Below are 57,671 nucleotides of genomic sequence, written 5' to 3' on the forward strand. Positions count from 1 at the left end.
TAAATTAATAGATATTCTTAGAAAATAATAAAACTATATAAATAATGTATAAAATGAAATTGAGATGTAAAATTCAACAGCCTAAAGCTTTGATTGTTTATATCTCAATTTTTTTATTACAAAATTAAGTTTAAGTTATCTAAAAATCTTGGAATATTTTCAAAACTCATATAAAATAAATATAGGTGATATCATCATATGTTAAGAGGGTGAGTGAAATTATAAAGAAGAAGTATATAATGTTTATTGATGAAAGTGGGAGAGCTGATATAAATCATGAGGACCCATTTACATTAACAGGAGTAATTTTTGAATATAAATACGCAGTGAGTCAAGGTGATTATGTCTGTTGTTTAAGGAAAGAGATGGATGCATTTAAAGATTATTGCTTTGGAACTAGTAATATAGGAATACACTTGACTGATATATCCAGAAAGTCAAGAGCATTTGAAAGGTTTGATGATTCACAAATTAAGTTATTTTATGATGAATTACCTTTATTTCTATCTAAACTAGAGTGCACCATAATATCAGTAACAGTAGATAAGGCTAGATTAAAAAAATACTATGCACCTTCAAAGGAACCTTATGTTGTAGCTTTTATACATGTGCTTCAAAATTTCTATTCATTTGTAAATAATGAAAATGTAGAGTCTGCAAGAATCGTTATTGAATCAAGAGATGATGTTTCAAATTTAAAAGTACAAAAGGCATTTTTTGATGTTTTTAATAATGGAACAATATATTTAGATATAGATGAAGAGTTAAGAGACAAGGTAAAAGGTTTTATAATTGCCAAAAAGGAAGATGTAGATTACAAAGAAGGTTTAGAAATAGCTGATATTCTATGTAATCCTCTTAGTAGAGCTAGAAGAGGATTAATAGAAGCAAATCCAAAATGTGTGCAATATGGAGAAAAAAATAAAATATTTAAATCTGTAAGAAGTAAAATATACACTCCAACTAGTTTAAATGACATAAGAAATTGGGGTTTTAAAGAAGTTCCAATTGTAGAGCCTGTCGGACCATGGCTTGAAAAAATGAGATAGATAGATTGACAAATTTTTAGAAAATTGATATAATATAAATAACTTAGTTATTCAGGAATTGAAATACAGTTGCTGTTATATAACGCTTATTACTGAGACTCGGATGCCGACTGTCAGTTAAGAATCTATACTTTTAGAAGTATAGATTTTTTTATTTTGGAAGAAACCCTAAAAAAGAGACTATTTAAAAATAACCTCTTTTATTAATACTTATAATTGAGCATTTTTAATGACAAAGTTTTTGAAATTTTTAATTGCAGGAGGCAAATATCTATCCTTTATAACTGCTAAGTAAAAATTTCTTTCCCAACTTGGGTAAACAATTTGAATTACTTTTACTTTTGTAAACTTAAGCATAGGCATATTTGGTACTACAGCTATACCGAAATTTTTTGCAACTAATCCAGCAACTACCTGGTCTTCTTCTACCTCATGAACTATGTTAGGTTGTTGATTTATTTTTTTAAACATGTCATCAATTATATATCTAAGTCCACTTCTTTGATTAAATACTATTTGAGGATAAGGTATTGTCTCTTTTAAATCTATAGTATCTTTTGTAGCCAGTGGGTGGCTATATGGTACAATTAATACTAAATCTTGTTTGGATACAGGTATAAATTCAATTCCCTTCTCTTTTTCAAGTTTTGAGCAAAAAGCAATATCGTATTTTCTTTCCTTAAGACCTTGGATAATATCAGTAGTTACACCTGTATGAAATTTAAAGTCAATTGATTTATCAGGATTAGATTTTAAGAATCTATGAACCATATCAGGTATAAAGTCTGTACCAAGTGTTCTAAGGAAAGCTAAGTCAATTTGACCTTCACCAGTACCCGTTATCTTTAGTGACTTTACACTTGAGTCTAAGATTTCTAATGATTTTTCCACGTCTCTTAAAAATATTTTACCATATTTAGTTAAAACTATATTTCTACCTTCCTTTTCAAATAGAGACACTCCAAGTTCACTTTCTAACAAAGAAATAGCATGACTCAAACTTGGTTGTGTTATAGATAAATTTTCTGCTGCTTTTGTATAGTGCTCTAAATGTGCCAATGTAACAAAATAGCGTAAGTGATATAAGTTCAATTTTTGTTCATCCTTTCATGAGTATCGTATTTTTTATTTGTATGTATTTAAAGAAGTTGACCTTAAAGAAGTTTTTCACATTTTTATTATATATGATTACAGCGTAATAATAAAAGCTTTTAAAGAAATTTATCGTTTTTTGTCTTAAATTTTAGATAGATAGAGTTAAGGTATATATTAATAAATTATATTATCAATAAAATCTATAAACAAAATCTATGAATTGATAGGAAATTATCAATTTGTTATTAATAAAGTCTCATGATACAATGAATTTATAAAATCTAGATAAAGATAAATCAAAAAAATATTTTTATTTTTAAAGTAAAATAATGCTACTAGTAGAATAAATAAAAAAATAAAATCAAAAAAAAGATTAATTATAAAGAAATTAAAGGGGGCATATTTAAATTATGAATAATCAAAAAAATATTAACATTCCAATTACTATTAGTTCTTATACATTAGGCACAGAAGTTTCATTCCGTGATAGAGTGCGTATTGCAAAAGAAGCTGGATTTGATGGCATCGGATTACGTGCTGAAAATTATGTGGATGCAAAAAACGCTGGAGTTACAGACGAAGAAATGCTTTCAATTCTTGATGAATATAATATGAAAGTTACAGAAGTAGAATATATAACTCAATGGGGGACTAAAGAGGATAGAACAGAAGCTCAACAAGAAAAAGAACAAAATGTTTATCATATGGCTCGTTTATTTAATGTTAAACATATAAACTGTGGTCTATTAGAAATGGTACCAGAAGAACAAATTATAACTGCATTAGGAGAATTATGTGATAGAGCAGGAGAACTTATTATAGGACTTGAGTTTATGCCATACAGCGGTGTGCCAGATTTAGCTACTGCTTGGCGTGTTGTAAAAGGATGTAACCGTGAAAATGCAATGCTTATATTAGATACATGGCACTGGGCTAGAGCAAAACAAACAGTAGATGACCTTGCACCTGTTCCAGCAGAAAAGATAGTATCAATTCAAGTTTGTGATGTTTTAGAGACACCTTATGAAAAACTTAGAGATGAATCACTACATGACCGTGTAGCTCCAGGTGAAGGATATGGAAATACAGAAGAATTTGTAAAAATAATCAAAGAACATAATATATCACCAGAAGTTATAGGTGTTGAAGTAATATCTGATTCTTTAGTAGCTAAAGGATTATCAACTACAGCTGAGACTGTATTTAAGGCAACTAAAAAAGTATTAGATAAAGCATGGCCAGAAGTATCTCCAAAATAAAAATAGACTTATTCGATATTAAAGTATATAAAGCATAAAAATATAAGAAAAAAATATAAAACTTGAAAGGAAGGAAAACCTTATGAAGATTAGTTCTATGTTTACACCTATAAAAATTGGTTCAATGACAGTTCCAAACCGTTTTGTAGTTCCTCCTATGGGAAATAATTTCGCAAACACAGATGGTACTTTAAGTGAAACTTCTAAGGCTTATTATCTTGAACGTGCCTTAGGTGGTTTTGGATTAATAACTATAGAATCTAGTGTTGTGGATAAGAAAGCTAAAGGAGGACCTCGTAAACCTTGTTTGTATGATGATAGCACAATAGATAGTTTTAAAAATGTAATAGATGCCTGTCATAATGCAGGTTCAAAAGTATCTATACAATTACAACATGCTGGTTCTGAGGGAAATGAAAAAATTGCAGGGTATCCTTTAAAAGCTGCTTCTGCAATACCTGCGTCAAATGGACGTAATACACCATTAGCAATAACAACTGAAGAAATATATGAACTTATAGAATCTTATGGAGATGCTGCGTTACGTGCAAAAAAAGCTGGTGTAGATGCTGTTGAAGTTCACTGTGCTCATGGATATTTAGTTAGTAGCTTTATATCACCAAGGACAAATAAACGTGTAGATGAATTTGGTGGATGTTTTGAAAATAGAATGAGATTACCTCGCCTTATAATTGAAAATATACGTAAAAAGGTAGGTAATTCTATAGCAATACTATGTCGTATAAATAGTACAGATGATATTTTAGGTGGAATTGATGTACATGATAGTTCAGTAATCGCAGCTTATTTAGAAGATTGTGGAGTAGATGGACTTCATGTTTCACGTAGTATACATATACATGATGAATATATGTGGGCTCCTACAGTTCTTCATGCTGGATTTAGTGCAGATTTAGTTACAGAAATAAAGAAATCTGTTAGTATACCAGTAATAACTGTTGGTCGCTATACAGAGCCACAATTTGCTGAATTAATGGTTCGTCAAGGTAGATGTGATTTAGTAGCATTTGGTAGACAAAGTTTAGCTGACCCAAGTATGCCTAACAAAGCTAAAAATGGGAAGTTAGATGAAATGATACCATGTATTGCGTGTCTACAAGGTTGTGTGCCAAATATGTTCCAAGGTAAGCCTATAGCTTGTCTTGCAAATCCGATATTAGGTCATGAATCTGAACTTAAACCAGCTGAAACTACAAAAGAAGTTCTTGTTGTTGGTGGTGGTGTTGGAGGTATGCTTGCAGCATGGGTATGTGCTGAGAGAGGGCATAAGGTAACTCTAGTTGAAAAATCTGAAATGCTTGGTGGTCAAATGCGTTTAGCTGCATATCCTCCAGGTAAAGGAGATATTACTAATTTAGTTCGTAGTTATATTTCAAAGTGCAATCAATATGGTGTAAAAATATACACTAATACAGAAGTTACAGTAGAGTTTATAAAAGAAAAATCACCTGATGCAGTTATTGTAGCTACTGGTGCAACTCCACTTGTACTTCCTATACCAGGAATTAATGAATCAGGATTAATACATGCAGTGGATCTTCTTGATGGAAAAGAATCTTGTGGAAAGAAAGTTCTTGTTGTTGGTGGTGGAATGGTTGGTTGTGAAGTGGCAGCCTTCCTTGGTGAACAAGAACATGATGTTACTGTTATTGAATTAAGAGAACAAGTTGGTGCAGATGTAATTTCTGAACATCGTAAATTCCTTATGGATGATTTTGAAAGTTACAATATACATACTGTTACTGGTGCTAAAGTTGCTAAATTCTATAACGATGGAGTTGACTATTCACTTGCAGATGGAACAGAAGATAATTTAAAAGGCTTCGATTCAGTAGTACTTGCTATGGGTTCTCGTAATTATGACCCATTAAGCGAAGAAGTAAAGAAATTTGTGAATGAAACTTATGTTGTTGGGGATGCAGTAAAGGCTCGTAGAGCATTGGATGCAACAAAAGAAGCTTTTGAAGTAGCATTAAATATATAGTTGAAATTAAATAGATGTTTCTTTGCAAATAATTAAATAGATTATTTGCAAAGAAATTGATGATATTGGGAGGATATAAAATTATGGAAATTTCAGGAAGAACAGGGTTATTCGCATTAATAGGTACACCAGTGGGGCATTCTAAATCACCACTAATGTATAATTATAGTTTTGAAAAATTAGATTTAGATTATAGATACTTAGCTTTTGATATTACTGTGGACAAGGTAAAAGATGCACTTTCAGCTATAAAAACGTTCAACATAAAAGGAGCAAATGTAACAATGCCATGTAAAACTGCTGTTACAGAATATATGGATGAACTTTCTCCAGCTGCTCGTATAATTGGAGCATGTAATACAATTGTAAATGAAAATGGAAAGTTAATTGGACATATAACAGATGGTGTTGGTTATGTTCGTAATTTAAAAGAAAATGGAGTTGAAGTAAAGGGTAAAAAACTTACGATTATGGGTGCTGGTGGTGCGGCAACTGCTATACAAGTACAATGTGCATTAGATGGAGCAAGAGAAATATCTATTTTCAATGCTAAGGATGATTTTTATAAAAGAGCGGAACAAACAATTGAAAATATAAAGAAAGAAGTACCAGAATGTATTGTTAATTTATATGATTTAGCAGATACAGAAAAACTTTATGAAGAAGTATCATCAAGTGATATTTTGACAAATGCAACGCTTATTGGGATGAAACCTCATGATAATGAAACTAATATAAAAGATGTTAGTGTATTAAGAAAAGAGTTAGTTGTAACAGATGTTGTTTATAATCCAAATAAAACAAAAATGATTGAGGATGCTGAAGCTAATGGTTGTAAAGCTATTGGTGGATTAGGAATGTTATTATATCAAGGAGCTGAGGCTTTTAATCTATACACTGGATTGGAAATGCCTGTAGAAGAAATTAAAGAATTATACTTTAAATAGACGAAAAAATAATACTTTAATAATATAGAATATATATGTATCTCAATGTTTTGATATTACTTTACAAAATATTTTGATATTACTTTATAAGTTGTCATAGTGGGTTTTGTATCGGTGGTATAGTTAAATGTAAAAGTTTAGCTATTCTTTAAACCCATTATGGGAATACGTTTATTGTATATAAAAATGTTAAGAAATTAACAAGAATGGGAGAATAACTATGAATAATAAAAAATACTATCCTACTGCCATAGCGTTGTATTTTTCATATTTTTTACTTGGTATTGGAATTTCAATTTTAGGACAATATAAACCAGAATTTGCATCTATGTGGGGAGCTAAGACACTATCAGATGGAACTCTTGATGTGAGTATTGTTTTAGCAGTTATTGCTGCATTAGGGTTAGGTAGACTTATATCATATCCATTTGCAGGCCCTATTTCAGATAAATATGGAAGAAAGGTAAGTGGACTTATAGGTAATTTTCTACATGCAATTTTCTTTATTGGAATTGTATTTTCACCAAATTTTTACATAGCGTATATATTTGCAGTAATTGGAGGTGCAGCAAACTCATTTTTAGATACTTGTGTAACACCTTCTTGTATGGAGATATTTGCTAGTCTAGGAACAATAGCAAATATGTTTACTAAATTCACAATAGCTTTAGCGCAATTTTTACTTCCTTTTATAATTGGATTTGTTGCAGCAAATTCAATATCATTTAAAGTTATTTTTATAGTAACAGCTGTTCTTATTATTGTAGATGCAATTTTAATAGCTATATTGCCATTTCCTCCAGCTAACAATGTTATTGATAATAATGGAAAGACTGTTAAGTCAGAGAAAATGAAGTTTACACCAACAAGTATAGCTCTTGTTTGTATTGGATTTACATGTACATCTACATTTGTACTATGGCTAAATTGTAATCAAGAATTAGGTAAATTATATGGTATGGCTGACCCTACAAAAATTCAATCTTTTTATTCAATGGGAGTAATCTGTGCAGTATTAATAACTTCTGTGCTTATAAAAAAATATGTTAAGCCAATAAGAATACTTGTTATCTATCCTGTAATAGCTTCAATTATGTTATTAATTGTGTATTTTGTTCAGTCTCCAACTATTTGTATGGTAGGAGGATTTGTAATAGGTTATTCAGCAGCAGGTGGTGTGCTTCAATTGACTACATCGACAGCAAATGAAATGTTTCCAACTAATAAAGGAAAAATAACATCTATAGTTATGATTGCATCTAGTATAGCTAACTATGTTATTTTAAATATAGCTGGATTTATTACAAAATCTGGTGGAGTAAATGGGCCAAAATATGTTGTACTATTCAATGTAGCTATAACATTTGTTGGAATTTTACTTGCATTGTTTGTAAACATGAGATATGAAAAAGAAAAAGTACATGATTGTAATATGTAACATTAGTATAATATAATTGTAAGTATTTTTAATTTTAACATGTCTGAAAGAAGAGGTGTGACAATGGAAAATATAGAAAAAATAAGAGAAAAAATAGACTTATATGATGATGAGCTGATTGATTTACTTGAGAAAAGAATGGAATGTATAAAAGGTATTATTGATATTAAAAAGGAAAAAGGTCTTCCCATTTTACAGCCAGACTATGAAAATAAAAAAGAAGTAGCATTAATTGAGAAGCTAAAAGGTCATAAGTTTGAAGATGAAATTATAGATATTTTCAGATATGTAGTAAAAAATAGTAAGAAAATACAGGCTAAAAATTTATTCTCTTACAATATAATGCTTGTTGGATTTATGGGGGTCGGAAAAAGCACTGTATCATCATACTTGAGTCATTTATTAGAAATGGAGCAAGTAGAAACAGATGCATATATAGTTGAGCATCAAGGGATGAGTATTTCTGAAATATTTGAAAAACGAGGAGAAGAATATTTTAGAAATCTTGAAAGCCAAGCATTAATAAATTTACAACAAAGAGAAGGACTAGTTGTTTCCTGTGGGGGAGGAATCGTACTTAGAGATAAAAATGTAGAATATATGAAAAAAAGTGGAAGAGTTGTTTTATTAACAGCAAGTCCAGAAACTATTCTTCAACGTGTTAAACATAGTGATGAAAGACCAATACTTAATAATAATATGAATGTTGAATTTATATCTGATTTGATGAAAAGACGAGAAGAGAAATATATGGCATCAGCAGATATTATTGTAAATACAGATAATAAAACAATAAAAGAAATTTGTGAAGAGCTGGTCGTAAAGTTAACGGAACTTGATAAATAAATTCTAATTTAACAAAACCATTGTTAAGCGATGAAACTTTAATATTTGTACAATTAGTATTACTGGAAATTTTAATTTCTAGTAATATTTTTTTATGTGTAAAAATGTAAATTCATTAAAATAAGTAGTATAATCAATATAAATTATAATAATGTAAAGGAGGATAATTTAGTGGGTAGTATTTTTAAGCAACTACAAAAGATTAAGGATTATGATGGATATAAAGAATCATTTGAAATGAATTATTTATGTATATACGAAAAGATACCTTTAAGAGAACAAGTAGAACTTGCAAATAATTTGGTAGAGAATATTTTAAATATTTATAGAAGTGAATCTAATAAAATTGACCTGTTAGAAGAGTATAGTCATAAGTCTCTAATTTGTTATTTTGAAATTTTTATGAAAAAGATAAACACTCTAATAAAAGAGCGAATAATTGATGAAAAGTGGTTATATCAGCTAACAGAGGATTTAATATATACAAGTGAAAAAGATGAGTATGTAAAACTTGGGCTTGTTTTAAGTGAAAATTATTTAGATGTAGATAATATAAGAGAAATAGTGGATACATTTTCTAAATCTGGAGAATACATATTTTACTTAAGTAATACTATTAGAAAACTTGAGTTTTACAATACATATTTGTTTAATCTATCTAGAATATCTACAGGCTCAATAAAAGTATTTGCCATTGTCAATATGGAAAATCTAGATTCTGAAATAACCTCTTATTTAATTGAAGAAGGATATAAAGATAAAAAATATGAAGGATTACTAATGAACTATATTATTTCTACAGTAGATTTAAGCGAATATCTTGAAAGACGAGATTTAGATAAAGATAAGGTAAACAACTTAGCATATCTTATATGCAATTATTTGTTAAGTGTAGAATTTAAATATATAGGGAATAAAGTGGAATTAGTGAATCAATTTCTTCCAATTGTAGCAAGCTATGGGACTAACTTTGATAGTCTGTATTCTATTTTTTTAATAGCAGTAGGTGTTTTAGAGGATGACAAAGTAAGTTGTGATAAAGTTGAATTTAAGAAAGAAATGAATAATGTTTTACTTAGTGAAAAGTGGAAAAGTATATTCTTTAAAGCATTAAATGAAGCTGATGGAAAGACAGAAGATATGATAAAAATGTCAGAAATCTATGATGTACGTTTATCTTTTGATGATTTATTACCATATTTAAATAAAGATATTCGAGATTTTGAGGTATATTGGCATATATCTAAAAAGGGAAGTGCAAGCTGTAAGTTGAAGTTATTAGATTTTTTTGAAAAAACATTTAAAACAGAAGAGTTAATTGGAAAAATGGAAGATATAGAAAAAAATAAATTAACACAAGAATATTATGATGATATGTTATTTTTCATTGTCCTTAAAGGTAGTAAATCACTGTACCCTAAAGGAAAAAATTTATCTTTAAAAGGACTTTTTGGAAACATAAATGAAGTACGTAAGGAATCTATAAATATTTTGAAGAGGTATAGAGAGAGACTTTCTCTTAAAGAAATGCAAATAGTTAAAGAAGCTTATGAAAAAGAAAAAAATATCAAATTAAAAGATGAGTTAAGACGATTGTTATATGAAAGTAATAATTTAAAAAAAGAATTTGTAAATACTAAAAAGCTGAAGGTAAATGAGCATGGTAAAGACATTTATTTGATTTCAGTAGCTGTTGCTGGCTCAAGGTTTAGAAATAGAGAATATTTAGAAAAGGAATTGGAGAAGAGTAAGATATACTATCTAAAAAGAGAGAAAGATAATTTATATGATGAAAATGCTATTAAAATAGTTGGAGAAACTGGGTATGTAATAGGTTATGTTCCAAGAAAAGATAATTATATTTTGAGTAATTTATTAGATGGAGGAAAACTTTTGTATTGTAGAGTAACTGAATACAATTTAGATGAAGATTATATTTACATAAACGTATATTTAAGTTATAAAGACGTGATTGAAACTGTTGAAAATTCACTTAAAATGGTATTAGATAGAAGTAAGGTAAAAGTTATAAACTAAATAATATTATGAATTATATGAAATTTAAACTGTAATCAATCTTCACTTGATGATGGGTTATATAAAATTTTGAAAGTACAATGGATAGAATCTATGTCACAATGTACAATCTTAGATGAGGGCGAATTTAGTGGTTATGTAGGCTTTGACGAGTGTAATGGAAATAGATTTTGGACAAAAGAGGAAATAGAATCCTTGACATTTATACCAGAAATATATAAAAGCAGTTATGGATAATTTGAATTAATGGACTTATGTGATAAACAAGAATACATATGAGCTTTTATTTATAAATCAAAACATATTGAGTATAGCTCCAAACACAGAGATAAATCAATTGTGTTATAAGGTATTTTAGAATAGAGATAAACCATGTGAAGTTTGTCCAATGAATGAACAAAAAAGTGCGTGCCTAATGTGTTGTAATGATATAACTAAGTATAAAAAAATGAATCTAAATCTGAACCTAACTGTTAGTGATGTATTTATAATATAATAGCTATTTTTATTTTAATAAAATATAGCATAAAAAAACCAATTGTTTTGTAAGTAGACTATACAAGTTTACTTGAACCTGTATCTCTACAAAACAATTGGTTTTATTTTATTTTATAATTTTAAATTTAGAAGGAATTTTAACTTCTGATTTTTCTTTTATTTTAGAAGCTTGTTTTTTAACTTTTTCCAATAACTCAGATTCGTTTACAACTAATACCTTTCTTTCTTTCATAAGCCACTTTCCATCACAAATTGTAGAATCTACATTTTCGCTAGTCATAGAATACACTATGTTTCCAATTGGATTATGCATTGGTAAGCAATGAATTGTATCTGGATTAAGAATAATCATATCTGCTTTTTTGCCAACTTCAAGACTGCCAATTTCTTTTTCAAGTAAAGCACATTTTGCTCCATTTATAGTAGCCATTTCTAATATTTGTTCAGCTGGAATAACTGTTGGATTTAAAGTTCTTCCTTTATGTATTAATGAAGTTAAATACATATCTCTCATTAAATCCATTCTATTATTTGAAGGAGCCCCATCAGTACCAATTGAGACTGGAATTCCTTTTTCTAGCATTTCAGGAATTGATGCAAAACCTAGTACTACTTTCATAGCTGCACCAGGGTTATGAGAAACTTTTACATCATGTAATCTGAATAAATCAATTTCTTTATGCGTAAGCCAAACTGTATGAGCAGCTAAAAGGTTTGGCCCCAAAACACCTAACTTATCAAGATATTCAACTGTTCCAACTCCAGTATTTTGTTTTACAAATGAAATTTCATCAGCTATTTCAGCTACATGCATATGTATACCTGTGTTGTATTTGTCAGCTAATTGTTTAGTTCTAACAAGTAAATCCTCAGTTGTATTAAAAATAGTTCTTAAAGCAAACCATATTTTAATTCTTTCATTAGATGTATTATTAAACTTATGGTATAAATCTAATTGAGTGTTGATTTCTTCATCAGTAGTTTTTTGCCATGCTTCAGGAAGACCATCTCCTGTATCCATAACTGATTTAGCTAGACATGCTCTAATTCCAGTTTTATCAACAGCTTCAACCATAGCATCGACATATTGACCACCAGACTCTAAAAATGTAGTGACACCAGATTTTATTAGTTCTACACAACATGCAGTAGATGAGATTAAAGAATCTTCGTAATTAAAGCTACTTTCATATGGCCAGATTCTTTCTCTAAGCCATGTTAAAAGAACAACATCATCAGAAAGACCACGACCTAATTGTTGAGATAAGTGAACGTGTGTATTGACTAATCCTGGCATTAATATTTTTCCATTAGCATCGTATATTTCAGCATCTTTATCTACAATATTATTATCAAATTTCCCAACTTTTTTTATAATATTGTCTTCAATAAGTATACTTCCATTCTCATATACTTCTCTATCTGTATTCATAGTGATTAGATATGCATTTTTTATAAGTAATTGTGACATAAATATCATCCCTTTTCTATGTATTTTTCTATCTATATATTATGATAATAAATTTTATATATAAAGTTAATAGCAAAATCAATTTAGATATAAAATTGATTTTGCTATTTTTAAATTAAAAATAAATAAGCTTTTAATATATCAAAATTAAAATACTAACTTAGTACTAAGTTTACAACTGCAAGTATCCCTATAACCCAAAGTGTTATACTAACCTTATCAGTTTCTTTAGCTACAACATGCATTATTATATATGAAATAAATCCAAAACACAAACCAATACTTATACTATAAGTTAGAGGCATCAATAAAACTGTAACAAAAGCAGGGACTGCTATTTTACTATCAGCAAAATCGATTTGTTTTATACTTTCAAACATAAATACACCAACCATGACAAGTGCAGGTGCTGCAGCATAAGTAGGAACTATACCAAGTAATGGTGTAAATATAAGTGTAGCTAAGAATAATGCCGCGGTTACTACAGAAGCAAGTCCAGTTCTTGCACCTGCTGCTATACCAGAAGCCGATTCTCCAAATGTTGTAACTGTACTAGTTCCTAAAAACGAACCTATTAAAGTAGAAGAAACATCTGCATATAACATTTTTCCAAGGTCCTTTATTTCTCCATTTTCATCTTCAAGACCCATCTGTTTGCAACAAGTGATAAGAAATGCTAACGAATCAAACATGTCTATAAACATGAAAGAGAATATAGGTCCAATTAATGAGAATTTTAACGCTCCTATAATATCTAATTTAAAAGCAATTGGTGCTATACTTGGTGGTGTTGAGATTATTGCTGTTGGTAATTCTACAAATCCACATATAATAGATATTACTGTTGCGACTACTATACTTATTAATATTCCACCTTTAATTTTTTTGTATTCTAATATTGCCATTAAGATAAGTGCAAAAAGAGCTATTAAAACTGTTGGTGTAAAATCTGCAAGTGAAACTATTGTATCTGGGTTTGCAATTATAACACCCATGTTTTTTAAACCAACAAAAGCAAGGAAAAGACCTATACCTGCTGAAGATGCTACTGCTAATTCTCGAGGAATTGCATCAGCAATTGTCTTTCGTAGACCTGTTACTGCGAGTGTGAAGAATACACATCCAGATAAGAATACAACTCCAAGACCTGTTTGCCATGGAATTCCTGCTCCTATAACCAATGAATATGTGAAGAATGCATTTAGACCCATACCAGGTGCTAGTGCAAATGGTGCATTTCCTAAAATTGCAAATATCAGTGTACCAATGGCTGTAGCTAATATAGTAACTGTTATAAGTGCTGCTTTATCCATGCCAGCTTCAGATAATATTGCTGGATTTACGAAAACTATGTATGCCATTGTTAAGAATGTAGTAACCCCACCTATTACTTCTGTCTTAAGGTTAGAGCCACGTTCGCTGAATTTAAACATCTTGTCTAAAAAGCTTAATGATGAATTATTTCCATCTGGTTGTACATTATTAGTGTTTGGTACCATTTTTACCTCCAAAAAACTTTAAAATATAAACAAAAAAATATATATTCATATAGATAGAATAGAATATATATTAAAGTTAACATTCTATTCATAGAAAACTCATTTAAGGTGAGTTTGTAGAGACTATTAGACCATATTACTAATATTATATGAACATTTTCTATTTGTTTTTCTGTTGTATTATATCGTAATATTGTATTATTTACAATAAATTTAAAGAAATTATTCGTTTTTTTTGTCGATTTTATAAAAAACCGAGGTCATTTTTTATAAAGAATAATTATTTCTAAAGATAAATGTTACAGAAGTATAATAAATGTTATACTTCTGTAACACTTATGCTATTAATGGAAATTCATTATAAATAAGTTTGTGATATAATTATAAATGTACTGAATACAAGAATATTTCGTAAAAACTTTTTAATATATTGAAAGTACATATAATAGCTTAATATAATAATAAAAACGAGTTTAAAAATAATATAATTTATAGTGGAGGAGAAAATGACTAAGATTATTAAAGTACAAAAGCCTAAATTTACAGGGGAATTAGAAAATGTTGAAAATATTGAAGTTATATTAGATGATATATTCAATGATGAAAAAATATTTAATAAAACTATAGAAAATGAGGTTATAAGTGATTTAGATATTACAGGAGCAAGTTTTGAATCTTGTATATTTAGAAATGTATCCTTTGAAAATTGTAATTTAAAAAAGATTGACTTACTTGATGTAGTATTTGAAAACTGTAATTTATCCAATACGTCTTTCTATGGAGGAAGTATATACAGAGTTGAATTTAAAGACAGCAAATTAATAGGAGTTAGATTGGATGATTGTATACTTAAAAACGTATTGTTTAAGGATGTTTTAGGTAGATATTCTAACTTCTCGTTTTCTAAGTTCAAGATAGTTTCTATTTTAGATTCAAATTTTGAAAGTTCTGTGTTTCAGGAAGTAAAAAATGAAAATTTAGTATTCGAGTATACAAATTTAAAAAAATCGAATTTTAATGGAACTAAACTTTCTGGAGTAGATTTTACCACTAATAATATTGAAGGTATTGAAGTAGGAATAAATGATATTAGGGGAGCTTGTTTTGATGTGTCGCAAGCAATTGATTTAACAAAACTGATGGGAATTATCATAAAATGAAAATTATATGCAAATATTAAATTGGGAAAACGTTAACAATATGAGAATTTTTACCAGATTGACATTTTTATGAAAATAAAGTAAGATTATCTTAATATTCAAAATATTTTCAAAGGGGGTAGTTTGGTGTGAGTAAGCAGATGAGAGATATTTTTATAGTTGGTTTTGCTTTGTTCTCTATGTTCTTTGGCGCAGGAAATCTTATGTTCCCTCCATTTTTAGGAATGGAATCCGGTAAAGACTGGTTAATTCCTCTTGTTGGCTTTGTTGTTGCAGATGCTGGTATAGCAATGCTTGTTATCATAGCAACAGCAAGATGTAAAGGAAGCATGGATGATGTACTTAGAAGAGCAGGTAAAGGATTAGCAAGAGTAATGAGTGTAGCTGCTCTAGCATGTTTAGCACTTCTTGTTATACCAAGAACTTGTGCAACAACATATGAAATGGGTATTATACCTATATTTGGAGACCATGGAACAGTAGCTAAAGCAGTATTTTCAGTAATATTCTTTGGTTTGACTTTAGCATTTACGATTAGGTCTTCTAAAGTTATAGACATAATAGGTAAATATTTAACTCCAGCGTTATTATTAGTATTATTTGTTCTAATTGTAAAAGGGATAATATCTCCAGCAGGACCTATGAGTCCAGAACATATGATAGATAAAAATCTATTTGGTGAAGGTATATCACAAGGTTATCAAACAATGGATGCTCTAGGTGCAGCGTCTATGGCTACTATAATGTTAATGTCTATAGTGGCTAAAGGATATACATCAGATAAAGACCAAATAGGTATGACTATTAAAGCTGGTTTTGTAGCCTGTGTATTCCTGGCATTAGTATATGGTGGTCTTACTTATCTAGGAGCAACAGCTTCAACTTTATATGATACTAGCATACCTCAAGCATCTTTATTGGTTGAGATAACTAGTATACTATTATATGGTCAAGTAGGAAAGATAATTTTAGGTGTAATTGTAGCACTTGCCTGTTTAACTACTTCTACAGGTCTAACAGCATCAATTTCAACTTATTTTGAAGGAATAAGTAAAGCAACTTATAAACAACTAGTTATCGGTATATGTGTGGCTAGTATGCTTATATCTAATTTAGGTGTTGATGCTATAATAGCTATATCAGTTCCAATTCTACAAACTATATATCCTGTTTTATTGGCAATAGTTATCATGGAATTAGCTGGTAAGCATATAAAAAATGATAATGCATTTAAGGGTGCAGCATATGTTACATTACTAGTTAGTGTATTATCAGCTGTAAATGGAATGACAGGAGCTGTTCCATTTATACAAAGTTTACCACTTGCAGGTTTGGGCTTTAACTGGGTAATACCAGCTATATTGGGTGGAATAGTTGGTAACTTCATAAAAAGCAAAAACAAATAGCATAATAATTTATAATTAATTTAATTTTATAATATATAATTTTTTTAGTACTATGGGTAGATTTAATCAAAATCTAATCTACCTATAGTACTTTTTAGATTGGATTATAATAGTTAGCATATAATTTTTTTATAATATAATTTTTCTTTGAAGTATGATAAAATTAGTAATAGTGATAAGAAAGTACAAATTTAGGAGGTTTTAACTAATGCTTAAAAAAATAACAGCACTTATGCTATCTATATGTTTAATTATTGGGATTACAGGGTGTAGTTTAGTTACAGGCAAAAATGATAAAGAGAAAATCATTGATGATTTCAAAGTTGCAGTAGTAACTCAGCCATTATCTGAAAATAAAGTACAATACAGTATAGTAGAAGATTTAGCAAAAGAGTATAAGGAAGCTAATGAAACTGATAAAGAAAAAGATGGTGAAGCTAGAGTTGAGCGAACTATAAAACATGTTGTGTTGCCAGAAAACTTTACTTCTAATATAGATAAGTCTATAAATGAAATAGTAAAATTGACTGATGATAAAGAAATTCAGGCGATTGTAGTATCAACGGACCAAGCAGGTCTTTTACCAGCATTACAAAAGGTAAAAGAAAAGCGTCCAGAAATAATAACTATCTCAGCTCCTATGGGAGAGGACAAAAACCAATTGAGTCAATATGTAGATGTAAATCTAGGAGTTGACACAGAGGAAAGAGGAAAGTTATTAGTTGAACGTTCAAAGGAACTGGGAGCAAAAGCTTTTATTCATTATGCATCTAAGGATGATTTGAAAGATGCCAATATCGCCAAAAGACTAGAAAAAATTAAAGAGACTTGTAGAAGTTTAGGAATGCAATTTGTACAAGTTGATACACCAAATGTAAATACAGAAGAAGATAAGGGCAAAATGAAGCAATTTTTAAATGAAGATATAGACAAACAGGTTAAGAAGTATGGAAAAGATATAAATGTATTTGGTGTAAATGAGTATATGGATGAAGTTATATTAACTAAAGCTTTAGAGTTAAAATATATAGTTGCAGAGCAAAGTAATCCATCACCAACAGATACATATCCTAGCGTTATGGGATTTAAAATAGCTAAAAAAGATGCTCAAAATTATGACAAGATAAATGATATGATAAGTGAAAAGGCTAAAGCTGCTGGCATGTCAAATAGACTTGGTGGATATCCCATGCCAATGGACGCTTTTATACCATCATTAGCGACTTATCTTGCGACTGAAATGGTACTTCAAGATTTAACACAGGAAGATGTATGTGACCCAGACTATTTAGAGGCGTTTGCAGAATTAAAATTTGGGATTGGTTCAGAGTTTATACCTTTAACAGATACACTTTATAATTATCAATCAGTAATATTAAATCAATTAATATATTAATATTAAAAGCTATGAAACTAATAATAAAAATTATTACTTCATAGCTTTTTTGCTGAAGGTATCTTTTATTATTTTATAATAAGTTATAGTAAAATAAAATTTATGATTATAAATATAAATTTTGAGGTGGTAAATTTGAATTAATATAAAACTAAAATATATTATTTTCTATAATTTTTATACCTTTTTCGGTGATAGAGCTACCTTTTCTTCCTTTACCAGGAGTTAAATATTCATTAGATGTCAAATATTCTAGCATATTTCTTACTTCATATTCTGTGACATTATGCTCCATAAATTTCATGAGTTTTGCTCTTCCCATTGGTTTTATATATAACGATTTTAGGATAGAAACACATATATTTTTATCATATTGATTTAAATCATGAAATATAGAGGTATTTCCTAACATATGATGATTATTTAATTTTGAAGATATATTTTGTGGCAAGTCATTTATCGTAAGTTGATTAGAACCCATATAAGCCATATATTCAATACAATTTCTCAATTCTCTGATATTGCCCATCCAAGTATAAGAATTTAAAGCTTTTAATAGATTTTTATCGAGTTTAATATTTTTATATGGAAGTTCTTTTAAAAACGATTCTAAAAGAAATGGTATATCTTCTAATCTATTTCTAAGAGGAGGCAACTCTAATGTGAACATACTTATCCTGTAAAACAAATCCATTCTAAATTTATTTTCTAAAATTAATTTTTCTAAGTTTTTGTTTGTAGCAGCTAGTATTCTTACATCAATTGGAATAATATTTGTACCACCAATTTTTCTAATTTCCTTTTCTTGTAAAACTCTTAAGAGTTTTACTTGTAAATCATGTGGCATATCTCCTATCTCATCTAAAAATATGGTTCCAGTATGAGCTAATTCAAATAATCCTTTCTTTCCACCCTTTTTTGCTCCAGTAAAAGAACCATCTTCATATCCAAACAGTTCACTTTCAAGCAATTCACTTGGAAGTGAAGCACAATTTATTGCTACAAAAGGTTTATTTTTTCTAGGAGAATGGTTGTGTATTGATTGAGTAAAAGCTTCTTTACCAGTACCTGTTTCACCAGTTATTAGTATAGGGTTATCTGTAAGAGCCATTTTTTTGCTTTTTTGATACAGTCTTTTATAACAGTGCTATTTCCAATTATATTATTGAACTTATACTTGGCTATATAACCTCTTTTAACAGAGTCACTTCTTATTTTTGTTCTAGTATTTCTATCTTGCTTACATCTTTTAATGTAATTAAGCAACCTTCTATATTTTTATAAAGATAAAATGGTTTTTTTGATAGTATAAATTTTTTGTCTATTTCATCCATGTATATAATCATATTATCTATGTTTAGATTTTGAGTGATTTTATCCAAAAAACTCTTTGGTAAATATTCCATTAAAGAAGGTGATTTTATGAGCTTTTCATCTAATTCCAACATGCTTAGTAAAGATTTATTTACAAATGTAACCTTGTTGAATGTATTGAAAAATATTAACCCATCTCCAATTTCGTCAATAGTCATATAGAGTATAGTTTTTAATTTAGATATATTATCTAATGATGTATTTAAAAAATCATGACTAAGTATTTCCTTAGATAGCTTGTATAGTTTTTCTATAAACTTCTCGTTTTTTAGCTTTAATACTACTAGTAACGACATATATGTATCTAATGAAATTTTTCTCCAACCTAAGTCAACGATATTTTTTATGTATTTTGGTATAAATCTAGTCTGACCTGGTGTTATAGCTGTATCTAAATCATATATTTCTTCACAGTTTGGGTATGTTGGTACAAAATCGATATGATTTATTCCTATTTTATATAAATAAGTAGCCATTTCAAACGCTGAAGTTTTATTGGTAGTCATAAGTAATGATTTTGTACCTGGAGGTAGTTTCATCATTTTCTCATATCCAAGCTTTGAAAGTGCCTTTGTTCCATGGATAATTTCAATGTCTTCCTTGAAATGCTTTATTAAAAAATTACTAGTTAAAGGTGATAGAGAAAGAACTACATCACCCTCTAAATTCTCTCTTATACCATCAAGTATGTTTTGAGTTTCTATACTTATTTCATCTCCAAAAAAGCTTATTAACTCTTCTTTGTAGTGGTCAGCATTTAATTTATCATATGTTATAAGGATTAATTTTTTTCTGTCCATTTTATTTCTCCTAACTAAGGTAATATTTAGTTTGCTTTTTTAAGAGCAGAACAAGTTATATTATACAACAAATAACATGATAAATTTATATATTTAGCTAAATAATAGGATTTTATAGGTTTTTATCCTATAAAATCCTATTTATAAAATTAGTTTGAAAAATTATATAGAAAAATATTTATAATATAAAGATTTTTCTACTGCATGACAATAAAAGATGTATAAATATAAGTTTAAAAAGTTAGCAATTGCAAGCAATTTATATGATGTAAAAAATTAACAATAAAAAAACAAATGAAAAAATATTATTATTAAAGTATTGGCATGGGTTTTGCTTAATGAAAAGGTGTACTAATAAAATTTATTTAAGCAGGAGGGAGAATTTATATGAGCAAGTTAGAATCAACAACAGAAAAAATAGAAGTTAAATGGTATGGGTATGTAGCATTAATATTAGGAGCATTATTCTTTTCAGGAATATTTAAAGATGCACCTGGAGCATTAAAAGTACTAGATTTTAATAATGTATTAGGAAACTTTGGTTCACTGGGGACAGTTAATGATGGTGTAGGTACATTAGCTGCAAACTTCAGAGGGGATGGAGGGACTGGTCCTCGTGATGGATGGCTATATGCATTAACTTTAATACCATCAGTTATGTTTGCACTTGGAATAGTCAGAGTTATAGACCACTTAGATGGTATGAAAGCAGCGCAAAAACTTCTTAGTCCACTATTAAAACCATTACTAGGATTACCTGGATTTGCAGGATTAACTTTAATAGCTAGTTTACAATCTACAGACGCTGCTGCATCTATGACTAAGGAACTTAAAGATGATGGGTATATAGATGAAAAGCAAAAAGCTGTTTTCTGTGCATTTCAGTTTTCTGGAGCATCTGCAATCACAAATTTCTTTGCTTCAGGAGCAGCATTATTTCCATTTATAGGCGATGTTCCAATATTTATACCACTTGCCTTAATCTTAATTATGAAATTTGTTGGAGCAAACTTACTTAGATTATACTTAAATAAATTCGAAAAGGAGGAAGCTTAATATGAGTGATATAGCAAAAAAAGAGGTGAAAGTTAAAAAAGGAAATGTGATAGATGCATTTATTGGTGGAGCTAGAAACGGGTTTCAAATAAGCACAAATTCAATGGCTCCAAATGTTATATTTGGTTTTGCTATAATTTCTATATTCAATTTAACTGGTCTTTTGGATATAATAGGAACAATTTTCACACCTGTAATGAGCATATTTGGACTTCCAGGTGTTGCAGCAACTGCAATAATGACAATATTTATATCAATGGGAGGAGCTTCTGGGGTAATAGCTGGCTTGTTTACAGCAGGTCAAATAAATCAAGCACATGTTGCAATACTTTTACCAATGTTATTACTTTCAGGAGCTCAGATACAGTTTATGGGTAGGTTGTTAGGAACAGCCGAATTAAAAACTAAATACTATCCACATATGTTTATAATAGCAACTTTAAATGGATGTATTGCAATGCTTATAATGAATTATTTTGTAGTATAGACAACATATGGAAAAGAGTAATATAAGGTAAAAATTAAAATTTATGGAGGTATTATATTATGGAAAATAATAAAAGTTATATTGACTATGTACATAAGGTGTATGATTATTTACATACAATTCCAGAAAAAGGATTTGAAGAATACAAGACATCTACATTTATTTTAGAAGAACTTAAAAAAATGGGATTTGAAAATATAGATGAAGGTGTTGCAGAAACTGGCATTATAGTAACAATAGACTCAAAAAAAGAAGGACCAGTATTTGCGATAAGAGCAGATATAGATGCATTAGAATTTATAATAGATGGAGAAAAGAAAATGATACATGCTTGTGGTCATGATGGTCACACTTCCATGCTTCTAACAGCTGCAAGTTTAATAAAAGAGAGGGACTTAGTAAAAAAAGGAAAACTTAAAATAATTTTTCAACCAGGTGAAGAAAAACTTTATGGAGCATTAAGAGTAATAGATTCTGGTTTATTAGATGATGTTGAAGAGATGGTAGGTATGCATTTAAGACCTGGGCAAGATTGTAGATTAGGAAAGGCCATACCTGCAATGTATCATTGTGCCAGTTGCATAATGGAATTTACTATTAAAGGTATTACTTGTCATGGTTCTAAGCCACACTTAGGTGTAAATGCAGTAGATGCTGTATGTTTAGCAGTAAATGCAATAAATGCAATAAGAGTAAATCCAGCTGTTCCAAATTCTATTAAAGTTACAAATATATCAGTTAAAGGTGAAACATATAATAATATACCAGATGAAGCTTTTATGGCTTTAGATATAAGAGCAGAGAGTAATGAAATAATAGAAGAATTAAAAGAAAAAGCTATTCATGCTATAAAAACCGCTGCAAGTTCTATAAACGCAGAGGCTATATTGCTTTCAAAAGATGGAGTTCCAGCAGCAGAGTTTGATGAAGGTCTTGTAAGTTTAGCTGAAGAGACTATTAAAGATGTACTTGGTGAAGATGCATCTATAGGTGTATTTAAAAACTCTGGTGGAGAAGATTTTCACTATTATACTCAAAAGCTAAAATGTAAGACTACATATATTGGACTAGGTGCTGATGCTACACCAGGATTCCACAATCCTAATGTGACGTTTGATACTAAGGCTTTAGAATATGGAGTTGATATCTGGTGCAGACTAGTTGAAAAGAGATTAGGATAAGATTTTAAATTAATTGATTTATATTTAAAATTTTTTAAACTTATGAAAAGAGGTTTTTTATGTTAGTTGTAATATTATTGACGTAAATAGTCTCTTTTTATTTTGTTGTAATGAAGTTGTTTTTACAATATCGAAAAAATCTATTGTAGGAAAAATAGGTATATTTTAAATCTATTAAACCAAAAAGTATTATTATTATAGTGTGTAGAGTGGTAAAATGTCCTTAGATTACAAGTAGTGACAAATTTAATATTTATAGAATTTATATTTTTAGGAGGCTTAAATGAGTAAATATAATTTTGATAGAGTTGTAGACAGAGTAGGAACAGACTGTGTAAAGTGGGATTTCAGAACTAATTGTTCACCAAAAGCACAAAAAGATGGTTTACCTTTTTGGATTGCAGATATGGATTTTGAATGTGCAGAACCAATAATAGAAGCATTACATAAAAAAATCGACCATAAAATATTTGGGTATAGTTCTAATAATAGTGACGAATACTTTGATGCAGTTTGTGGATGGTATAAAAGAAGATTTAACTGGGAAGTAAATAGAGAAGATATTGTTTTTAGCCCTGGAGTTGTACCTGCTGTAGCTATTTTAGTAAGAATATTAACAAACTCTGGAGAAGGAGTAATAATTCAAAAACCAGTATATTATCCATTTGAAGCAAAGATAAAAAGCAATAATAGGGAAGTTATAAATAATTCTCTAATATATGAAAATGGAACTTATAGAATGGATTACACTGATTTAGAAGAAAAAGCTAAGTGTGGCAATAATAAAGTACTTATTCTTTGTAGCCCTCACAATCCTGTTGGTAGAGTATGGAGAGAAGAAGAATTAAAAAAAGTCGTAGAAATATGCAAAAAATATGACTTGTGGATAATAGCAGATGAAATACACTCTGACTTAATTCGAAAAGGATTTAAACATATTCCTTTACAATCATTATGCCCAGAATATAAAGAGAAAATAGTCACATGTATAGCTCCAAGTAAGACATTCAATTTAGCTGGAATGCAATTATCCAATATAATAGTGAATAATAAAGAGTTAAAGAAGAAGTATCAAGATGAAATTACAGCTGTTGGAGTTGGTACTTCACCAAATCCTTTTGCTATTGTAGCTACTATTGCAGCATATAATGAAAGTGAAGACTGGCTTGATGAATTAAATGAATATCTAGATAATAATATAAAATTTATTGATGAATACTTAAAAGAATACTTACCAAAAGTTAAACTTGTTTATCCAGAAGGGACATATCTAGCTTGGCTAGACTTTACTGCTTATGGATTAAATGAAGTAGAACTTGAAGATTTAATGTTTAAAAAAGCCAATGTATTATTTGATGAAGGTTATATATTTGGAAAAGAAGGTATTGGGTTTGAAAGAATAAATGTAGCATGCCCACAATCTCTATTAAAAGAATGTATGGATAGATTAAAAACTACATTTGAAAACTTATAAAACATGGGGAAAAATGTATAAAGTATATAAAAAATAAAAAATAATAAACTTGACAAAATTTAACTAATCACTTATCATACTATTATGAATAAATAGAAAACACAAAAGTTAACTTTTATTAAAGTAAAAATAAAACTTTAAAGACGTTGAAAGGAAGAGTAGGTATAGAATGTAATTAAAGCGAGTTGGTGATGGTGTGAGACCAATATGAAGTCTATAGTGAAGAACATCCTGGAGTTGCTAACTGAAATTTTAAAAGAGTAGGCTTAGTCGGAACCAAACCGTTATCATATTGGGATGTATCGAGTAATATCTGTACATTATGAGCTGGGTTTGAATCTATTTCAAACTAATCAGGGTGGTACCGCGGAAAAGCAACCTTTCGTCCCTTTTTATAGGGATGAGAGGTTTTTTTAATGGAAAAATATATAGAATATAGGGAGTGAATAGTATGAGTACAATAATACCAAAAGATTATAAAAGCAGTCTAAATGTAATTGATACACAAGTAGCCATAAAAAAATTAAAAGATTTCTTTGAAATGAGATTGAGTAATGAGTTAAATTTAATAAGAGTTTCTTCACCACTATTTGTATTGCCTGAAACAGGTGCAAATGATAATTTAAATGGAGAAAAAGCAGTAAGCTTTGATATACCATTTATGGATAAAAATGCAGAAATTGTTCAATCACTTGCAAAATGGAAGAGATTAGCTCTTAAAAAATATGGTTTTGCAGTTGGAAGTGGTTTATATACAGATATGAATGCAATAAGAAAAAATGAAGAACTGGACAATATACATTCTTTATATGTAGACCAATGGGACTGGGAATTAGTTATAGAAAAAAGTAACAGAAATGAAAAAACTTTAGAAGACGTTGTAAAAAGATTATATGGAGTATTTAAAGATACTGAAATATTTGTGTGTAGTATGTATGAAGGTATAAAAGAAATTTTACCAGAAGAAATAACATTTATAACATCACAGGAATTAGAAGATATGTATCCAGAGTTATCGCCAAAAGATAGAGAAGATAAAATTGTAAAAGATAAAAAAGCTGTATTTATAACACAAATAGGAAAGACATTAGTATCAGGAGAAAAACATGATGGAAGAAGCCCTGATTATGATGATTGGGAATTAAATGGAGATATACTATTTTATAACCCTGTTCTAGATTCTGCATTAGAATTATCATCAATGGGAATTAGAGTTGATGAAGAATCACTAGATAGACAGTTAAAGCTTGCTGGATGTGAAGATAGAAAAGAATTTGATTATCATAAAATGCTTTTAAATGGTGAACTTCCATATACAATTGGTGGAGGAATTGGTCAATCAAGAATCTGTATGTATTTCTTGCAAAAGGCACATATAGGGGAAGTACAAGTTGGAGTATGGCCACAAGATATGATTGAAAATTTTAGAAATGCAGGAATTGAATTGTTATAATTAAAAATAAATTAATATTATTGTAAAAATTATAAACAATTTAAAATACTTAAGTTATTATATAACTGTCCATATGTAATCAATACAATTTAAGTATAAACTAATTAATAAAATTTATATCTAAAATATTCATCAAATTAATTATATCGGTTATAATGTAGAGTAACCTATGATTATAAGAGGTGATAAATATGGAACTTTTAAAAAGATTTATTGATATAATTTTAGATACTTTAAAAAAAATTTTAGTAAGATTTAAAAATGCTAAGTTTGGATTACTTTTTATATTTGATTTACTTAAACTACCAGATTTTATGACAGATAAAAGAATAAATATAATTGATAAGGTCAAAGTAGTTTCTGTATTAGTTTTTACTGTATCCTACTTTGTATCTGGTATTGATATAATACCTGAAATGCTCGCTGGAGCATTTGGATTTATAGATGATGCTATAGTATTAATTTGGAGTATAGGTATTGTGAATGAAGAAATTAATAAGTACAGAATCATTGCAAAACAGGATAAACATTCAAATATAATTGAAAATGTAGAATTTTCTATAAAAGATGAAGAAGAATAACATTTTATAAGTGTTATTCTTTTTATTATTAACAAAAAATGGTTAAAATGTTGACGGAGAGATAAAACTCTATTATCATAAGAAGTGGGGGGATTCAATGATTGACAAAGTATTCAATGTACAAGAATACTTAATCTAAAAAAATTTATGGAGGGAAAAATTATGAGTAAGAAAAAGATAGGTTTAGTGCCTAAACTAATCATCGGTATCATAGTCGGTATTTTAATCGGAAGTTATGCACCAGAAATAATAGTTCAAATATTAGTAACAGTTAGTACTTTATTCTCAGCATTCTTAAAGTTTGTCATACCATTTATAATTATAGGATTTGTAACAGCAGGAATAGCTGATTTAGCAACAGGAGCAGGAAAGTTATTAGGAATAACTACAGGAATAGCATATGGTTCTACTTTAATTGCAGGAGTATTGTCATTTGCAGTATCTATGTTAATATTTCCAAATTTTATTGATGCAAGTGTAGCAAGTCAAATTGGAGACCCAGAAGCAGGAATGTTAGCACCAATATTTACAATTCCACTAGAGCCTATGGTAGATGTAACAGCAGCAATAGTGTTTGCATTTGTAATGGGACTTGGAATATCAGCTTTAAGAAATCATGGAAAAGGAGAAGTTCTATTTAATTTCTTCCAAGAATTCCAAGAAATAGTAACGAAAACGTTGTCAACAGTAATTATACCCTTATTACCATTATATATAGCAGGAACTTTTGCAAATATAACTATAGCAGGACAAGTATGGACAATATTAGGAGTATTCTGGAAAGTTTATTTAGTTGTAATACCATTACACTTTGTATACATGGCATGTCAATTCACAGCAGCAGGAGCATTCTCAGGAAAGAATCCAATCAAAATGTTAAAAAATCAAATACCTGGATATTTAACAGCTATAGGTACTCAATCTTCAGCAGCAACTATACCAGTTAACGTTGGTTGTGCAGAAAACAATGGTGTAAGTAAACAAATAAGAGAATTCGTTGTACCTCTTTGTGCAACAATACATCTATCAGGTAGTATGATATCTATAACTGGATTTACAACAGCAGTTTTAATGATGAATGGTATGCCTCATGGAATCAATGTATTATTCCCTTACATTGCAATGTTGGGGATAGCAATGGTTGCAGCACCAGGAGCACCAGGAGGAGCTATAATGAGTGCACTTCCTTTCTTACCAATGGTTGGAATACCATCAGATGGTGGTCTTGCGAGCTTAATGATAGCTTTATACTTAACTCAAGATAGTTTTGGTACAGCATGTAATGTATCAGGAGATAATGCAATAGCAGTAGTTGTCGATAAAATAAATGATGGAATGAGTAAAAAAGGAAATAAAGAAAAGCAAAGTGCTTAATTTCTTAATAAATAAAAATGAGTTATCTCAAAAAGAGATAGCTCATTTTTTTATAATTATAAGTCTTTCGTAATTATATATTTTTGTATTCTTTATGCTAATCTGTATCTAGTATTCTTCTATTTAAAAACTGTTTTAAGAGATGATATTAATAATTTATTTTCATCAGGCTTTAATATACATACTCTAAAAAAGTATTCATCTAAACCTTCAAATGAATAACAATCTCTTATTATTATCTTTTGAGGAATTAGTTTCTCACGAAGAGCTTTAGCAGTAAATTCCTTTGTTTTAATTTTACATAATATAAAATTACCTTGAGTATCATATACATCTAGGCTGTCTATGCTTTTAAGCTCCCCAAGTAAGTAATTTCTTTCAGTATTCATTAAGGAAATAGTACTAGAGATAAAGTTTGAATCTCTAAACATTATTTCTCCCATTTTAGAGGCCATTATGTTGATATTCCATAAATCTAAGTTGTTATTTATTTTATTCTTAACAGCATTATCAGATATAAGTCCATATCCAAGTCTTATACCTGGTGTTGAAAAAAATTTTGATGTTCCTCTTATAACAAATAAATTAGAATAATCATCAACTAATTGAGTAGAAGAGTATATATTTGTATCAGTAAACTCTACATAAGTTTCATCAATCATTAAAAATTTATTTGTGTTTTTTAATATTTCTTTTATTTCTATTTTGTTAAATGCAAATCCAGTTGGATTGTTAGGATTGCAGATTACAACTAAATCATAGTCTTTAGAATTAATAGTCTTTATAAGATTTTCTAATTTTATATGAAAATTATCTTCTTCATTAGCAAAATATTTATCTATAGAACAATTAATTTTAGATAGTTCTTTTTCATACTCTGAATAAGCAGGAGAAAGTAAAAGAGCTTGTTTAGGGTTAATTGTATGTATAAAAGATGAAATTAATTCTGTAGCTCCACTACCAAGTACTATATTATCTATAGAACACTTACAGTAGTTAGATATAGAAGTTTTTAAGTCTATGTAATCAGGGTCAGGATACATAGATACTATATCTATATTGTTTACAATGTATTGTTTGGCTAAAACTGATGTACCAAAAGGGTTTATATTAGAACTAAAATCCATAAATTCTTCTTTTGAAAAGCCATACTTACTAGATAAACTATATAAATTAGCTCCATGATTTGTGCTCATAAAAGTACCTCCAAAAATAAAATTATATAATTAATAAAAATAACTGATTAATATATTTACATATAGATTATAATACAAAGGAATATTTATTCCAAATTTTTAAGAGAAAAAGCAAAAAAGTATGGATAAGCTGTTAATTTAGGTTTAAAAATGATGAAAAAGATTTTAATTGATATTTCAGTATGCTATAATATATAGGTTAATAGATGGAAAGCGGGAGGATTCAAGATGTACAAAGTTACAGGAAAAATGTTGACAGAAGAACAGATAAAAGCAAAAGTTTATGAATTAGGTAAAAAAATAGAAGAAGATTTTAAAGGTGAAGATTTACTAGTAGTAGGTATACTTAAAGGAGCTAGTGTATTTGTTTCAGATTTAATAAGATGTATAGATTTAGATGTAAATATAGATTTTATGAGTGTTACAAGTTATGGAAATTCAACAGAATCTTCTGGTACAGTTAAAATATTAAAAGATTTAGATGTAGATATTGAAGGAAAGAATGTGTTAATTGTAGAGGATATAATAGATTCTGGTTTAACATTAAGTAATCTAGTTGCAGCTTTAAAAACTAGAAATCCAAAATCTCTAAAATTATGCACTCTACTTGATAAGCCTCAAAGAAGAAAAGCTAATATACCTGTAGACTATGTTGGATTTGTTATAGAAGATAAATTCATTGTTGGTTATGGAATAGATTATGCTGAAAAATACAGAAATTTACCTTATATAGGTATAGTTGAGGATGTAGAATAGACTTAAATGTGAATTAAAAGCACTAATCTCTGTAGGAGTTAGTGCTTTTTAATTAAGTATATAAAATTTTAGTAAAGGAGACATCGGTATGGATATTCAATTGAGTATATTATTATTTTTCCAGAGTTTAAGAAATCCAATTTTAAATTTTATATTTCTTGTATTTACAGTAAGTACAGAAGCACCATTATTGATATTAATTACAGCAGTTATATATTGGTGTATAAATAAAAAATGTGGACAAAAAATGTTGTTCGCGATAGTTGGAAATTTTATTGTGAACCTAGGTATTAAAGAATTTGTAAAAGCTCCTAGACCAATAGGTATAAAAGGTCTTGAATCACTGAGAGTTTCTACCGCTGGAGGATACTCTTTTCCAAGTGCACATACTCAAACTGCAACTACATTTTGGGTTAGTATTATGACTATATTTAAAAGAAACTATATACGTTTGTTGGGTGCAGTGATGGTTTTAGGAGTAGGATTATCTCGACTATATTTGGCTGTTCATTGGCCTATAGATGTAATTGCTGGTTGGATACTTGGCATATTTTTTACCATTGTATTTGTAAAAGTATTTGACTATATCGATGATAATAAAAAATATATTTTTCTTGTAGCATTACTCATCCCATTTATATTAATAGCAATATTTCTAAAAAGCCCTGAATATTTTGAAAAATTTGGTATTCTAGTAGGATTTATATTTGGGTATATAGTTGAAGATAAGTTTGTTAAATTTACTACAGAAAATAATAATAAAAAGATTAATTTTAGTAATAAAAATAAAAAGAGCAAAAACATAGTATTTTCGAGAATATGTAGGTTTTTGATTGGAATAGTCACAATAGGAATTTTATATGTTGCTATTAAAGTGTTGATTTCAATATTAATAACGACTTTAAATATAAGTGACTCTAGTATGAGTATAATTTTCATGAATTTTATTAAGTATACATTGGTTGTTTTTTATGGAATAGCAGGAGCTCCTGCATTATTTAAAATTTTGAAATTAAATTAATTTAATTTGTACTATTGTATAGAGACTAATTTAATTTTAAGAAAATTTAAGGGTAGAAAAGAGTGATTATTTGAAGAAAATAGTAGTAATAGGCGGTGGACCAGCAGGGATGATAGCAGCCTCAACTGCATCTAAAAGAGGGTTTGATGTAACTTTAATTGAAAAAAATCATAAGTTAGGCAAGAAGCTTGCAATAACAGGAAAAGGTAGATGCAATATAACTAATGATTGTGATATAGAAGAATTAATAGAAAATGTTCCTACAAATGGTAAATTCTTATATAGTGCTTTTTACACTTTTACAAATGATGATGTAATAAGTATGTTTAATAATCTTGGAGTAAAAACTAAAACAGAAAGAGGAAAAAGAGTTTTTCCAGAAAGCGATAAAGCGTTTGATGTTGTAAAAGCTCTTGAAAAACAAGTAAGAAGCAAAAAAGTAAATATATTATTAAACTCTAAGGTAGAAAAAATAATATCTAAAAATAATAAAATTGAAAAAGTAGTTCTAAACAATAAAAAAGAAATCAAGTGTGATTCTGTCATAATAGCAACGGGTGGATTAAGTTATCCACTTACTGGTTCTACTGGTGATGGATATAAATTTGCTATTTCGCAGGGTCATACTATTGTAGATACAAAACCATCTTTGATTGGTATGGAAGTTCAAGAAGGTTTTGTAAAAGATTTAGAAAAATTATCATTAAGAAATGTTGAGATAAGAGTGTTTAATAGTAAAAAAAAGAAAGTGTATAATGATTTTGGAGAACTTGAATTTACTAAATTTGGTTTAGATGGACCTATAATAAAGTCTGCAAGCTGTAGGATGAAAGATACAACTAAAGAAAATTATACTATACTGTTGGATTTAAAACCTGCATTAGATGAAGAAAAATTAGATAAAAGAGTTCAAAAAGATTTTCAAAAACATACAAATAAAAAATTTGAAAAAGCATTGGATGACTTGCTTCCTAAAAAACTTATACCTATAATAATAAATTTAAGTGAGATTTCTCCAGATACAGTTGTTCATCAAGTTTCTAGAGAAGAAAGAAAAAATTTAGTTCATTTACTAAAAAATTTGAAATTTACAGTAAAAAGATATAGACCTATTGACGAAGCCATAATAACTTCTGGTGGAGTAAAAGTGAATGAGATAAACTCAAGTACAATGGAATCAAAATTGATAGAAGGTTTATTTTTTGCTGGTGAAGTAATAGATATAGATGCATACACAGGAGGATTTAATTTGCAAATAGCTTTTTCGACTGGATATTTGGCAGGTTTTAATTGCTAAAAATTACCTGAATTAAAAATGTTTAAAATCACATAATATTATCAGCAACACAAAATAAATTAAACAGAAGGAAGGTAATCAACATGGCAAGTAACAATAACAACAACAAAACAGTAGTACCAGGAGCAAAAGAAGCTTTAAACCAAATGAAATTAGAAATAGCTAATGAACTTGGTATGAGTAATTATCAACAAGTTGATAAAGGAAACCTTACTGCAAGAGAAAATGGTTATGTAGGTGGATACATGACTAAAAAATTAGTTGAAATGGCTGAACAACAAATGGCTGGAAAAAACAACAGATAGTTAATAAATAATTATTTATAACTATTAGGCTATTGTTATAGCTAGAGCTATCTCAAATATAGAAAGTAATTTCTAAATTGAGATAGCTTTTTTTTATTAAGTTTTATATGTCGATATTTTTATGTAATAAATTTTAGAAATCTGGATAAAATAGTACAAATGAATATATTACATAAGGAGTGATGTAAAATGAGTAGTGTAAACTTTGAAGATTTAAAAAATAAATTTATTAATAGTGATTTAGATGAAAAAATAAGAATATATACGACAACAGAAGGATTATCAGTAGAACAGTTTAAAGAACTATTAAAATATTATCCAATACAACACTTATCTAAATTAGAAAAAGCTCTTGGATAATATCATATAGAAATAAAAATTAAAAAGGCAATTTGTTTAATATAAAAAAATAGATTTTATATTAAATAAATTGCCTTTTTATAATAAATTTATTTTATTATGCTTTTGATATATAATTATATATTCTCTCATTTCCAAGTTCAATAGACCCAGTATTGATAAGTGTAATAATACCTTCTATATCCTTAGGAGTCAGGTACTTGTATGGAATTGATAGATTATAACCAGTATCATGTAATAAATTTTTCAATTGAATTATTTGAGTGATATTAAAACTTTTTATAGACTTAGTAGATTTTTTTCTTGAATTAGACAAATTTTCATTTTGTATTTTTATTAAAGTTTCAATATAGTCTATATAAGATAACTTAAATTCATATTCACTTATTATTTTTTCATCAAGTATACTATTTATAAAATCTTGAGATAATATATTATCTGCAAATTTATCTGCTGTTAATTTTCCAGATATAATACCTTTTTGGTATTTTCTAAGAATTTTTTTTGTATAGCAGTATATTTTATTTCTTGTTTCTAAATCGAGTTGTTCTATTTGCACAAAAACACTTCCTTTTAATTGTAAGAATATTTATTTTGAAAAATTTATACTTAGTCTATAAAGTTTTAATAATTTATTTACAATAAATACTAAATTATAAAATATTTGTTATTTTTTATTATTACCAAGTATAAAAAATATTATAATTGTAAAACTTACAAATATATGTAAAATATTTAGGAGTGATGAAAATGTTAAATGGGATAATAAAACTTTTTTATTCTGAAATTGTAAAAACAAAGATTAATAACTTAGATTCAAGTGGATATTCATTAAGGGATGAATGTAAAGAAATCAGAAATATAACTTTAAAGATAGACAGTGTGTTTTTTAAACTTTTAAAGTTAGTTTTTGGTTCAATACTGCTTATTGTAGCATTTAATCTAAATTGGATATTAGGTATAGGAGTATTTTTAGTTGGAGTGGTATACATTCTTTATAAGAGAAATATGGAAGAACAAGTGAAGGAACATATAAACAATGTAAAAAATAATATCGACATCTCTAAGATAACTTTTATGGATGAAAAGGGAAGAACAGGTCTAAATGCATTGATTACATTACTTCTTATAGGAATATTGACAGGATTTAACTGGATATTAGTTCTTAGTTTTGTCGTTGTTTTTGTTTTTACTATAAAGAATGTATGTTAAAATACTAATAAATAGTTTAATATATAGGGGGAGAAATTGAGTATGACTAATGGCAATTATAAAATGAAGAATTTAGTGGAAATATCTGCTATGGTGACTGAATCTACAGATTTTTTTAATATAAAAGATAAAATAATAGAAAAAATGTTAGAGGTTGTTCACCCTACAAAGGCATGTGTAAATCTATTTTATAAAAATGATTCTAAATATGCCTATTTAGTATGTTCACAAACTTTAGAATATGTACCTCAAATTTTTCCAATCAATAGTCTTAAAGGTGCAAAAATTGATTTTGACACATATCCAGAATATATCCATGAAGCTGTAAATGAGAAAAAGATAATATATGTAAAAAATGTATTTGAAGATTCTAGAGCAGAAGGGGAACGAGATTTAGCAAAATCTGAAGGTTACATTGGTAGAATAGTTTTTCCTTTTATCATAAATAATGAAGTAGTTGGATTTATGACTTGCTTTTTGACAGAAGAAGATTTTCTAACAGAACAAGATATAGACTTTATATCTTCTGTTGCATCTCTCTTAAGTTTATCAATAGAAATAACTAATAAAAATAATAATGTACAAATTTTGGTTGATAAATTAAGAGGTTCAATAAGTGCTATAAATGAAGCTACTAAAAAATTATATCTCAATAAAAGTATAGATGGATTTTTAGAAAACTTAAGTAAACAGGCGTGTAATATCACTAATAGTAAAGAAGCTTTGATAATTATAACAGGTCATGATAATAAAGATAAGATATTTAGCTGTTATAATACAGAGCATAAGAAGAAAACAAATTTATATCCTATGTTAGACAAGTTTGTAAATAAAGAATCCTTAGGAGGATATTTAAATAATTTAAAACCATGTTCACAAAAAGGGATAAACTTGGAAAGTTATATATATTACAAACTCCAAGATAAAAATGAGACTATAGGATGCATTGTTTGTGCAAACAGCAAAAACTACACTAGTGATGATTTAAATATTCTTAGTATATTATCTAAACAGGTTTTGGTTGGTATGCAGTTATATGAGCACAATGAAAAAGAAGTAAAGCACAAGGTTCTTGAGAATGAGTTAAATGTATTAAATAAACAGCAACAACTTATTATGGACAAAGGTAAAATGGATTGTAATGATGAAAAAGAACTTTATTTTTATCATAAACCAGCAAGAGTAGTAGGTGGAGATTTTTACTATGCTACAAAGGTAGATTCTGAACACATAGTTTATATTGTTGCTGATGTAATGGGTCATGGAATGGTTTCGAATTATGTTGTTGCAATGATAAAAGGTGCTTTTAAAGTGTTATGTAATCAGTATAAGACACCACAAGAAATAATGACAAATTTAAATAGTATGTTATATGATGAATTTGACAAGATGGGAGTATTTACAACTTGTTTGATTGGACTTATAGATATTAAAGAAAATATGATTACAGTATCTAATGCAGGACACTATAGCCCTGTAGTTGTAAAAAAAGATGGAACAATAGAAACTAACTTAAATTGTAAAAAGGGAATACCTATTGGGGTAATGGAAGATGCAACATATGAAAACAATACTCTTTCAATGGAAGACTATGCAATGGTATGTATGTATACTGATGGAATTTTAGAAATAAAAAATAAATCAAAAGAAGAATATGGTATAGATAGATTAGAAAACTTTTTAAAAGAAAATTTTAGATTAAATCACCAGTTGATAGTAGAAAATTTAAAATTAGATTTAAGAAACTTTTCATCAAAAGATAATTATGATGATGATATTTTAATCGTTATGTTAAAGGATAGGTAGATTGATTATGGATTTAAATAATAAAATAGAACTTGAAAGTCCAGAAATTATAATAATAAATGGAAGTCCGAGAAATAATAGAAACTGTAGTTTTATAGCAAATGAAATAAAACTTAAATTAGAAGAGAGTGGACTTAGTAGTAAAATATTCAATATATATGATATGTATATTGAATATTGTACAGCATGTGGGTTTTGTAATAAGACAGGGTATTGCAAATTTAATGATGATATGAAACCTCTATATAAAATGTTTGATAAATCAAAAGGAACTATAGTAATAAGTCCTGTACATTTTGATTCAATATCAGCTAAAGTAAAAACTGTTGTTGATAGAACTCAAGCTATCTATGCGAGTAAGTATATATTAAATAAGCCTTCAATTGATAGGAATAAAAAGCGTATAGGTATGTACATTGCAGTAGGAGGTAGTAAACCTTATGATTCACAATTTAAAGGTGGGCAAATAGTTATGGACTTTTTCTTTAAGAGTATAAATACTAAACTTTTACACAATATATATTTAAACAATACAGATAATATACCCTACAGAGATAATCAAGAGTTTAAAGACACTCTGTCGAAGAGTCTAAAAGTTTATATTGATTCAATATAATTTGATTTTGTAAGTAATATTATGTATAATTGTATTGCAATAATTTAAAAATAATTAAAGGAGGGAATTTCAATGAAATTACCAATAGCATTATCTAATAAACATGTTCATTTGAGTCAAGCTGATATAGACGTATTATTTGGAGCAGGTCATGAATTAACTAAATTTAAACCATTATCTCAACCAGGACAATTTGCCTGTGAAGAAAAAGTTGATTTAGTCGGTCCAAAGGGGACTCTAAAAGGAGTTAGAGTTTTAGGACCAGCTAGACCTCAAACTCAAGTTGAGATTTCTTTAGCAGATGGATTCCCATTAGGAGTAAAAGCTCCAATAAAAGAATCTGGTGATATAGCTGGAACTCCTGGTGTTAAATTAGTAGGACCAGCTGGAGAAGTTGAAATGAAAGAAGGAGTTATAGTTGCTTCTAGACATATACATATGAGCAATGAAGATGCTGCTAAATTTGGTGTAACTGATAAACAAATAGTAAAAGTTAAAACATCTGGACCAAGAGCATTAGTATTTGAAAATGTATTAGTAAGAGCTAGTGATAGCTTTAATTTAGAAATGCATGTTGACATGGAAGAAGGAAATGCAGCAGGTGTTAAAAATGGAGATTTAGTAGAATTAATAGTTGATTAGTTTTATGTATGAAATTTATGCTAGTGAATATTTTATTTACTAGCATATTTTTTAATGTAATAAATTTCTATATTATAAATTTAATCTATCAGATTAATTTATAATATAAAGGGGTATTATGAAAATTATAATAAAAACTTACAAAAATATGATATAATATGGTAAAATTAGATATATAAAATTTATATATGATAAAGAAGGCTCTTTTACTCCTAATACCAATATATGCAAATAGATAAAAAAGTTTGAAAAATCTAACTTAATTTATTATATATTGTATACAAAATTATGAAAAAAACTTAACATATTTAATTTAAAAAAAAATCTACTTAAATATGTAATTAATTTACAATTTTCAAAGGAATTTTATCAAATCTGTAGTATTATATTAGAAGATAGAGTATTTGCGCGACTATGTGTGTTTATATTTTTGTTGTGTAAATTATATGTAAATATAAAAAAATAGACTTGTTATAAACAAGTACAATTGTAGCTATCAAGGAGGATACATATTATGGCTAAGTTTATGAAAACACTTGATGGGAATACAGCTGCAGCTCACGTTGCCTATGCATTTACAGATGTAGCAGCTATATACCCAATCACACCATCTTCAACTATGGCTGAAGTAGTTGATGAATGGGCGTCACAAGGAAGAAAAAATATATTTGGACAAAAAGTTAATGTTGTTGAAATGCAATCAGAAGCAGGAGCAGCAGGAGCATTCCACGGTTCTTTACAAGGTGGAGCTTTAACTTCTACTTTTACAGCATCTCAAGGTTTATTATTAATGATACCTAACATGTATAAAGTTGCAGGGGAGTTATTACCAGGAGTATTCCATGTAAGTGCTCGTGCTTTAGCATCTCAAGCTTTATCAATATTTGGGGATCATCAAGACGTTATGGCTGCTAGACAAACTGGATGTGTATTATTAGCTTCTGGTTCAGTTCAAGAAGTAGCTGATATAGCACCTGTTGCACATTTAGCTGCAATAGAAGGTAAATTACCATTTATACATTTCTTTGATGGATTCAGAACTTCACATGAAATCCAAAAAGTGGAATTATTAGAAAATGAAGATTATGCAAGTTTATTAAACTTTGAAGCAGTTCAAGCATTTAGAGATAATGCTTTATCTCCAAATCACCCAGTTACTCGTGGTACTGCTCAAAACCCAGATATATATTTCCAAACTAGAGAAGCTTCTAACAAATACTATCAAAATATAGTAGGTATAGTTGAAAAATACATGGAAAAAATGAGTGATTTAACAGGTAGAAAACATAGTTTATTTGATTACTATGGAGCAGAAGATGCTAAATCTATATTAATTGCTATGGGTTCTGTAACAGAAACAATAGAAGAAACTATAGATTACTTAAATGCTAAGGGAGAAAAATATGGTTTAGTTAAAGTTCATTTATATAGACCATTCTCAATGAAACATTTCTTAGATGCTGTGCCATCTACTGTTGAAAGAATATGTGTACTTGATAGAACTAAAGAGCCAGGTTCAACTGGTGAACCATTATACTTAGATGTACGTGATGTATTCTATGGAAAAGAAAATGCTCCTATGATAATAGGTGGAAGATACGGATTAGGTTCAAAAGATACTACTCCTTCAGATATAAAAACTGTTTTTGATAACTTAGTTTCAGAACAACCTAAGAATGGATTTACAGTAGGTATAGTTGATGATGTAACTAATACTTCTTTAGCTCCATCTGAATCAATTAAAATAGCTTCTAAAGGAACTATAAGATGTAAGTTCTGGGGATTAGGTTCTGACGGTACTGTTGGAGCTAACAAACAAGCTATAAAAATAATCGGTGACCACACTGAAAAATATGCTCAAGCTTACTTTGATTATGACTCTAAAAAATCTGGTGGTATAACTATGTCTCACTTAAGATTTGGTGATACTCCAATAAGAGCTACTTATTTAATAGATGAGGCTGACTATATTGCCTGTCATAAACAATCATATGTTTATCAATATGATTTATTAAAAGGTCTTAAAAAAGGTGGTACATTTGTACTTAACACTATATGGGACCAAGCAGGAATTGAAGAAAACTTACCAGCTCATATGAAACAATATATAGCTAAAAATGATATAAAATTCTATACAGTTAATGCTGTTAAACTAGGACAAGAAATAGGTCTTGGAAATAGAATAAACATGATAATGCAATCTGCATTCTTTAAATTAGCTGAAATAATACCAGAAGAAGATGCTGTTAAATACTTAAAAGATTCTATAGTTAAAGCTTATGGTAAAAAAGGTGAAAAGATAGTTAACATGAACTATGCTGCTGTTGATGCAGGAATAAATGCTTTAGTTAAAGTTGAAGTTCCAGCTTCTTGGGCAAATGCTGTTGATGCAGATAAAGAAGAAGTTAAAGAACCAGAATTTATAAGAAATATATTAAGACCAATGACTGCACAAGAAGGTAATAACTTACCAGTAAGTACATTCAATGGTATAGAAGATGGAACATTCCCTTGTGGTACTTCAGCTTATGAAAAACGTGGTATAGCTGTTGATGTTCCTGAGTGGGTAATGGATAACTGTATCCAATGTAACCAATGTTCTTTTATATGCCCTCATGCATGTATAAGACCAGTTTTAGTTACAGAAGAAGAATTAGCTAATGCTCCAAAAGGATTTGAAGCTAAAAAAGCATTAGGTAAAGGATTAGAAGGATTAAAATATAGAATCCAAGTTAGTCCACTAGATTGTACAGGATGTGGAAACTGTGCTGACATATGTCCAGCTAAAGAAAAAGCTTTAGTTATGAAACCAATAGATACTCAACTTGATACAGAGTTAGATAACTGGGCATTTGCAGTAAATCCTGAAGAGGTAGCTCCAAAAGTTGATGTTATGCCTGCAAACACTGTTAAAGGAAGTCAATTTAGACAACCATTAATGGAATTCTCAGGAGCATGTGCTGGATGTGGAGAAACTGCATACATCAAGTTAGTTACACAATTATATGGAGATAGAATGATGATATCTAATGCTACTGGATGTTCTTCTATATGGGGAGCTTCTGCACCTTCAACTCCTTATACTTGTAACCATGAAGGCAAAGGTCCATCTTGGGCAAACTCTTTATTTGAAGACAATGCTGAATACGGATTTGGTATGTACACAGCTGTTAAACAAATAAGAGGAAAAATAGTAGATGCTATGACAGAATTAGTTTCTATGGATATCTGTGAAGATGCTAAAGCAGTATTTACAGAATGGTTAGATTCTAGAAATGATGGAGAAGCATCTAAAGTAGCAAGTGCTAAAGTTGTTGAATTATTAGAAAAACCAGCTTGTGATTGCACAGATGAAAAAGCTAAAGAATTAGTAAAAGCTATAAGAGATAGAAAAGATTATCTAGTTAAGAGATCTCAATGGATACTAGGTGGAGACGGTTGGGCATATGACATCGGTTACGGTGGATTAGACCATGTTCTTGCATCTGGCGAAAATGTAAATGTACTTGTATTTGATACAGAAGTATATTCAAATACAGGAGGTCAAGCTTCTAAAGCTACTCCAGCTGCTGCTATGGCTAAATTTGCTGCAGCAGGTAAACAATCTAGAAAGAAAGACCTAGGTATGATGGCTATGACTTACGGAAACGTATATGTAGCTCAAGTTGCTATGGGTGCTGATAAAAACCAATTTATCAAAGCTGTTCTAGAAGCTGAAAAACATGATGGACCATCTTTAATAATAGCTTACGCTCCATGTATAAACCATGGATTAAAAGAAGGTATGGGAAGAACTGTAGCTAACGAAGCACAAGCTGTTGCTTGCGGATACTGGCATTTATACAGATTCAATCCAGAAGTAAAAGCTGAAGGTAAAAACCCATTCACTTTAGATTCTAAGGAACCAACTGCAAGCTTCAGAGATTTCATACTTGCACAAGTAAGATACTCTGCTATAGCTAAACAATTCCCAGAAGAAGCTGATGGATTATTTGCAAAAGCTGAAGCTGATGCTAAAGAAAGATACGAAGGATATAAAAAATTAGCTGAATAATAATTAAAATATTATAATGCTTATTTAAGATATGATTTGATAATAATTAGGGATACTATTAAAAAATAGTATCCCTTTTTTATTTATATCAAACTGTGAGAATTAAGATTTTGTTTCGGTATATTGTCTATGTTTTTTAGGAGTATTTTAGGAAGAAATATACCTGTTTTGTTGCGATAAATAATATAATTGTTTCCAAATTCATTTATCATGTCTTTTTCTTCTTTTTTTGCTAATCTATAATATACAATTACTAGTATAGACCACATAATTTTTCAAAACTGATGTTATTATTTCAAAGTTATATAACATCAACAGTTGAATCTTCAATTGATGAATATCTTCATCAACAATTTAATGCTTCAATCCATGAAAAATCTCTTGCAGAAATACTTACTTCACTTTCTACTATTGTTGCAGAACTATTTCAACAAGGAGTGGAAGAAGGCATATTTAAATGTGAATATACTTTAGAAGTATCAGAGATAATTTTATCTGTTTTTACTTTTTTACTTGACCCAGGTATTTTTTATTGGAATAAAGAGGAGAAAAAACGCAAATTAGAAGCATTAAGTTTGATTTTAGAAAGAAGTCTAATGGCACCAAAAGGAAGGTTTAATTTTTTTATAAGGGATTTTTAAATTATTTAATTATTAAATAATATTTATAATATAGGAATTTATATTTTATATTCAAATATAAGTATTCATTTTTGTGATTTAGCTTTGAATCTATCATTTTAAAAGAATCTATATTTAGTATAAAAAATATATTAAAGATAAAACACTATATAATAGTATAGATACAAAAGAGTATCCCATTTAAGATTTTTAAAAATCATCTTGAGATACTCTTTTTGTATATATAGAAAAAGAGTATTTTATCCTACAAAGATTTGTGTCCAGTAAATTGAACCACCACTTTTTTGTGCTACTCCAACACCTATTTTACTGTAATTTGGATTTAATATATTTTTTCTATGACCTTCAGAATTCATCCAAGCATTTACAACTTCTTTTGGTGTTTTTTGTCCCATTGCTATATTTTCACCAGCTGTTTTATAGCTTATCCCAAACTTTTTCAACATGTCAAATGGAGAACCATAAGTTGGAGAATTATGTGCAAAGTAGTTGTTGTCAATCATATCTTGAGATTTTTTTGTAGCGACATTTGATACATCAGCATCAAGAGTAAGTGGATTTAATCCAGCTTTAGATCTCTCTACATTTACTAAATCAACAACTTCTTTTTGGTAAGCTGAAAAATTTCCAGTTGTAGAGCCTGAATTGTTATTATCTTCAGGTTTATTAGATTCTGAGTTATTATTATCTTCAGGCTTATTATTAGAGTCTGAATTGTTGTTGTCCTCAGGTTTATTAGATTCTGAGTTATTATTGTCTTCAGGCTTATTATTAGAGTCTGAATTGTTGTTGTCCTCAGGTTTATTACTATCTTCAGGCTTATTAGTAGAACCTGAATTGTCATTATCTTCAGGCTTAGTAGAGTCTGAGTTATTATTATCCTCAGGTTTATTAGTAGAACCTGAGTTATTGTTGCCATTAGGCTTGTTAGTAATATTACAATTCTTGTCATTGTGATTTTTATCTTTACAAGAATTATCTTTGTCAGGTTTAAGTTCTGGTTTTACAGAACAATTTGGTTTTGCTGAAAACTTAAATTTAGCATTAGTATATACTAAATTTTTATTACTTATATTCATATTATTTTCAAGTGACGAAGCACTTGCAGTAACAGCACTGGAAGCTGTTGCTAAGGTTAACACTCCTAAAGCTAGTATAGTTTTTAATTTTGTTGGTATATTTTTTCTCATTATAAACACCTCTCAATCTAAAAATTCTAAAAATGTTACTAAATTGTAACCTTTAGTGTAGGGGGTACCCGTGCATTTATACTAACATAGAATCAAGTGTTTTTTTACTGTAAAGATATGTAAATAAAATATACCTGGAATAAATAGGTATATTTTATGATGTTTGATAATTTTCATCATTAATCTGCATAGTATGGAATAACTGCTTTAGAAGAAATAGTGTTTTTATAATAATTCTATGATGTAAAATTCTGGTTGTGGTAAATTTTTTTTATAGTTAGTGATATTTATTTAATATATACTTTGAAAATCAGTAAAAAAAGTATCTTTAATTAGATTCTTGAAAATAGAAAAGTCATCTATCATAAATAGATGACTTTTTATATAATAAATTGTAGTTTGATTTAGTTTAATACATTAGTAATCCTAATGTAATTACAATGATTTCTGCTATTAATGAACCAACTGCAACCACAATAAAAGTTTCTTTAAAACCAGTTTTATGTGTTAATTTAGATAAACTCAAGAATGTAAGAAACACACCGCTTTGAGGTACTATTGTTAATATATTTGAAGCAATTGTAGCAACACGATGGATTAACTCTGGGTTCATACCAGTACTTAGATAATAATCTGCAAAGTTCGGCATTACTATTCCCAAAGCCCCAGAAGAGGAGCCTGTTATTGCTGACATTGTTGAAGTTAAAACAGTAAGACTTATAAGTGGACTTCCTGGTATTGACATGATAAGTTTACTGAATATATCAAAGCCTGGTGCAGCCATTATTACAGCTCCAAATGCAACAGCAGAAGATGTTGCAAAAATAGGTCCTATAGAACCACTAGCACCAATACTCAATGTTTGTATTTTTGATGATAAAAATTTACGGAATAGAAAAGCAGATAAAACAATTGCAACTATTAAAGCTATGTAAATTACATTTTTTTTCATAAACTCTGAACCAAAAGTGCTTCCAGATATTGCTATGACTACAAGTGACAATAGAGGAAAAATACTTGCAAAAAATCCTGGTAACTCTCTATCTAAAGATTCTTCTTCTACATCTGAAGTGTAAGTTGCATAAGTTTCTCCTTTCCTAAGACTCTTGTTTAAAGTATATTTCATGTATACCAGACCAAATACAGCACAACCTATACTTCCTGCAATACTTGGTATAGCTGCTGCAGTAAGAGATGTGTTTAAGTACTGAATAGGAATAACATTTTGAATAGCTGGTGTACCAGGAATCATAGTCATAGTAATTGTTGCAATTCCAAGCCAAAGAGGTATCTGAATAAGATTCCAAGAAATATCAAGTTTTTTAAATAGAGTTCTTGCAAGTGGAATAACTGCAAACATAACTACAAATAAACTTATTCCACCATATGTTAATATAAAACTTACTATAAATATAGCCACTAAAACTCTATAAGGGTGATTAGAACCAAATTTATTTAGAATAAAATCAGCTATAGATACAGTAGCTCCACTTTCCTCCATAAACTTGGCAAGTATAGAACCTAACAAGAATATTGCAAAGTAACTCATTATATAGTTTCCAAGTGCTCCCATATAATTATTTTTGTCAGCACCCAGCATTGATGTCACAACATCCATTTTATTTAAGAGAACAACTATCAAAGTTGCTATTGGAGCAGCTATAGTTATATGAATTTCTTTAACTGAAAAATATATAATAGCTATAATACCAATAATTATACCAATTGGTGCGATAATACTCATAAATATCCCTCCTTAGTAGAAGGACCTGAAGAATAAATTCCTCAAGTCCTAAATATGTAATAATTATTGTGCAGTATATCCTCCATCTAGTAGGCAAGCTTGTCCTGTAATTCCTTTAGCCTTATCACTAGCTAAGAACATTGCATAATCAGCAATTTCTTGAACATCTAGTAGACGTTTTTGAGGTACAAGTGGATATAGAACTTCTTCTAATACATTTTCTAGTGGTACATTACGAGTTTTTGATAGGTCATTAAATTGACCTCTAACAAGTGGAGTATCTACATATCCAGGGCATATAGCATTAACTGTTATACCTGAGTCAGCAGCTTCAAGTGCAGCAACTTTTGTTAGACCTATAAGTCCATGTTTAGCTGAATTGTAAGCAGCTTTACCAGCAAATCCAATTACACCATTGATTGAAGCCATGTTTATTATACGACCAAATCCTTGTTTTTTCATTATAGGGAATACTTTTTTAGTAGCTATAAAAGGTGCTGTTAACATTATTTTTATCATAAATTCAAATTTATCAGTTGGGAAATCTTCTATCATAGCAACATGTTGAAGACCAGCATTATTTATTAGTATGTCCAATCTTCCATATTTTTCTATAGTTTTATCTATTGCATGGTTAATTTCTTCTTCTTTAGTTACATCACACTTTACATTTGCACAATCATAACCTTCTTTTTGTAATTCTGATGTAACTTTATCTAGCGCTTCTTGATTTATATCAGAGAATACTACCTTAGAACCATTCTTCAAGAATGATTCAGCTATTTGTTTACCTATTCCACTTGCAGCTCCTGTTACGAATACAACTTTGTCTTTAACCATTTTTATTTCCTCCAATTTAATTTTATTTTTATATTAATTTTTTGTATTAATATTTTACATCTTTTAAATTTATTTTCTGATGTAATTTTGATTAATTTTAAATAATCGATGCCTCTTTATTTAATGAATCTGATAATATTAAAGGTGCTTCAGTAGCAGAAAGAACTTCATCTAATGTGAAGATAGGATTTATTTCTATAAGTAGAAGTCCATCTGTAGTTACTTCTATAACTCCCATCTCAGTTACAATTAAATCTACAGCATTGGTTGCAGTAAGTGGGAGAGTACAGTTATTTAATATTTTTGCTGAACCTTTTGAAGTGTGTTCCATTGCTACAATGACTTTTTTTGCTCCAGTTACTAAATCCATAGCTCCACCCATCCCAGGAACCATTTTACCTGGAATCATATAATTTGCTATGTTACCATATTTGTCAACTTGGAGTGCTCCAAGAACAGTTATATCTACATGACCTCCTCTAATTATTCCAAAAGAAGTGGCACTATCGAAAAAACAACCTCCAGGAAGGATAGTAACTGGCTGACCACCAGCATTTACAATAGTTTCATCACTTGAATTTCCACTTTCAGCTGGTCCTAGACCTAGAAATCCATTTTCAGATTGTAAAATAACGTTTACCTCATCTGGAATATAATTGGCTACTTTGGTTGGTAAGCCTATACCAAGGTTTACAACAGCTCCATCCTTTAATTCCTTAGAGACTCTGTTTGCAATATATTCTTGTATTTCTAATTTATCCATTATAAATTACCTCCTTCAACGATGTAATTCACAAAAATACCTGGTGTAGTAACTTCATTTGGGTCGATATCACCTATTTCAACAATTTCGCCTGCTTCGACTATTGTAATATTAGCAGCTGAAGCCATTAAATTATTAAAGTTATTCATAGAACCTTTGTAAACTAAGTTACCTGCTTTATCTACCTTTGAAGCAAATAAAAGAGCAACATCAGCATGAATTGGTTTTTCAAGAAGATATTCTTTACTATCGACAACAATCTTTTGCTTTCCTTCTTCTATAAGAGTACCAATGCCAGTTGGTGTTAGTATTCCACCTAAGCCATAACCAGCTGCACGAATTTGTTCAGCAAGAGTTCCTTGAGGAACTAATTCAACACATGTTTCATTATCATTCATCTGTCTTCCTGTTTCTTTGTTTAATCCTATGTGAGAGGCAATTATCTTTTTGAACTGCTTATTAACAACCATCTTTCCAACACCCTTGTCAATAAAACCAGTATCATTACAAACTAATGTTAAATCTTTTATACCTTTATCACATAAATAATCAATTAAATTTTCTGGGGAACCATTGGCCATGAATCCACCAACCATTACTGTATCTCCATCTTTGATGTGAGATAGAGCCTCATCAATGCTAACTATTTTATTCATATTTCCTCCTATCGTGAAACTATCATTGCTATTCCTTGACCACCACCAATACAAAGTGTTGCAAGGCCAGTTTCTACTTTACGTTTTTGCATTTCATAAATAAGGGTTACAAGTACTCTAGCTCCACTTGCTCCTATTGGATGTCCTAGTGCTATTGCACCACCATTTACATTTAGTTTAGACGAATCTATTTGAAGTTCATTTTTAACTGCAAGTGCTTGTGCCGCAAATGCTTCATTCGCCTCTATCAAGTCTATATCGTTAATATTAAGACCTACTTTTTCTAGTGCTTTTTTAGTTGCAGGAATAGGACCAGTTCCCATTATTTCAGGTTCTACACCAGATGATGCATATGATTTTATTGTAGCAAGCGGCTTAAGCCCAAGTTCATCTGCTTTTTGTTGACTCATTAGTATCATCATTGCTGCACCATCATTGATTCCTGATGCATTTCCAGCTGTTACAGTACCATCTTTTTTAAAGGCAGGTTTAAGCTTGGATAGTATTTCAGATGTCATGCCTAATTTTGGATATTCGTCTGTATCAATAGTTTTAATTTCTCTATGATTTATTGCAGCTTCTACTGGAACAATTTCGTCTTTAAAACGATTGTTTTTTATAGCTTCTTCAGCTTTATTTTGGCTTTCTAGTGCTATTTTATCTTGCATTTCCCTTGTAATTCTAAATTTATCAGCAACATTTTCGGCAGTAATTCCCATATGATATTGATTGAAAGCATCTATAAGACCATCTGTTAGCATACTATCTACCATAGTAACATTGCCCATTTTACTACCAAAACGAGCAGTAGGAATAATGTAAGGTGATTGACTCATATTTTCAGTACCACCTGCAATTACTACATCATTTTCACCAGCTATAATTGATTGAGCTGCTAGTTGAATACTTTTAAGTCCTGAACCACATAATTTATTTACTGTGTAACTTGGTACAGAACTCGGTATACCTGAGTTTATGGCAATTTGCCTAGCAACATTTTGTCCAAGACCTGCTTGTAGAACATTTCCAATTATCACTTCATCTATCTCAGATAAATCAAGTTTTATACGTGATATAGCTTCCTTAACAGCTACAACTCCAAGTTGAACAGCAGAAGTATTTTTAAATACGCCACCAAAGTTTCCTATAGGTGTTCTTACTGCTGATACAATTACTACATCTTTCATGTTTAATAGTTCCTCCTTGAATGATTATTTGAAATTTTCTGAATAAAAAACTTTGAAGAACACTATAATAAATTACTTATAATACAAGCTTGTTTTTAAGTAGTTTAATTATTTTTATTCCTAATGCCTTAGGTTTTCCTCTTTCTAACTATAGATTACGGCTAAAAATGTGTTTTGTCTAAGTCTAATTTTTTATACAACATATAAGGAAAATTTATAGGATAAAAATTTAGAATATATATATAGGAATATTTTGTTAAAATATTAATGAAATTATTTCGCTTTTCTTATAAAATGTTCTTATAAGAAAAAATATTAATATCAACTATACTTGTAAGAAAGGTGGTTTGAAATGGATATAAAACAGTTAAAATATTTTGTTGAAATAGTGAAATCTGGTTTTAATTTATCAATTGCATCAAAAACTCTTCACATATCTCAACCAGCCTTAAGTCAAATTATAAAAACCTTTGAAGAAAATGAAAATGTATATTTATTTGAGAGATATAAAGGCAGGTTAAATGGCTTAACTCCAGCAGGAGAAAGATTTTATGTAAATGCAGAAAATATTATAAATGAATATAAAAATATGATGGAGGATTTGCGAGAAGATTCTGTTCAGTTTAAAGGGAAAGTTAGAATAGGAATACCACCACTTATACTTGGAATAGCTTTTTCTGATGTAGTTGCACAATTAGTTGCAAACAATCCAGACATAGAATTTGATATAGTAGAGAAGGGGGCATATGATTTAAGTAGAATGCTTATTTTGCAGGAATTAGATTATGCAGTTCTTTTACATCCACATAAAATTGATAGGAGTGTAGTAACAGAACATGTACTTCAAGAAGACGAACTTACAGCATTTTTAAATATAAATCATCATCTCGCAAAGAAAAATAAAATAGATTGGAATGATTTAAATGAAGAACTGCTTGCAATATTTAATCCTACATTTATGATACATCATAAATTAATGCAAAAATTTACTGATGAAAAAGTTAAACTTAAGAGGTATATTATGTCTGGTTCTTGGGATTTCTTGTTGTTGTCAACTACAAACTCTGACTTTATAACTATTTTACCATCACCAGTACACGATTTTTTTGAAAATAGTCAAATTATAGAAAAACCATTTAATGACCCTATCACATGGAAGGTTGTGTTATGTAGACCTAAAAAAGAGCGTTATAGTCATGTAGATGAACATGTATTTAAATTTATTATAGATTTCTTTAGTAAAAAGAATCTATGATTTGTTATTTTAATAACAAATCATAGATAAAATAATTAAGTTCAATTACAATAAACTATTAGTTTTTCAACTACATATTAATTAAGGGAAAATAAATTTTATATAATATATAAATAATTTAGAAGGTTATTAAAGTTACTTAATATATAACTTCATTAAATTCTATAACATATAAAATTTTTATTTTGAAATATATAAAAAGCAGTGAGTGTATTTATACACTCACTGTAAAATATTTTGTATTTTTATTTTAAAGTATTGATATTATCAAGTGTTATTAGAGAACTTTTTACTTATTATAGTTAAACTCATAACTGTTAAGAAGATAAGTAAGCCAGGAAATACAGCTAAATATAACTTATCAAAAATATGTCTTTGAGCATCTTGAAGCATGTTACCCCATGATGCAAGAGGTAACTGTATACCAAGTCCTAAAAAACTAAGTGCAGATTCAGTTAAGATAGCATTTGCAATATTTAATGAACCAGCAACTGTGATAGTTTCTTTATAGAAGCCTTAGGAGCTAGATAAGTATTTAATACAATTAAAACTAAAAAACTTGGAATACTCATAAGCATGTCTACTAATCTCATCAAGAACTGGTCTAGTTTCCCACCAATATAGCCACTAATAACACCTACAGCAGTACCAAATACTATAGAAATAAGCATTGATAAGATACCAACACTAAGTGAAATTCGTCCACCATAAAGTGTTCTAGCAAAGTAATCTCTTCCTAGTTCATCTGTACCAAAAATATGTTTTAACCTAGGTTCTTGAAGTTTAGTAGTAGTATCATAGAGAGATATTCCATCTCCAACAAACCCACCATCTGGATGTAAGTTCCATACAAGATGTCCTTATTGTAAGGAAATATGTAAAATAGAAGTGCCAGCTTTAAAGGAAATCTCAAAAAATCATATGGTTGCATGTCACTTAGTATAGAGGTTTTCAAAACTAAATTTGGCGTATATAATAAGAATAATAGATTAAAGTAAATATTTTATAATTACATGTAAAGTGTAATACTATCAATATTAAGATAGTTAATATATAAGTCTAATCTATAAATTATATATTGAAAAGAGATGTAGATATGTCAATTTTAGTAACTTTATTAGGTTTGTTGGTCTGTACAATAATTTCAACTATACTTAGTAAAAAATGGAGCAATATTCCTCTTGCAATTTATCAAATTGTATTAGGTGTTTTATTGTCTATTTTACCATTTAAATTTTCCTTTTCGTTTAGTCCAGATATATTCGTAATATGTGTCATAGCTCCACTATTATTTAGTGAAGGTCAAAATGTATCAAGAAGAGAATTATTAGAACTTAGAAGACCAATTTTACTTCTTGCATTTGGACTGGTTTTAACAACAGTATTTGCAGGTGGGATTTTTATACATTTTCTTATTCCTGAAATGCCACTATCAGTTTCATTCGCTTTGGCAGCAGTAATATCTCCAACTGATTTAGTAGCAGTAAAATCAATTACACAAGGTTTAGATTTTCCTAAAAATATGATGAATATACTTGAAGGAGAATCGCTATTAAATGATGCTGCAGGGGTAGTGGCATTTAAAGTTGCAGTACTTGCTACCGTTACAGGCTTTTTTTCAATAAAAGAAGCAAGTATTCAATTTTTGATTACTGCATTTGGAGGAATAATAGTAGGAAGTATTTTAGGATATATAATCATAAAAATAAGACTTAATTTGCACAAGTGGAATTTAGAAGAAATACCAATGGTAATAGTAATACAGATAATGACTCCACTTTTTGTGTATTTTGTGTCAGAAGAGCTAGGAGTATCCGGAATTTTAGCAGTTGTAATGGCAGGTATAGCCCATGGAATCGAAAAAGAACATTTACAAAATACAACAACTAAATTGAGAATAATATCAGATAATACATGGTATGTTTTGGAGTATGTACTGAATGGGTTTGTCTTTACATTACTTGGTTTTTTGTTGCCAGGTATATATCAAGGAATTATCACTAACAACGAAGATATAGCATTAAATTTAACTTTTATTGCTATTTTAATTGTAGTTATATTATTTATTATAAGATTTATATGGGTGTATTTATGGCACAGTTCTTTTATAAAAATCAAGAAAAATCCTTTAAATAATTTCTTTACAGGTTTTTTAGGATTTAAGAATGAAGAATTTGAAAAAGATGATACTTCTAGATGGAAATATTCATTAATAGTTGCTACTTGTGGTGTTCATGGTACATTTACACTTGCAACTGCTCTATCTATACCATTTTACCTAGACAATAAAGATATGTTTCCAATGAGAGATATTGTTTTGTTTATATCATCAGAAGTCATACTTATAAGTTTATTACTCGCAACAGTTTTATTGCCAGTACTATTAAAAAAGAATGTACAAAAGTCAGAAGACTTATTGTCTGATAGAGAGGCATATAAATTAATTTTAAAAGAAGCTATTTTAAAACTTAGCAATGAAAAAGCGCAAGAGGTACAGCCAGTAATACATGATTTAAATGAGCAGCTAGTAGATTTAGAAAAGGGTATATTAAATATTCCAGATAACAAAATTATAAATATGATGATTGCAGAGGCAGATAATCAAGGCTTAATAGCTGTTCATAAATTATTGAATGATGGAAAAATTTCTGGTAGAGCATTTGAGTTATATAGATTTTATATTACAAAATCGAGAAAATCTGTCCAAAAATCAATATTTAAGATTGTAAAATTAAAAATAAGTATGTGGATTATAGATAGAAAGGTAAAAACAGAAGTAAAAGAAAAGATTACAAAAATAATATCTGAAAATAAGGAACTAATTAAAGAGTTTCACCATGCATATGCACTTTCTACAAAGACAGCTATATCATTTATAAATAAAAATATTAATGAAGATAATAGGCATGAATCATTAATAGTAATTAGATTTTATAATCGTTATCTAAATTGGCTAACTAGAAAAATTCATAATGATGAGAAATTTGAAGCAAAAGTAGTATACTATAGATTAATGGCAATACAAAGTGAAAGAGATAGTATTCAACAACTAGTTGAAACCAAACAAATATCAAGAGACGTAGCTAAAGAACTATTGGAAAATATTCTCTATGATGAAATGATGATGATAGAATGAAAAAAATAAACTGTATAGGATTTAAATTTTATTGGTACTAAAAAATAGGAAACAGTTTTCAATAATTGCTTGACATAGATATCCATTTATAATAGAATAAAGCTATAAATTGAATACAATATTTATGAGCGTTAACAAATTGGATTGTTACTGGGAAGCAGGCAATACCTAAGTTAGGATATACAGGTGAACTGTATCTTAATTTAGGTGTTTTTTTATGAATAAGGGAAATTGTATTTTGGGAGAGATATTGATTATGATTATTCAACAAATTTACAATAATAATGTTGTGTTAGTTTTAGATGAAAACCAAAAAAAAGAATTAATACTAACAGGATGTGGAATAGGATTTCAAAAAAAGAAAGGTCAAGAAGTAGATAAAAGTAAAATCGAAAGAACCTTTGTAACACAAGATGAAAGTTTTATAGATAAAATTGGAAAATTAGCAAGCCAGGTTGATGAGAAGTTTTTTGAAGTGAGTACAGAGGTAATTGCTCATGCAGAAGGCATTTTAAATACTGAACTTTATGAGTACATATATGTAGCACTTACTGACCATATTGCATTTGCAATTAAAAGATATCATGAAAATATAAATATAAAAAATGATTTACTACATGAAATAAAAAGAATTCACAAAAAAGAATACGAGATTGGAAAATGGGCTGTAGATTATATAAATAAAGAATTTAATGTAGAGTTTCCTTTAGATGAGGCAGGATTTATAGCTATGCACATAGTAAATTCAAATTATAAAGGCAGTTCAAAGGAATCCCTGTTAATTACTAAAATTGTAAAAGACATACTAAATATTATAAGATATTATTATAGAGTTGAGTTTAAAGAAGATGATATAAATTATGATAGACTTCTTACACACTTAAAATTTTTTGCAAATAGATTAGTAAAAAGAGAGGAACTCAATGATACTAATAATGATATTGTAGATATAATCAAGATAAAGTATGAAAAAGACTATAATTGTGCATATAAAATAAAGACACATGTAGAGAAAAACTATGAGTACTATGTAAGTCAAGATGAATTATTATATTTAACACTACATATTAAAAGAGTCATATCTGTGTTGAATTCATGATAAACATACTAAATAAATATAAATTCAATATCGGTGTTTAAGATATTATGTAAAATTTAATAGCAATATAATAATTTTAAAACATTAAGATTGTTACTGATAATGCAGGCAAGACTTAGGTTTATAAGAAAATTATAACAGTTTATTTTTAATTCTAAAATTAGGTTGATATAGGTTTATTTATATTAACATGAGGTTTATTTTTAGGATTAAAGTTACTAGTGTAATTTTTTATAAACTTAAGTCTTTTTTATTTAAAAAATATAAAATAATAAGGAGAGAGAAGTAAATGAAAAAAATATTTGGTGTTTTACAAAAAGTAGGAAAATCTTTAATGTTACCAGTTGCATTACTTCCAGCAGCAGGTATATTGCTTGGTGTAAGTAATGCTTTAGCAGGAGATGCGTTACTTGCTCATTTTCCAGCACTAGCAAATCCTACATTCCAACTCATAATAAGTATAATGGAAAGTTCAGGGCAAATCATATTCAATAACTTGCCACTTATATTTGCAGTTGGTGTAGCCGTGGGTCTAACCGAAGGCGAAGGTGTAGCAGCATTGGCAGCTATAGTAGGTTTTTTAATCCTTAATACGTCTATGGGTGTTATGGCAGGTGTCACGGAAGATATGATAGATAACTCTATGTATGCAAGTATTGTTGGAATACCAACAATTCAAACAGGTGTATTTGGTGGTATTATAATAGGCATAGTGGCTGCTTATCTTTATAAAAAATTTTATAAAATTGAACTACCTCAATATTTAGGTTTTTTTGCAGGTAAAAGATTTGTGCCTATTGTTACATCATTAACAGCAATAGTAATAGGAATTATATTATCATTTATTTGGCCACCAATACAAGAAGGATTACTTAGTTTTTCAAAAAATGTTATAGAAGCAAATCAAACATTAGCAGCATTTATGGAAGGGTCTTTAGAAAGGTTATTAATACCATTTGGTTTACATCATGTTTTCCATAATCCATTCTGGTATCAATTTGGAGAATATGTAAACAAAGCAGGTGAACTTGTAATGGGTGACCAAAAGATATTCTTTGCTCAACTTAAAGATGGAGTAAATTTCACAGCAGGTACTTTTATGACAGGTGCGTTTCCGTTTATGATGTTTGGTCTTCCAGCAGCAGCACTTGCTATGGTACATGAAGCAAAGCCAGAAAAGAGAAAATTTGTAGCAGGAATAATGGCATCAGCAGCACTTACATCTTTTTTAACAGGAATAACTGAACCAATAGAGTTTGCATTTTTATTTGTTGCACCAGCATTATTTGTAGTACATTGTTTATTTTCAGGTTTATCATATGCAGTAATGCAACTATTAGGAGTTAAAATCGGATTCACATTTTCAGGCGGATTAATAGATTTCTTACTATTTGGTGTACTTCCTAATAGAACTCCATGGTATCTAGCTATTTTAGTAGGTATTGGATTTGCAGTATTATATTATAGTGTGTTTAGATTTATGATAAGAAAGTTTAACCTAAAGACGCCAGGAAGAGAAGATGAATCAGAGTCTAATGTGGAGATTAGTGAGATTTCAAAAGATGAGTTAGCATCAGAAATACTAATAGCTTTAGGAAATAAAGAGAATTTAAAAAGTTTAGATGCTTGTATAACAAGACTTAGATTAGTTGTAAATGATATAGATAAAGTGGATAAAGAAAAGTTGAAATCACTTGGAGCAGCAGGTGTAATGGTTATTGGAAACAATGTCCAAGCTATATTTGGTCCAAAATCAGATGCAATAAAATCTAATATAAAAGATATAATAGAGGGAAAAGTAAAGATTGAAAATACTGATATTAAAAATATAGATAAAAAGAAAATGGAAAAAAATAATAACACAGAAAACACTAATATAGGTAATACTTTGGTGGAAGAAGAAATTTATTCATTGACAAATGGAGAAATCTTAGGTATAGAAGAAGTTCCAGACTCTGTATTTTCAAGTAAATTAATGGGCGATGGTTTTGCAATTAAATCTGATGATGGATTAATTTATTCACCAGTAGATGGAACTATTGGAGTTGTATTTCCAACTAAACATGCAATAATAATCAAATCTAAAAAAACTGGAGTAGAAATACTTATACATTTAGGTATAGAGACTGTAAACTTAGAAGGAAATGGGTTTGATGTATTTGTAAATGTAGGAGATGAAGTTAAATCGGGTGATAAACTGGTTAATATGGACTTAGAATATATTGAAAAAAATGGTTTATCAACAATAAGCCCAGTAGTATTTACTAATTTAGAACAAAATCAAAAACTAAACATTAAAAAGGGAAAAGTCACAGCAAAAGAAAGTAATCGTGTAAGTATATTAAAAGAGAGTATTGAAAAAATAGGATAGACACATCAGTATATATACTTAAAACTTGTATGAGTTTTAGTAATTATATAAGCATAATTTTAATTTATATATTTTAGTTTAATTAATAAAAATATATGATTTATATTTCAAACAATTAGAGGTACTAGTATATCTATTTTACTAATACCTCTAATTTTTCTTGAAATAAAATCTATAATAATTATTTATTCATCTAACAAATTACTATCTAAAGGGCTTTTATTGTTTAGATAGTTTTTAGGAGATACACCATAATACTTTTTAAATGCCCTTACAAAGCTAGAATAATCATTAAATCCACATTTACTACAAACTTCACTCATAAGATGTCCATTGGTTATTAATGATTTAGCTAAAATCAGTCTTTTTTGAATTATATAATTGTGTATGGATGTTCCAGTATGAGATTTAAATCTTCTCATGAGATAATATTTGCTTATAAAAAATTCAGATGCAATGCAGTCTATAGAAAGTTTATTCTCTATATTTAAGTTTATATAGTTTAATATTTTTTTTATAGTTTCATCGTAAAATACATCTTCTACAGATTCTATGTTCTCGTTTTTTAAGAAAATTCTATTTAAAAATATCATAAGCTGTATGAACAAGGTATTTCTCAGTATTTCATTTCCAAATTCATTACTAGATTCAGAAATATTTATTTGCTCAATAAAAAGTTTGAGTGATTCAATGTCATGTATCTTTAAACGCAATAGATTACATTTATTTTCTGTGGCTGTCTTAAAACATTTTTCTAAATCACTAGTATTATCACTGTTTTTTTTCATAAATTCTGGGCTAATCCATATTGCAGTTCTTTCATAAAATACATTTGAATCTATAACTGGTTTGTGAATTTCATTACTACTAATAAAAAGTATGTCCCAAGGTTTTAGTTTATATGGAATTCCTTCAACAAAATAAGTTACATTTCCATCTATAAATATAATTATCTTATTAAAATCGTGATTATGGTATTCAAATTCTATGTCTTTTTTATCTCGGATACTAAATATTTTAAAATTATCATTTAAGTATCCAATTTTATTGTCTGTAATTTTCATAAAAGACCTCTCTTAGATTATATTATAGAGAATTATAGAGCATTTTTTACAATATTTCAAGCATTTTTAACCATTCACATAGTAAAAAATTCTTAATATAATATTACATGAAGTGTAATTTTAGCAAAAAGAGTTTAAAGGGAGGAAAGCATTTATGAAATTAAATGATATTATACAGGGGTTGGATATAATCAGTGTCAAAGGTGAATTAAATATAGATATTAATAGTGTACAATATGATTCAAGAAAGGTTACAGAAGGTACATTATTTGTATGTATAAAAGGATTTGTGTCAGATGGTCATAAATATATAAAAGATGCTATAAACAAAGGAGCAAAAGCTTTTATTGTTGAAGAAGATGTAGACATAAAAGGGTATACGTTTATAAAAGTAAAAAATACAAGAGAAGATATGGCAAAGATAGCTGACAATTTTTATAATCATCCATCACAAAAATTTAATGTTATAGGAGTTACAGGTACTAACGGAAAAACTAGTATAACTACTATACTAAATGAAATATTAACTTTGAATAAAAATAAAGTTGGTCTTATTGGTACTATAAAAATATTT

General features: G+C 28.7%; 47 protein-coding genes, 3 pseudogenes, 1 riboswitch and 1 other annotated feature (2 of these 52 running past the window's edge). Of the genes and pseudogenes, 36 read left to right on the forward strand and 14 right to left on the reverse strand.

The window, feature by feature from the left end; all coding sequences use genetic code 11:
- A protein-coding gene (locus JJC01_05860; GenBank protein UDN59380.1) for a cell wall-binding repeat-containing protein crosses the window boundary here: on the forward strand, positions 1–28 show its 3' end. The gene continues 1,907 nt to the left of window position 1, outside the view; the window shows 28 of its 1,935 coding nt (coding positions 1,908–1,935); its start codon lies off the left edge, out of view; it ends in the stop codon at positions 26–28.
- A gap of 211 nt (positions 29–239) precedes the next feature.
- Positions 240–1,049, forward strand: coding sequence for a DUF3800 domain-containing protein (locus tag JJC01_05865; protein UDN60132.1), 810 nt, complete (start codon positions 240–242; stop codon positions 1,047–1,049).
- A gap of 210 nt (positions 1,050–1,259) precedes the next feature.
- Here JJC01_05865 and JJC01_05870 read toward each other — a convergent pair whose 3' ends face one another.
- Entirely contained in the window at positions 1,260–2,141 is an 882-nt protein-coding gene (locus tag JJC01_05870) for a LysR family transcriptional regulator (protein ID UDN59381.1), read from the reverse strand.
- A 413-nt stretch (positions 2,142–2,554) separates the two neighbouring features.
- Between JJC01_05870 and JJC01_05875 the strand changes: the two genes are divergently transcribed.
- From JJC01_05875 to JJC01_05905, 7 genes are all read left to right on the forward strand, one after another.
- The gene (locus JJC01_05875; protein ID UDN59382.1) at positions 2,555–3,403 is read left to right on the forward strand and encodes a sugar phosphate isomerase/epimerase; all 849 of its coding nucleotides are present in this window, start codon (positions 2,555–2,557) and stop codon (positions 3,401–3,403) included.
- A gap of 82 nt (positions 3,404–3,485) precedes the next feature.
- On the forward strand, positions 3,486–5,408 hold the full coding sequence (locus tag JJC01_05880; protein ID UDN59383.1) for an FAD-dependent oxidoreductase: 1,923 nt from the start codon (positions 3,486–3,488) through the stop codon (positions 5,406–5,408).
- A gap of 83 nt (positions 5,409–5,491) precedes the next feature.
- Positions 5,492–6,355 (forward strand): shikimate dehydrogenase, encoded by an 864-nt coding sequence (gene aroE / locus JJC01_05885; GenBank protein UDN59384.1) that lies wholly within the window; start codon positions 5,492–5,494, stop codon positions 6,353–6,355.
- Between the two features lie 220 nt (positions 6,356–6,575).
- Complete coding sequence (locus JJC01_05890; protein ID UDN59385.1) at positions 6,576–7,793, forward strand: MFS transporter; 1,218 nt, start codon at positions 6,576–6,578, stop codon at positions 7,791–7,793.
- 63 nt (positions 7,794–7,856) lie between these two features.
- A complete protein-coding gene (locus JJC01_05895) occupies positions 7,857–8,639 on the forward strand; it encodes a chorismate mutase (GenBank protein ID UDN59386.1) in 783 nt (260 codons plus the stop codon).
- A 171-nt stretch (positions 8,640–8,810) separates the two neighbouring features.
- Complete coding sequence (locus JJC01_05900; GenBank protein UDN59387.1) at positions 8,811–10,676, forward strand: HIRAN domain-containing protein; 1,866 nt, start codon at positions 8,811–8,813, stop codon at positions 10,674–10,676.
- Positions 10,677–10,745: 69 nt separating this feature from the next.
- Positions 10,746–10,913: a hypothetical protein gene (locus tag JJC01_05905; protein UDN59388.1), complete on the forward strand. Its 168-nt coding sequence runs from the start codon at positions 10,746–10,748 to the stop codon at positions 10,911–10,913.
- A 367-nt stretch (positions 10,914–11,280) separates the two neighbouring features.
- On the opposite strand, the gene JJC01_05910 is transcribed toward JJC01_05905, so the two are convergent.
- Together JJC01_05910 and JJC01_05915 are read right to left on the reverse strand one after the other, a co-directional pair.
- Positions 11,281–12,645, reverse strand: coding sequence for an amidohydrolase (locus JJC01_05910; GenBank protein ID UDN59389.1), 1,365 nt, complete (start codon positions 12,643–12,645; stop codon positions 11,281–11,283).
- 155 nt (positions 12,646–12,800) lie between these two features.
- A complete protein-coding gene (locus JJC01_05915) occupies positions 12,801–14,144 on the reverse strand; it encodes an NCS2 family permease (protein UDN59390.1) in 1,344 nt (447 codons plus the stop codon).
- 71 nt (positions 14,145–14,215) lie between these two features.
- Positions 14,216–14,317: riboswitch (purine riboswitch) on the reverse strand.
- A gap of 333 nt (positions 14,318–14,650) precedes the next feature.
- Here JJC01_05915 and JJC01_05920 point away from each other — a divergent pair.
- From JJC01_05920 to JJC01_05930, 3 genes are all read left to right on the forward strand, one after another.
- A complete protein-coding gene (locus tag JJC01_05920) occupies positions 14,651–15,304 on the forward strand; it encodes a pentapeptide repeat-containing protein (protein ID UDN59391.1) in 654 nt (217 codons plus the stop codon).
- Between the two features lie 140 nt (positions 15,305–15,444).
- On the forward strand, positions 15,445–16,710 hold the full coding sequence (brnQ, locus tag JJC01_05925) for a branched-chain amino acid transport system II carrier protein (protein UDN60133.1): 1,266 nt from the start codon (positions 15,445–15,447) through the stop codon (positions 16,708–16,710).
- A gap of 208 nt (positions 16,711–16,918) precedes the next feature.
- Positions 16,919–18,106 carry a DUF3798 domain-containing protein gene (locus tag JJC01_05930; GenBank protein ID UDN59392.1) on the forward strand — a complete coding sequence of 396 codons (1,188 nt, stop codon included), beginning with the start codon at positions 16,919–16,921 and terminating at the stop codon, positions 18,104–18,106.
- 151 nt (positions 18,107–18,257) lie between these two features.
- On the opposite strand, the pseudogene JJC01_05935 reads toward JJC01_05930, so the two are convergent.
- Positions 18,258–20,280 (reverse strand): annotated as a pseudogene (locus JJC01_05935) (sigma 54-interacting transcriptional regulator).
- A gap of 387 nt (positions 20,281–20,667) precedes the next feature.
- Here JJC01_05935 and JJC01_05940 point away from each other — a divergent pair.
- The 7 genes from JJC01_05940 (at position 20,668) to JJC01_05970 (ending at position 27,886) form a co-directional block, all read left to right on the forward strand.
- Positions 20,668–21,336 carry a hypothetical protein gene (locus JJC01_05940; protein UDN59393.1) on the forward strand — a complete coding sequence of 223 codons (669 nt, stop codon included), beginning with the start codon at positions 20,668–20,670 and terminating at the stop codon, positions 21,334–21,336.
- A 1-nt stretch (position 21,337) separates the two neighbouring features.
- Positions 21,338–21,823 (forward strand): YjiG family protein, encoded by a 486-nt coding sequence (locus tag JJC01_05945; protein UDN59394.1) that lies wholly within the window; start codon positions 21,338–21,340, stop codon positions 21,821–21,823.
- A 59-nt stretch (positions 21,824–21,882) separates the two neighbouring features.
- Positions 21,883–23,004 (forward strand): M20 peptidase aminoacylase family protein, encoded by a 1,122-nt coding sequence (locus JJC01_05950; protein ID UDN59395.1) that lies wholly within the window; start codon positions 21,883–21,885, stop codon positions 23,002–23,004.
- 283 nt (positions 23,005–23,287) lie between these two features.
- A complete protein-coding gene (locus JJC01_05955) occupies positions 23,288–24,478 on the forward strand; it encodes a pyridoxal phosphate-dependent aminotransferase (protein ID UDN59396.1) in 1,191 nt (396 codons plus the stop codon).
- 137 nt (positions 24,479–24,615) lie between these two features.
- Positions 24,616–24,871, forward strand: a binding site (T-box leader).
- A 58-nt stretch (positions 24,872–24,929) separates the two neighbouring features.
- Entirely contained in the window at positions 24,930–25,931 is a 1,002-nt protein-coding gene (locus JJC01_05960) for an aspartate--ammonia ligase (GenBank protein ID UDN59397.1), read from the forward strand.
- A 191-nt stretch (positions 25,932–26,122) separates the two neighbouring features.
- On the forward strand, positions 26,123–26,512 hold the full coding sequence (locus JJC01_05965) for a DUF1232 domain-containing protein (protein UDN59398.1): 390 nt from the start codon (positions 26,123–26,125) through the stop codon (positions 26,510–26,512).
- A 147-nt stretch (positions 26,513–26,659) separates the two neighbouring features.
- Positions 26,660–27,886: a dicarboxylate/amino acid:cation symporter gene (locus tag JJC01_05970; protein ID UDN59399.1), complete on the forward strand. Its 1,227-nt coding sequence runs from the start codon at positions 26,660–26,662 to the stop codon at positions 27,884–27,886.
- Between the two features lie 119 nt (positions 27,887–28,005).
- On the opposite strand, the gene JJC01_05975 is transcribed toward JJC01_05970, so the two are convergent.
- Positions 28,006–29,082 carry an aminotransferase class I/II-fold pyridoxal phosphate-dependent enzyme gene (locus tag JJC01_05975; protein ID UDN59400.1) on the reverse strand — a complete coding sequence of 359 codons (1,077 nt, stop codon included), beginning with the start codon at positions 29,080–29,082 and terminating at the stop codon, positions 28,006–28,008.
- Between the two features lie 228 nt (positions 29,083–29,310).
- On the opposite strand from JJC01_05975, the gene hpt reads away from it, so the two are divergent.
- The 5 genes from hpt to JJC01_06000 all read left to right on the forward strand — a co-directional run bounded on the left by hpt (position 29,311) and on the right by JJC01_06000 (position 32,821).
- Positions 29,311–29,838 carry a hypoxanthine phosphoribosyltransferase gene (gene hpt / locus JJC01_05980; protein ID UDN59401.1) on the forward strand — a complete coding sequence of 176 codons (528 nt, stop codon included), beginning with the start codon at positions 29,311–29,313 and terminating at the stop codon, positions 29,836–29,838.
- 88 nt (positions 29,839–29,926) lie between these two features.
- Positions 29,927–30,859, forward strand: coding sequence for a phosphatase PAP2 family protein (locus JJC01_05985; protein UDN59402.1), 933 nt, complete (start codon positions 29,927–29,929; stop codon positions 30,857–30,859).
- 70 nt (positions 30,860–30,929) lie between these two features.
- Complete coding sequence (locus tag JJC01_05990; GenBank protein UDN59403.1) at positions 30,930–32,156, forward strand: NAD(P)/FAD-dependent oxidoreductase; 1,227 nt, start codon at positions 30,930–30,932, stop codon at positions 32,154–32,156.
- A gap of 83 nt (positions 32,157–32,239) precedes the next feature.
- Positions 32,240–32,461: an alpha/beta-type small acid-soluble spore protein gene (locus tag JJC01_05995; protein ID UDN59404.1), complete on the forward strand. Its 222-nt coding sequence runs from the start codon at positions 32,240–32,242 to the stop codon at positions 32,459–32,461.
- A gap of 189 nt (positions 32,462–32,650) precedes the next feature.
- Entirely contained in the window at positions 32,651–32,821 is a 171-nt protein-coding gene (locus tag JJC01_06000; protein UDN59405.1) for a hypothetical protein, read from the forward strand.
- A gap of 97 nt (positions 32,822–32,918) precedes the next feature.
- Here the strand turns inward: JJC01_06000 and JJC01_06005 are convergent, their stop codons facing one another.
- A complete protein-coding gene (locus tag JJC01_06005; protein UDN59406.1) occupies positions 32,919–33,380 on the reverse strand; it encodes a hypothetical protein in 462 nt (153 codons plus the stop codon).
- Between the two features lie 185 nt (positions 33,381–33,565).
- Between JJC01_06005 and JJC01_06010 the strand changes: the two genes are divergently transcribed.
- The 6 genes from JJC01_06010 to JJC01_06035 all read left to right on the forward strand — a co-directional run bounded on the left by JJC01_06010 (position 33,566) and on the right by JJC01_06035 (position 41,792).
- Positions 33,566–34,033, forward strand: coding sequence for a hypothetical protein (locus JJC01_06010; GenBank protein ID UDN59407.1), 468 nt, complete (start codon positions 33,566–33,568; stop codon positions 34,031–34,033).
- 42 nt (positions 34,034–34,075) lie between these two features.
- On the forward strand, positions 34,076–35,839 hold the full coding sequence (locus tag JJC01_06015) for a SpoIIE family protein phosphatase (GenBank protein UDN59408.1): 1,764 nt from the start codon (positions 34,076–34,078) through the stop codon (positions 35,837–35,839).
- Between the two features lie 7 nt (positions 35,840–35,846).
- Positions 35,847–36,455 carry a flavodoxin family protein gene (locus JJC01_06020; protein ID UDN59409.1) on the forward strand — a complete coding sequence of 203 codons (609 nt, stop codon included), beginning with the start codon at positions 35,847–35,849 and terminating at the stop codon, positions 36,453–36,455.
- Between the two features lie 72 nt (positions 36,456–36,527).
- Entirely contained in the window at positions 36,528–37,097 is a 570-nt protein-coding gene (locus JJC01_06025) for a phosphate propanoyltransferase (GenBank protein ID UDN59410.1), read from the forward strand.
- 514 nt (positions 37,098–37,611) lie between these two features.
- The gene (gene nifJ / locus JJC01_06030; GenBank protein UDN59411.1) at positions 37,612–41,151 is read left to right on the forward strand and encodes a pyruvate:ferredoxin (flavodoxin) oxidoreductase; all 3,540 of its coding nucleotides are present in this window, start codon (positions 37,612–37,614) and stop codon (positions 41,149–41,151) included.
- 284 nt (positions 41,152–41,435) lie between these two features.
- Positions 41,436–41,792, forward strand: a complete 357-nt coding sequence (locus JJC01_06035; GenBank protein UDN59412.1) for a hypothetical protein — start codon at positions 41,436–41,438, stop codon at positions 41,790–41,792.
- A gap of 239 nt (positions 41,793–42,031) precedes the next feature.
- Here JJC01_06035 and JJC01_06040 read toward each other — a convergent pair whose 3' ends face one another.
- From JJC01_06040 to JJC01_06065, 6 genes are all read right to left on the reverse strand, one after another.
- A complete protein-coding gene (locus JJC01_06040; GenBank protein UDN59413.1) occupies positions 42,032–42,982 on the reverse strand; it encodes a sporulation protein in 951 nt (316 codons plus the stop codon).
- 409 nt (positions 42,983–43,391) lie between these two features.
- Positions 43,392–44,726, reverse strand: coding sequence for a GntP family permease (locus tag JJC01_06045; protein ID UDN59414.1), 1,335 nt, complete (start codon positions 44,724–44,726; stop codon positions 43,392–43,394).
- A 63-nt stretch (positions 44,727–44,789) separates the two neighbouring features.
- Positions 44,790–45,566, reverse strand: coding sequence for a 3-hydroxybutyrate dehydrogenase (locus tag JJC01_06050; protein UDN59415.1), 777 nt, complete (start codon positions 45,564–45,566; stop codon positions 44,790–44,792).
- 97 nt (positions 45,567–45,663) lie between these two features.
- Positions 45,664–46,329 (reverse strand): 3-oxoacid CoA-transferase subunit B, encoded by a 666-nt coding sequence (locus JJC01_06055; protein UDN59416.1) that lies wholly within the window; start codon positions 46,327–46,329, stop codon positions 45,664–45,666.
- On the reverse strand, positions 46,329–46,985 hold the full coding sequence (locus JJC01_06060) for a CoA transferase subunit A (GenBank protein UDN59417.1): 657 nt from the start codon (positions 46,983–46,985) through the stop codon (positions 46,329–46,331). Before JJC01_06060 ends, JJC01_06055 begins: the two co-directional genes overlap by 1 nt.
- Positions 46,986–46,993: 8 nt before the next feature.
- On the reverse strand, positions 46,994–48,172 hold the full coding sequence (locus tag JJC01_06065) for an acetyl-CoA C-acetyltransferase (GenBank protein ID UDN59418.1): 1,179 nt from the start codon (positions 48,170–48,172) through the stop codon (positions 46,994–46,996).
- A gap of 352 nt (positions 48,173–48,524) precedes the next feature.
- Between JJC01_06065 and JJC01_06070 the strand changes: the two genes are divergently transcribed.
- Positions 48,525–49,427, forward strand: coding sequence for a LysR family transcriptional regulator (locus JJC01_06070; GenBank protein UDN59419.1), 903 nt, complete (start codon positions 48,525–48,527; stop codon positions 49,425–49,427).
- A 267-nt stretch (positions 49,428–49,694) separates the two neighbouring features.
- On the opposite strand, the pseudogene JJC01_06075 reads toward JJC01_06070, so the two are convergent.
- Positions 49,695–50,236, reverse strand: a pseudogene (locus JJC01_06075) (ABC transporter permease).
- Here JJC01_06075 and JJC01_06080 point away from each other — a divergent pair.
- The 4 genes and pseudogenes from JJC01_06080 (at position 50,232) to JJC01_06095 (ending at position 56,033) form a co-directional block, all read left to right on the forward strand.
- Positions 50,232–50,372, forward strand: a pseudogene (locus JJC01_06080) (peptide ABC transporter substrate-binding protein). The pseudogenes JJC01_06075 and JJC01_06080 overlap by 5 nt on opposite strands.
- Before the next feature lie 151 nt (positions 50,373–50,523).
- Complete coding sequence (locus JJC01_06085; protein UDN59420.1) at positions 50,524–52,563, forward strand: sodium:proton antiporter; 2,040 nt, start codon at positions 50,524–50,526, stop codon at positions 52,561–52,563.
- A 256-nt stretch (positions 52,564–52,819) separates the two neighbouring features.
- On the forward strand, positions 52,820–53,662 hold the full coding sequence (locus JJC01_06090; protein ID UDN59421.1) for a PRD domain-containing protein: 843 nt from the start codon (positions 52,820–52,822) through the stop codon (positions 53,660–53,662).
- A 289-nt stretch (positions 53,663–53,951) separates the two neighbouring features.
- The gene (locus tag JJC01_06095; GenBank protein UDN59422.1) at positions 53,952–56,033 is read left to right on the forward strand and encodes a PTS transporter subunit EIIC; all 2,082 of its coding nucleotides are present in this window, start codon (positions 53,952–53,954) and stop codon (positions 56,031–56,033) included.
- Between the two features lie 185 nt (positions 56,034–56,218).
- Here the strand turns inward: JJC01_06095 and JJC01_06100 are convergent, their stop codons facing one another.
- Positions 56,219–57,097 (reverse strand): helix-turn-helix domain-containing protein, encoded by an 879-nt coding sequence (locus tag JJC01_06100; GenBank protein ID UDN59423.1) that lies wholly within the window; start codon positions 57,095–57,097, stop codon positions 56,219–56,221.
- A 154-nt stretch (positions 57,098–57,251) separates the two neighbouring features.
- Between JJC01_06100 and JJC01_06105 the strand changes: the two genes are divergently transcribed.
- On the forward strand, positions 57,252–57,671 hold the 5' end (the start) of the coding sequence (locus JJC01_06105) for a UDP-N-acetylmuramoyl-L-alanyl-D-glutamate--2,6-diaminopimelate ligase (GenBank protein ID UDN59424.1). 1,035 nt of this gene lie beyond the right edge of the window; the window shows 420 of its 1,455 coding nt (coding positions 1–420); the start codon lies at positions 57,252–57,254; the stop codon falls past the right edge of the window.

The sequence above is a fragment of the Clostridioides sp. ES-S-0010-02 genome (assembly GCA_020641055.1).
GTDB lineage: Bacteria > Bacillota > Clostridia > Peptostreptococcales > Peptostreptococcaceae > Clostridioides.

What these genes read in the sequence shown, in the direction of transcription:
- JJC01_05865 (UDN60132.1), top strand. Translation starts at nt 240, where the DNA reads ATGTTTATTGATGAAAGTGGGAGAGCTGATATAAATCATGAGGACCCA.
- JJC01_05875 (UDN59382.1), top strand. Translation starts at nt 2,555, where the DNA reads ATGAATAATCAAAAAAATATTAACATTCCAATTACTATTAGTTCTTAT.
- JJC01_05880 (UDN59383.1), top strand. Translation starts at nt 3,486, where the DNA reads ATGAAGATTAGTTCTATGTTTACACCTATAAAAATTGGTTCAATGACA.
- aroE (UDN59384.1), top strand. Translation starts at nt 5,492, where the DNA reads ATGGAAATTTCAGGAAGAACAGGGTTATTCGCATTAATAGGTACACCA.
- JJC01_05890 (UDN59385.1), top strand. Translation starts at nt 6,576, where the DNA reads ATGAATAATAAAAAATACTATCCTACTGCCATAGCGTTGTATTTTTCA.
- JJC01_05895 (UDN59386.1), top strand. Translation starts at nt 7,857, where the DNA reads ATGGAAAATATAGAAAAAATAAGAGAAAAAATAGACTTATATGATGAT.
- JJC01_05910 (UDN59389.1), bottom strand. Translation starts at nt 12,645, where the DNA reads ATGTCACAATTACTTATAAAAAATGCATATCTAATCACTATGAATACA.
- JJC01_05915 (UDN59390.1), bottom strand. Translation starts at nt 14,144, where the DNA reads ATGGTACCAAACACTAATAATGTACAACCAGATGGAAATAATTCATCA.
- JJC01_05920 (UDN59391.1), top strand. Translation starts at nt 14,651, where the DNA reads ATGACTAAGATTATTAAAGTACAAAAGCCTAAATTTACAGGGGAATTA.
- brnQ (UDN60133.1), top strand. Translation starts at nt 15,445, where the DNA reads ATGAGAGATATTTTTATAGTTGGTTTTGCTTTGTTCTCTATGTTCTTT.
- JJC01_05930 (UDN59392.1), top strand. Translation starts at nt 16,919, where the DNA reads ATGCTTAAAAAAATAACAGCACTTATGCTATCTATATGTTTAATTATT.
- JJC01_05940 (UDN59393.1), top strand. Translation starts at nt 20,668, where the DNA reads ATGAGCAAGTTAGAATCAACAACAGAAAAAATAGAAGTTAAATGGTAT.
- JJC01_05945 (UDN59394.1), top strand. Translation starts at nt 21,338, where the DNA reads ATGAGTGATATAGCAAAAAAAGAGGTGAAAGTTAAAAAAGGAAATGTG.
- JJC01_05950 (UDN59395.1), top strand. Translation starts at nt 21,883, where the DNA reads ATGGAAAATAATAAAAGTTATATTGACTATGTACATAAGGTGTATGAT.
- JJC01_05955 (UDN59396.1), top strand. Translation starts at nt 23,288, where the DNA reads ATGAGTAAATATAATTTTGATAGAGTTGTAGACAGAGTAGGAACAGAC.
- JJC01_05960 (UDN59397.1), top strand. Translation starts at nt 24,930, where the DNA reads ATGAGTACAATAATACCAAAAGATTATAAAAGCAGTCTAAATGTAATT.
- JJC01_05965 (UDN59398.1), top strand. Translation starts at nt 26,123, where the DNA reads ATGGAACTTTTAAAAAGATTTATTGATATAATTTTAGATACTTTAAAA.
- JJC01_05970 (UDN59399.1), top strand. Translation starts at nt 26,660, where the DNA reads ATGGAGGGAAAAATTATGAGTAAGAAAAAGATAGGTTTAGTGCCTAAA.
- JJC01_05975 (UDN59400.1), bottom strand. Translation starts at nt 29,082, where the DNA reads ATGAGCACAAATCATGGAGCTAATTTATATAGTTTATCTAGTAAGTAT.
- hpt (UDN59401.1), top strand. Translation starts at nt 29,311, where the DNA reads ATGTACAAAGTTACAGGAAAAATGTTGACAGAAGAACAGATAAAAGCA.
- JJC01_05985 (UDN59402.1), top strand. Translation starts at nt 29,927, where the DNA reads ATGGATATTCAATTGAGTATATTATTATTTTTCCAGAGTTTAAGAAAT.
- JJC01_05995 (UDN59404.1), top strand. Translation starts at nt 32,240, where the DNA reads ATGGCAAGTAACAATAACAACAACAAAACAGTAGTACCAGGAGCAAAA.
- JJC01_06000 (UDN59405.1), top strand. Translation starts at nt 32,651, where the DNA reads ATGAGTAGTGTAAACTTTGAAGATTTAAAAAATAAATTTATTAATAGT.
- JJC01_06010 (UDN59407.1), top strand. Translation starts at nt 33,566, where the DNA reads ATGAAAATGTTAAATGGGATAATAAAACTTTTTTATTCTGAAATTGTA.
- JJC01_06015 (UDN59408.1), top strand. Translation starts at nt 34,076, where the DNA reads ATGACTAATGGCAATTATAAAATGAAGAATTTAGTGGAAATATCTGCT.
- JJC01_06020 (UDN59409.1), top strand. Translation starts at nt 35,847, where the DNA reads ATGGATTTAAATAATAAAATAGAACTTGAAAGTCCAGAAATTATAATA.
- JJC01_06025 (UDN59410.1), top strand. Translation starts at nt 36,528, where the DNA reads ATGAAATTACCAATAGCATTATCTAATAAACATGTTCATTTGAGTCAA.
- nifJ (UDN59411.1), top strand. Translation starts at nt 37,612, where the DNA reads ATGGCTAAGTTTATGAAAACACTTGATGGGAATACAGCTGCAGCTCAC.
- JJC01_06035 (UDN59412.1), top strand. Translation starts at nt 41,436, where the DNA reads ATGTTATTATTTCAAAGTTATATAACATCAACAGTTGAATCTTCAATT.
- JJC01_06040 (UDN59413.1), bottom strand. Translation starts at nt 42,982, where the DNA reads ATGAGAAAAAATATACCAACAAAATTAAAAACTATACTAGCTTTAGGA.
- JJC01_06045 (UDN59414.1), bottom strand. Translation starts at nt 44,726, where the DNA reads ATGAGTATTATCGCACCAATTGGTATAATTATTGGTATTATAGCTATT.
- JJC01_06050 (UDN59415.1), bottom strand. Translation starts at nt 45,566, where the DNA reads ATGGTTAAAGACAAAGTTGTATTCGTAACAGGAGCTGCAAGTGGAATA.
- JJC01_06055 (UDN59416.1), bottom strand. Translation starts at nt 46,329, where the DNA reads ATGGATAAATTAGAAATACAAGAATATATTGCAAACAGAGTCTCTAAG.
- JJC01_06060 (UDN59417.1), bottom strand. Translation starts at nt 46,985, where the DNA reads ATGAATAAAATAGTTAGCATTGATGAGGCTCTATCTCACATCAAAGAT.
- JJC01_06065 (UDN59418.1), bottom strand. Translation starts at nt 48,172, where the DNA reads ATGAAAGATGTAGTAATTGTATCAGCAGTAAGAACACCTATAGGAAAC.
- JJC01_06070 (UDN59419.1), top strand. Translation starts at nt 48,525, where the DNA reads ATGGATATAAAACAGTTAAAATATTTTGTTGAAATAGTGAAATCTGGT.
- JJC01_06085 (UDN59420.1), top strand. Translation starts at nt 50,524, where the DNA reads ATGTCAATTTTAGTAACTTTATTAGGTTTGTTGGTCTGTACAATAATT.
- JJC01_06090 (UDN59421.1), top strand. Translation starts at nt 52,820, where the DNA reads ATGATTATTCAACAAATTTACAATAATAATGTTGTGTTAGTTTTAGAT.
- JJC01_06095 (UDN59422.1), top strand. Translation starts at nt 53,952, where the DNA reads ATGAAAAAAATATTTGGTGTTTTACAAAAAGTAGGAAAATCTTTAATG.
- JJC01_06100 (UDN59423.1), bottom strand. Translation starts at nt 57,097, where the DNA reads ATGAAAATTACAGACAATAAAATTGGATACTTAAATGATAATTTTAAA.